The following is a 53747-nucleotide window of genomic DNA, read 5'->3' as shown; positions in this document are numbered from 1 at the left end:
ATGGCAAAATCGCAGCTTGCGATCATCCCCATGCCCGCTTTCAGGCAGTCGCCGGAAATCGCGGCGATCAATGGCTTTGTATTCTTGGACGCCAGGGAGCTGTAGCGTGCGATCGCATCCGCATACTTTTCCTTCTCGCCGGGAACTGTGGGGTCCACCCGTCCACCGGTGTAGAAATATTTGTCGTTTCCGGTGATGACCGCGACGCGGATAGTTTCGTCGCGGATTAGGATTTCAAAACAATCCGCAAGCTGCCCAATCCCTTCCCAAGTCAAACCGTTTTTGGTCTCCGGGTTGTCGATCGTAATGGTCATTACGTTGTTTTCCACTTTTGAATAGACTTGCTTTTTTCCTTCCATGGAGCCACTCCTCACGTTTTTGCAACAGGGAAAATCCCACGGCCGGACCGCGCCTTATATCCGGCACGCCCGCAAGCTTCCCTTAGCTCAAAACTAAACTAATTTTTTATAAATGTCAAGTTATTAAATATGGATTCGTTTATTTTTATAAAAAATTAATTCTTTTTTATATAAAACGCTAAATGAAACTATGTTTCACCCTCAAATATCAGAAAAAACGCTGAAGAGGACTCCTTTTTTGCAAAATTGCTATTTGACAAATTTTTTTATTTTGTTTATACTACATCTTGCAAGCAGATACGATTGAATTCCCATTTTTGCTTGTGAAACCGGATGAAACTATGCTATAATAAACGCGGACGCCCGGTTGAAAGCGATGTAATCCATGAGAAATTTACAAATCCGAAAGACATAATAGGAACGGGATATTATGATTGCAAATCGAATCCGCCTGGCACGACAGGCCAACAGCCTTTCCCTGCAACAGCTTGCGGAGCGGATGACCGAACTTTCCGCCCCCATCACGAAAGCGGCCCTCTCCAATTACGAAACCGGCAAAACCGCTCTCAGCCCGCAAGCGATCTCCGCTCTGTCCTCCGCCCTTGGGATGCCGGTGGAATTTTTCCATCAGGACGACTGGGCGGATTTCGACCCGGTCATCTCCACCACTCTGGAACCGCTCCCCGCAGCCCGGATGGCAGAACTCAAGGCCTATGTACAGATCGAGCTGGAACGTTACCTCAGTGTCATCGACGTGCTCAACGATCAGCGGCACCCCGTGCCGTACACCCAAACCCGTGTGCATCTCGACGAACCCCGGGAAATCCGCAGCGTCTGCGACGAAGTCCGCCGGCTCTGGGGCATTGGCAGTTACGCCATCCCCAGCGTCTGCAACCTGCTGGAGAGCCACGACTGGCTTCTCTTTTCTCTGCCGTACGCGTTTGGGCACATCAATTTCTCCGGCGTCGAACATTCCCGGGACCTGCGATTCCTCTTTTATACGCCGATCCCATTCCAGGACGAATTCCGCTTGCTGCTGCTGCAGGAGTTGGGGCGGGCCTATCTGATCTGCGAGCCGGAGGAGGAAGCTGCTGTCCTGTCCTATTTTGCCCGGGAGCTTTTGTTCCCAAAGGTGCTGGTGGAACAGGAATTTGGGACACGGCGCAGCCATATCCTGGAGGAGGAGCTCGACCGCGCGAAACAGAAATACGGCATTGCGCGCAGAAATATTATGCTGCGGCTCAAGGAGCTCGGGATCATCTCGGAAAGTTACTACAACAACTTCTTGATGTATCTGAACCAAAACAGCTTTATGCGCAGGGAAAGCCGCATTTCCTCGATGCTCTGTTTCTTCGAAGACCCTTCCGCGTATGCGGCCAAAGTTGCAAGGGCCAAGGCGGAAGGGCTGCTGCCCAATGACTTTGGAAGCTTTTTTATGTAAAATCGATTACGCCTTTCCTTTTAACCTGGGGGGCCTGTGCGGATGGAAGCCGCACAGGCCCCCCTTTTTTCATTGTATAGCAGCAAAAAATGTGATAAGATGAAGCTGATCAAACTGTTAACGAGGTGCAACAAATGGGCAGGAACAAAGAAATTTCCGCAGAATCTTTGGCTTTTATCAAAACAATGCAGCAAAACGAGCTGACCGAAAGTGAAATTTATAAAAAAATTGCCTCCCGGATGAAGGAAGGCAAAAATAAGGAAACCCTTCTGCGCCTGAGTTCTGAAGAGCTGCGCCATTATGAAATCTGGAAAACCTACAGCGGGCTCGAGATGAAGCCGCAAAAGCTGAAGGTCTGGTGGCACGGCCTGATGGCCAGTCTGCTGGGGTTCACCTTCACCCTCAAAATGATGGAAAACGGTGAGGCGCTCGCGCAGGTCAGTTACGACAAACTGGCTGAAGAGGTGCCGGAGAGTGTTCAGATCCGGGAGCAGGAGGATGCGCATGAGCAGGCGCTGATGGAGATGCTGGACGAGGAACGGCTGCGGTATGTTGGATCGATGGTGCTGGGCCTCAACGACGCGCTGGTTGAATTGACCGGTACGCTCGCCGGACTCACCCTGGCAATGCAGAACACCCGTATCATCGCTCTTTCGGGCCTCATCACCGGCATCTCGGCAACCCTGTCGATGGCCTCGAGCGAATTCCTTTCCGCCAAAAGCGAAGGCCGGCCAGACGCGTTCAAATCCTGCATTTACACCGGTATCGCCTATCTGCTCACCGTCGCGCTGCTGGTGCTTCCCTATCTCATATTCCCAGCCAGCCAATATCTTTACGCCCTGGGCACCATGTTGGTGATCGTCGTGCTCATCATCGCCCTGTTCAACTACTACATCTCGGTCGCCAAGGATCTCAAATTCAAAAGCCGTTTTCTGGAGATGGCCTGTATCAGCCTCGGCGTTGCAGCGCTGTCGTTCGTGGTCGGACTGCTCGTCAAGAATGTGCTTGGCGTCGACATTTGATTTTGAGCATTTTTTATAAAATTACTTATATTTGTTGAAAAAAATTATATTCTTTCAATTGCATCCATGCTATAATGAAAATACAGAGAAACGCATGCAGGCCAGCCGGCAGAAAGGAGATGTTCTTATGCCGGAGCTGAAAGAAGAACTCAAAACCACCAATGCGCAGATCGAACAGATTGAACGGGATATCGTCGCCACCAAACAGCAGCTGGCCGATCTCAAACAGACCCGCCGGGAGCTTTACCTCAGGCAGTCGAACCTCCAGCAGGAAGCCATGGCGCAGGCTGCGGCTGAAATGGGGCTCGATTACGACACCGTCCGCGGTAAGTTCAAACGTTACAGCGGCTTCTGAATGGGCCATAACAGAAATCCCCCTGCGTATGCAGGGGGATTTTTTATGCCGTATGGCCGGTCAGTCTTCGCACACCTTGTGGGGGTTCAGGATATTCTTCGGGTCGAACGCGCGCTTGACCCCGCGCATCAGCCCAAGCACCGCTGGGTCAAGCGATTCTTTCAGATAGGCGCGCTTTGCATAGCCAATTCCATGCTCGCCCGATACCTGCCCGGAAAGCGCCCGCGCTTTCGCATAGATCTTTTCCATCGCACCGGACATCTTCTCTTCCCATTCCCTGTCCGGCAGGCCGTCCTTGAGAATATAGGCGTGCAGGTTGCCGTCGCCCGCGTGACCAAAGCTCTTGATGCGCACACCCGCCTCCTTCTGGAGCCGGTGGATGTATTCCACCAGCTCGTTTACACAGCCGCGCGGCACCACCACGTCCACCTCATCCATGTAGGTGGTGGAATTCTTGATCGCTTCGAGAAACGCCCCGCGCGCCTTCCAGATAGATTCGTCCCGCTCCTCGGTATCCGAGATGAGCACATCGAGCGCGCCCTCCTTCAGGCAGAGCCAGGCCACCGCGTCGTAGTTTTTCTCAATGTCCGCCGTGTCCGCGCCGTCGAATTTGAGCAGCAGATAAGCGTCGGACGAGTGGTCCGGAAACTTCTTGCCGAGATACTCCTCCGCGTCAAGGATGACCTCCCGCTCCATGAACTCGATCGCGGTCGGGACCGCCTTGGACTGGATGATCTTCGGCACCGCGCCGATCGCCTGTTCGAGCGATGGAAACGGCACCAGCAGGCTGACCGTTTTCTGCGGCAGCGGCAGCAGCTTCAGCACCGCTTTGGTCACGATTCCAAGCGTCCCTTCCGAGCCGATGATCAGCTCCTTGAGCGCGTATCCGGAGGAGTTCTTGACCACCTTGCCGCCAAGCGTGACAACCGTTCCATCCGGAAGCACCACCTCCAGCCCGCGCACATAGTCGCGGGTCACACCGTATTTGACCGCGCGCATGCCGCCCGCGTTGGTGGAGATGTTGCCGCCGATGGTGGCGGATTTCTCGCCCGGGTCGGGCGGATAGAAAAAGCCACGCTCCTCCACATAGGCGGAAAGCTCCATCAGCAGCACGCCCGGCTCGACTGTCAGGGTGAGGTTCTCCCCGTCCAGTTCGAGGAAGCGGTTCATCAGGCTCAGGTCGAGCATGATCCCATGTTCGACCGCGACCGATGCGCCGACCAGTCCGGTACCCGCGCCGCGCGGTGTGACCGGGATATTCTGTTCATAGGCGTACCGCATCACGGCGGAAACCTCCTCGGTGGAGCACGCCCGGATCACGACATCCGGATAACTTTCGGTGCCGGAAAGTTCGTCGTGGCTGTATTCCTCGTTGATACCGTCCCCGAGCAGGACCCTTTCACCGTCGCCGATCAGCGTTTGCAGATATGCGATATCGGCCGCGTCCAAAGTTTTGTAACTCATGCTCCAATCCCCCTTTCCGCCTTGATTTTTGCGATGAGTGCGGGCAGGATTTCATAGAGGTCCCCCACCAGCCCGTAATGCGCCACCTTGAAAATCGGCGCCTTTTCGTCCTTGTTGATCGCGATGATCGTATCGGCGTTCTGCATACCGGCCACAAACTGGATTGCGCCCGACACCCCGCAGGTGATGATCAGCCGCGGACGCACTGTGCGCCCGGAAAGCCCGACCTGCCGTTTCGGTTCCACCCAGCCGCATTCGGCCATCGGGCGGGTGCAGGCGAGCTGTCCGCCGAGCAGCTCCGCGAGCTCCTCCAACATCGAGAGATCCTCCGGTTTCTTGACCCCGCGGCCAGCCGCAACCAGCACGTCGGCTGCTTCGATATACTGCTCCGGGGGCTTCGGGGCCACACCGAGCACCTCCACCGCGCTCTGGAGGCACTCCTCCGGCGCGGCGCAGGAGATGATCCGGCCGCTTTCGGCTTCGCTGCGTTCGGGCGCGTTCATCACCTTGTAGCGCACCGTCGCCATCTGCGGACGGTGGTTCGGGGTGAGGATCTGCGCCATGATATTGCCGCCGAACGCCGGGCGGATCTGCACAAGATCGGTATTCTCCCGGATATCGAGCACGGTGCAGTCGGCGGTCAGGCCAGTGCGCATCCGCGCCGCGACCCGCGGGGCGAGCTGCCGACCGACGGTGGTTGCGCCGACCAGGATCGACGAAGGCCGCACCCGCTTGATGAACGTTTCAAACGCGCCGGCGTATGCTTCGATCCGGAAGCGTCCGAGCGCCGGATGGTCGTAGACGTAAACCTCATCCACCCCATAGTGCAGCAGTTCCTTTGCCTTTGAGGTGATCCCGCTGCCCAGAAAGACCGCGAACACCGGCTGATGAACCTTCTCGGCCAGCTCCCGCGCCTTGCCGATCAGTTCGAAGGTGACCGGATGGATATCCCCGCCGTTATGGTCTACGTAGACCGCGATGCCGTTCCAGCTCGCTTTATCCGCTTTCGGCGTCTCCTGCTCCTCCAGCAGGAACGCGGCGCCGGGCGGGCCGTTTTTGATGCAGAGCTTGCAGAGTTTACATGCGGCGTTCGCCTCAATGCGTCCCTCGCGCGCTTCAAGCGCGCCGAAGGGGCAGAGTTTCAAAAACGCCTCCACATCCGTTACCTTGTTGTGGTCGATGACCAGCCTTGCCATTCCCGATCCCTCCTTTTAAATAAATTTTTCTTCCCGCAGCTTTTCGAACAGCCGTTCACAAAGCGCCGCGCCGGTGTCCTTCCAAAGCTCCCGGTGGTCGTTTGCCTCTGGAGGGAAGATCCGCTGCACCTGGGTGGGCGAGCCGTCCAGGCCGTAATGGCGGGGGTCCCGGTCCTCCATATCGCCAAGCGACAGCATCGTCACCGGACGCTGCCTGCTCTCGTGCTTTTTCACAAAGGAAGGCAGACGGGGCTGGTAGATGTCCTTGTCGACCGAAAGCAGGCATGGGAAGGGCACCCGGACCGTTTCGATCGCGCCGGGAACCTCCATCTCGACGGTGACCCCCGTTTCATCACAGGCGGGAATCCGCCGCACATTCGCCACACTCGGCATACCGAGCCATTCGGACACTTCCGGCCCCACCTGCGCGGTGTCGCCGTCAGTCGTCTGCTTGCCGCAGAGAATGAGGTCGAACTGCCCAAGCCTGCGGATGGCCTGTGAAAGCGTATAACTGGTCGCGAGCACATCCGCGCCGCCAAACCGCCGGTCAGAAACAAGCGCGCCCGCGTCGGCGCCCATCGCATAGGCCTCCCGGATAACCGCCTGGGCCTGCGGCGGGCCCATTGTCAGGACCTCCACCGTGCCGCCCAGTTCCTCCCGCAGGCGCAGCGCCGTCTCAAGCGCATAGAGGTCGTAAGGGTTCATCTTTGCGTCGGCGCCGTCGCGCCTGAGCACACCGGTCACCGGGTCCACCTCGACCTTGTTGGTCTGGGGCACCTGTTTGATGCACACCAAGATCTTCATGGGAACCGCTCCTTTCACACCATCCAAATTGGTGCTACCACTTTGGACAAAACTTTTCTACACACACGCAATTGGTCACACCAATTTCCATTTTTTATATCATACACCTCGCTCAGCGCAATGTCCATTCTTTTTTGTTTGACCGCTAAAATTTTATGAAAACCATCCAATAAAAAGACCGGTTCTTTGCCGAACCGGTCAATGTATTCGCCTATTCCCTTACAGATGCTCCGTGATCAGTCGGAAATGCTCCCCAATTGCCTGCAGGAGAATCTGACGGTCGCGCAGCAAAAGCCCGCGCACCATCCCCTCGTGGGAATGCTGGAGCTGGTCGCGGCTCAGATCGCTCGTGAGGATTTCCCGGCGCAGATCGCTGATAAAGAGATCCATCACATCCGAAAGCGCCTGCAAGATCTCGACGATCAGCTGGTTGCCCGAGGCCTGCGCGATCGTGTAGTGCAGCTGCTTATCCAGCACAACGTTGCGTTCCTCGCTGCCGCCCGCGCCGAGCGCCCCGGCGATCTCTGAAAGCCGTGTGACCGTAGGCGCGTCAATCCGTTCGAGCGCGAGCAGCGCCGCCTGCGTTTCGATCCCCTGCCGCAGCTCACTGATCTGACGGTAGTCGGTTTTCTGCAAAAGGAACATCATGGTCATCAGCTCGACCAGGCTCTTTTCAAAACTGGCCGAAACGAAATTTCCAGCGCCTTGGGTGCTGGAGATCACGCCAATGATTTCGAGCGTGCGCAGCGCTTCCCGCACCGAATTGCGCCCCACGCCGAGCTGCTCGGCCAGTTCCCGCTCGGGCGGGAGCTTCTCCCCCTGCCGCAGGGAGCCTTCCAGTATCCGTCCCTTGATGTGCAGGATGACCTTTTCATACGCCTTATTTTCCATTTTGCAGCCCCTCGTCCAATTTTCACAATGCAGGTGACTTCATCGTTTTTTCTATGATACCATTCTGCGCTGTCTAAAATCAATATTTTTATTGCACTGGATTCCAGCAAAAAAGCCGTCCCTCGCGTATTTCGCGCGGGACGGCTTTTTAAAATTTTTCCGCCGCCTTACCGCAGCGCCTCCAAAAAGACCTGGTTAAACCGGCACAACTCGTCGTAAACAATGCCGTGTCCGCTGTCCGCAAGCGTACAGAGCCGCGAGCCGGCGATTCCGGCGTGCTGCGCCCTGGCGAGCTCGGACGAAACGACCACATCCTTGGCGCCGTGGATGATCACCGTTGGCACTTTTACGAAAGCAAGGTCCTGCCTTCCGTCCTCGTCACGCAGGGCAACCGCCGCCGAAACAGTGCCGATGCCGGACGCGGAAAGGGAGATATCCTCGAACCAGTCTTTTACCGCTTCGCTCTGCGGGCTCGCAAACAGCTGTTCATGGCTGAAGGTGTGGGCAAGCTGCGGCCGGTCGGACGCGGCCTGCTCGATGAGACCATTCACATACTCCCGGCTCAGTCCGTAAGGAAATCCCGGCCGCTGGGTCCAGCTAGGCGCGGCGGCCGCGAGTAAAATCAGTTTTTTGACACCGTATCCGTGAAACCTGCGCATGTAGCGCAGGACAATCGCGCCGCCCATCGAGAAGCCGACCAGCACAAAGCTTTTCAGCTTCAGCGCGCAGACAACGTTGTAGATATCCTCAGCCATCCGGTCGTAGTTGTAACCATCCGCCGGGACATCGGACGCGCCGAAGCCCCGCAGGTCAATCTCCACGACCCGGTAGCCCCGGTTCACCAGGAGCTGCTCCTGGTATTCATACATTTTGTGTGAAAGCGGCCATCCATGTACCAGGAATACCGTTTCGTTCCCCTTTGGATTTAAATCATAAGTTGCTATCTTAACTCCATCTGTGGATTTCACATAGATCATCATAAATCCCTCCCATTATGGTTCCTTTCATCCTATGTGGAGCGGCGGCGGAGGGTTCTTTTTCCCGGTTTTCCATTTACCGTGCCCGAAGCTGTTCCGATCTGCTCATTTTGTACAAAATAAATCCCCGCCTATCCTGCGCGAAATACACGAATTTTCGCATGTGAAAGGATTTCCGTTTGCGGCGGAGCTTTTTTTAATGGTAAAATAAAAATAACAGAAAAGGAGGATTCCCATGAAAAGAATTCAGCACGCCTGTTTGGAACAGACCATTCACTTTGCGCTCAAAGAAGACCTCCCACATTCTGAAGCGGCCGAGCTGGTGAAAAAAGATTTGGAAAACTACAAGATGACCTTGGAGCGCCGCCGCGTCAAATATAAAATCCGGGAGGAGCTGACCTTGCCTGACGGGTCAATCCTGGTCAAGGTCGGCAAGCAGTACAATTCCTACAGCTGTGGCAGCTATCTCAATTGATCGGGGGACAAAGATGTATCAGGTTGGAAATTACATCATCTATGGCACCAGCGGTGTCTGCAGAATCGCCGCGATCGGACGCCCGGACGCCTCCTATGCCGATCCGAACAAGTCCTATTATACCCTTGTTCCGGCCTATGGAACCGAAGTGATCTACACCCCTGTGGATACCAAAGTATTCATGCGCCCGGTCATTTCCAAATCCGAGGCGGAACAGCTCATCCGGGAGATCCCCTCCATTCGGGAAGATTCCGCGGGGAACCCCGGCGCCAAAAATCAGCAGATACTTTCGGAGCATTACCAGTCCGCCATCCAGACACATGACTGCGGGGACCTTATCCGGCTGATCAAAACAATTTACCAGAAGAACCAGGCGGCGGAAAAGCATGGGAAAAAGCCCGGCAGGATCGATGAACACTACCGGAAGCGTGCCGAGGAATTGCTTTGTGGCGAGCTCGCCATCGCACTGGGAATCCCGCGCGATGCGGTGCTCCGGCATATCCTGGACGCACTCGGCCCGAACGCGCCCGAATGTGCCAGGCAGGCATCTAAAAGCGCATAAATATGACGAGCAGAACATCCGGAAGGGGAGCCCCATATGGGGCTCCCCTTCTTGTCCGTTGACGCTGCGGCAGCCTTTGTGATAAACTACGCGGAGAAAGGATATCCCGGCCTTGTGTCCCAGCGGGAAAAACTCCGCTTTCAAACATGAATCGCGATAATCCACTGTTTGGAACCCGGCCAATCGAAAGATACCACGCAAAACCGGATGGATAACGCCATCCATCCGGTTTTATTTATGAAGGAGTGCCAATCATGAAGGAAAATCCATATGACAGCGATACATTTTTTGAAAAATACAGCCGGTTCCCCCGTTCGGTGGAAGGGCTCAGCGCTGCCGGTGAATGGCATGAGCTGAAGCGGATGCTGCCGGACTTTTCCGGAAAGCGAGTGTTGGACATCGGCTGCGGATTCGGCTGGCACTGCATTTATGCCGCCGAGCACGGCGCCAGCCAGGTGGTCGGGACGGATATCTCCGAAAAAATGCTCGCCGTCGCCCGGGAGAAAACCAAGTCCCCGACTGTTTCCTACCGGCAGGTTGCCATGGAAGATCTCGACTATGCGCCGGGCAGCTTTGACATCGTCCTGAGTTCCCTGGCGTTTCACTACACGCCCGATTTTGACCTCATCTGTGGGAAAGTATATGCGTTCCTAGGCGCGGGCGGAGCGTTTGTCTTTTCGGTCGAGCATCCAGTTTTTACCGCTTACGGCAGCCAGGACTGGATTTATGACGGACAGGGAAAACCCGCGTATTGGCCGGTGGACCGCTATTTTTCGGAAGGCGGGCGCAAAGCAGTTTTTCTGGGGGAGGAGGTTCCTAAATATCACAAAACCCTATCCACCTATCTTAACACTTTGCTGCGCCGCGGCTTTTCTATCCGGGAGATCGTGGAGCCCAAGCCGGACGAACGCCTGCTTGACGCCGTACCCGGCATGCGCGACGAACTGCGCCGCCCGATGATGCTGCTGGTGTCCGCAAAAAAATGCTGAAAGGCCTGCGCCATCAAAAAACAACCCCCGCACGCGATACGTGCGGGGGTTGTCTGGCTGGGCCAGCTGGATTCGAACCAGCGAATGCAGCAGTCAAAGTGCTGAATTATTCCGCTTATAATGCAGGTTTATTCGACTAATACGACAGTTTTACGACACAGGTACCGAATAAATCATTCTTTATGAGTGTAGGTGTCACCGAAAGGGTGACATCATGCGTGAATATCCTTCTGGTGCATCTCCATAGTCCTTGATATGTGTTAAAAATACAGATTAAGGACGGGAATAACGTGTATGCCAATGACATCTTAGGGAGTAAAATCAAGCAATTAAGGCAGGAGAAACATCTAAGTCAAGAGCATCTAGCGTACCATTCCGATCTCAGCGTCAAGTCGCTGAACCGGATTGAAAATGGCAATGGCAATCCGACACTGCAAAGCATTGTGGGAATTGCCAAAGCGCTTGATGTGAAGCCTTACGAATTACTAAAGGAGGATACAGACCATGACGGAGTTGACTGAAAAACTCGCCAGAATTATCCGAGAGGATTTTGAAACAGACTTTCCACTGATTGTCCAACAGATGCCATCCCCACCAACGAATGCATCGCCGGAAGAAATCATGAAACACTTTGGGGTTATCTGTCACCGAATCGCTTTCATGCATGGTTTAGCGGTTGGCGTAGAGGCCACCAGAACCTATATGGAATAAGGCAATCGGGGCTGAGTAATTCAGCCCCGATTAATCTATTGAGTTTCCTTTTTCATCGCTTCTCGAATGATGCGGTTTATAAAGCTATTGGTACTCTCCCCGTGCTGTCTGGCAAACTCCTTGATAATTTCTCTTTGTCCCTTTGGGACATATACTTTTATCTCTTCCACATTTTCTTTTAAATATTTATTGGCCGCTTCCTGTTGTTTTGCTGTCTTTGCCATAATCCGCCTCCAATTTCAGCTTTATCTATCCCTAGATTTTTGTACGTTTTGCCGATTGAAATCTATCCCTAGATAGTGATATGATATGGATAAAGAAATAGAGTCTATCAAGTGCAAAGAGGTAACACAAAATAAGGCTATGATAAAAATAGCCTTCTGTTTATTGTACCCTATTGTAAATATCGATGCAATAAAAAGAAAGGCGGGAAAGCAAAAGCTCACCCCGCCTTTTGGTATATATGCACGCGGATCTGGGAAAGGGAGACTTTATTTCCGCTTTGCATTACTTAACTTCTTCGTCCTCTCGTACATTCCATGTTAAAGAGGTAACTACATCCATTAGCTGAATTGTTTTCTTTTGTTGACCAGGAGGCATAGAATCGATCCGATCCTTGTATCGGGCCATTCTTGCATTGGTCATCTCGCTGATGTTTCCAGTGTCCTCCATACTTTCCATGAAAAGCTGATAGGTAAAAATACCAAGGCCACAGGCAATCCGGTCGAGGATATCTACCGTTACATTCTGCTTTCCGTTTTCCAGTTTGCATAGGTATGATACGCTGACATCAGCTCGGAATGCGAGTTCTTCCTGCGTGATTTCAAACTTATCCCTGTAAAATTTTATGTTCCGACCAATTACGACAAGAATATACAATATTCGGCACCCCCTCTGAGGTTAAGAATACCGTAATTTTCCAATGTGTTCAATTGACTATCTGACAAGACATTTATTTCTTGATATATGCAGCTTGTGATATGTGCTATTGCGGCAAGCTATAATGAAACCTATTATAAAAGATAAGGAGAACCGACAAAAATCGACATGATCCACTCTCATATCCATATACAGTAAGAGAAAGTGGATAAGGAGGATACTATGAAATTACAAATATTTTGGATGTGGATCATATCATGGCTCTTAATTATAATAATTCATGCAATAGTAATAAAGCGATATGATATATCATCTGTTTATTCAATGCATTTTAAAGAAGAAATCGTTAATGACGGTAACAATCTTTTTTCTACTGGATTAGTCTATTTTATTGCTACGCTAATCTGCCACTTTCTTTCAATAAGTATTTTACGATGGGTCATTTTAATAATTACTTTTGCTCTTTGCGTGCCTCCATTGCTATCCTTTTGTGGCCTTATATCTCGGCATTCAAGCAATCAAATAGAAAATATTCAAAAAATAACTGCTTTCATTTGTGATTTTTGTCCCCTTTTGATGTCTCTCAATATCTATTTAAGTTACATAAAATAGTTTGAAACGATAAATGCCACTCTTTTGTAAGAGTGGCATTTTTGCGTAAAGAAGGCCGCCTCGGATGGAGGGTATCCTTATATTATATATCGAATCCTTGTAGGGTTTGCCCGCACAGCTTTTATATTTAGATTATTATATAGATTCAGGCAATAATCTGTTGATCTTTTTCTTCATATTCTTCATTATCAGGGGGAATTACTGCGTGCACTTTTGTTACAAAATATTTAGCAGTGGAATCTATTGGCAGTCCATCTTCGTCATTTTGAAATTCAGCACGCAAATCGGCGAGCAAGCTGGAGCCGCCTCTGCACTCGATCCTTCCCCCTTGGTATGCCTTAAGCCAATCGTCATCAAGTATTCTTGCTTTAAACGATTTTATATAAGTGAATTCCCAGCGTTCGTTTCCCACGGCTATAAATTTTCTCACTAGAAGCTTTGCTTTTTTTTGAACCTGAACAGTTATGTTCTCTTCATCAGATCGAATATTCCCCGCAGCCAAATAAGGAATTTCGCCTTTGTCAACTTTTAAAAGGGGGAGCCTTTCTTCATCAAGCATCTGGAATCCTTGCAAATCACCATCGGCCAAAGAACGTCCTAATACAATTATTGAGTTTGAAATACTTGCGTTATTCAAAACTTGCAATCCCGATATACTTGTCACCATCACATCCCCTTTCGCATTAGTAACCTGAACTTGTGATCCGTCTCTAGATGTCTCTTGAGGTTTTTGGCCCAATAAAAAACGCTTTACTTCTATCCATTCCTTTATAGTTTTAAGCTTTTCTAAAATATAATTAAGATTCTGCTGGACGAACATAGTTGTTGGGATTACAGCGTTTGCAAGTAATTCCACTTCGAAGCTACCAGGCTCATGAGCAATAACGGAATATTGACATTTTACATTCTTTTCAGCATGGATAGATAACTTATTGAATTGTGTCAATACGGAACAAAGCGTATCCAAGGGTACAGCATGCCCTTCTCCTTCAAACTTAAATGTAAATCTATATGATTGTTGAACAGAATCCATGCCATTCACCTCCACCGTATGTGATCTAAATTATATCTTAAATTGCATAATATTACCATATATTTAGAATACATTTGGCGAAGTGTCTATATTATACTTACCATATTAATGATTATGCTGTAAAACTTTGGCGAGGCAGGAATACCCTGCCCCGCCTTTTTCACTTCACAAGGTTATAGATCTGCGCCGCCCTCTGCCTGCTGTAACCAGCGGCCACAAGCGAATCGATCTTCTCCTGCCTGTTTTTCTGTCGGGCCTTCCCGGTCTTTTTATCCCTGACCGATCCGCCTATCGCTTTTAATGCCTTCGCGTATTCCTGCGGCGTGAGGGTTTTCGCCAGCCGCCCGGAATATTTCTCCTGCTGGCTGTCGGTCAGTCCCGAGAGAACGAAGGCGTTTCCGCTGCTGTAATCCCTAGGATTGTCCGCGCCGGTGAAGTCCTGCTCAAGCCGCGCCTTCTGCGCCGCTGTCAGGGAACGGTCCATATTCAGCAGATCCCGGAATTTGTCGGATGCGCTGTATGTCGTTTTCCCATTCCGATCCTTATCGGGTTTCAGTTCGCCGTAGGAGGCGCGCCACGCCAGATAAGAGGCAAGCTCCAGCCCGGATTTCTCGGCTTCGTAAGCGTCTGTCACCCAGGTGTCCGGCTCATACCCTGGGATCACATCCGCAATTGCCATCTGCCGGGTGTATTTATAAATATCCTCCATTGCGTCCACTCTCCCGGCATTGTCAAGCTCCTGATAAACCGGCAGTTCCGCGAGTTTGGCAATCAGTTCATTCGCGGATTGTCCGCGTTTTCGCTGGATCTGCGTGTACTGGTCGCCGGTGTAGTTGATCTTCTCCCCGTCGACGGTCACATATTTTGAAACCTTGGACGGCAGGATAGAGTTTTCACCGGTCGCCGCGTAAAGCTCTGTCACTGCCTTATCCGCTGGCGTGGTCTGCCCCATCGAGATATATCCCGGCGAAACAAAGTTCTCAAGCGCCCGCAGCGGCAAAGATTTCGGCGCGCTTTCCCTGCCCCATGCGTCCAACCGTGGCTGTAAACTCTGATTGGCAAACGGAAGCTTCGCCTTGATGTTGCTTTGGAAGAACCGCTGGAATGCTGCGGGCATGTCCTCATTTTTGTCCACATAGACACCGCGCCGCACCGGATCGATGGTTCGCGCCGCCTGTCCGAATATAGTTGGGATCGCCTGTCCGAAGTAACTGCCGACCGCGTTGCCCGCAATCGCACCGACTGGACTGTTGGAATACCCCGCCGCCTGTATCGTGCTTTGCAGCCCGTCCAGCATGGACATTTCCAGCATCGGTTCCGCGAGCTTGTTCGCAGCGTCCATGAATTCGGTGATCCCGATTTCCCTGCCTTCCCGCTCCTGCATATTGGCAATCTCCGAACCGATAAACAGCGGGATCGACACCGGCGCCATCCAGCTCACATCATAATAGATGTCGCCGGGAAGCACCACGGAATAATTCTGCACGCCCTGCAACTCGTTCAGTTCCTGCTCTTTCTTGTCCTCCAGCGCGCCGCCGGTCAGGACACCTAATTTGGTGAGCGCCCACCCGAGCGCCAGAATCCCCGTGCCGGAAAGCCCGGAAGCCAGCCTGTCGATCCACTCGGTCGCGGTAATCTTCCCTGTTTTCAGGTCGTATGCGCCTTTGGTAAAGGTGGTGAGGAAGCTGACCGGGCTGTATTCATATCCGCGCTTCAGCACGTTCATGGGCGTTTTCTTGAACGGCAGGATACCTTCGGTAAGCAGGGCAGTCGCCTTGTTGGTTCTGCTGAATTTGCTTAATGCAGTCGCCACTTTGGATGCATCGCGGTAGGTCGCCTTCTGCGCCTCCAGAACTGCGTAATTGCGCGCCTGAACCGCCGCCTCCGTTTCGCCGCCAAACTGGTTTACCATATCGGCGGGTTTCAGCCCGTTTGCCTTCATGTAGGAGGCCAGACTTTCCGCATAGGCGCTTTTCGCAAAAATGGCGTCGCCTTGGTCCATCGCCCAGTCGGTCAGCTTGCGGTATCCTTCTACACCGCTCCACAGTTTGTCCGTGGCCGCACGGACTTTGCGCGGAAGAATCCCGTCGTCCGCCCTGGTTCCCCAATCGCCGTTATTTTTGAAGATCGTGCGTTTCTGGTCGAGCTGGCTTGCGGCGTTCATCTTCCCCGTCCCAAGAATCGCGTCGCGCACATTGGCATAGTCGCCCTTTGCGAACTCGATGAGCGCCCGGTCATCCGCCGCTCTGCGGTTGAGAATCGCCTTCGACCGTTCCTTCATGGGAAGGGCGCTTTCCAGACCCGCCGCAATAAGATTTTTGAATTTTCTGGCCGGGACAAAAACGGTGTTGCCCGCCAGATTTCGGCCCTGCGTGCGCACATTCCCGAGCATTGCCAGATACCGCCAGGCGTTCCATTTGTCCACCCAGGAGGAAGGCATCTGATTCGCCACCACCTGCAGGATGCGGTCGTTGGCCGCGTCCATCCCATCCGGCGTGGTCTGCGAAAGAAGATCCTGCACGTTCTCTTTCGGGATTGCGACGTCCTTCCAGCCCTTCTTCCCTCGGTGCTGCTCATTGATCCGCTGCACCATCCGCTGGGAAGCCATCAGCCGCCCTTCCGGCGACAACCGTTTCAAGATGCGAAGCGCCTGCACGTTCTGGCCCATCTCGGTGCCGAGCGCCGCCACATCCGCCACCAGTTTTACCACCGTGTCCGTATCGCCGCGCTTTGCCGCCTCTTGGATCAGCAGTTCGCCCAGCGCGATATCGTTCTTCCCGATCCGCTTGTCGCTGCGCAGAAGCGAATCGAAGTCATTTAAAGTCTGCTCATATCCATATTGCGAGATCCGCCCGCTTGCCGTATCGACCGCCGACTGATCCGCAATCGGGACATAGGCAAAGGTGCCGGAAGCAACTTCCTGTTCGATCGCCTCCGCCTGGGCGTCGCCCAGTGCCGCGCTTTCCGCCGCGTTCTGCGCAAAACGTGAGGTCTTTCCTTCTCTCGTCTGGGCCGCAAGGTCAATTTCCCGTGCGCGCGGCTGCTCGCCCTTGCGAAGCGCTCCATATTCCTCCACGAGCTGCGCGTTGGTCATGCGTCCGCCGCTTTCCGCCGCGCCAACCGTGTTCTGGCCGTATCCCGACGCCGCGCTGTTGGATGGAGGACGCTTGGTATAATCCGCATGCGCCGCCTCTGCTTCCCGCATAGCTATGTAGGCTTCCGATACCGCATCGGGGTCCTTCACCGCCTGCATATAGGCTTCCACCATTGTCTTGTTTTCACTCTCTACAAAGCCGCAGAAAAAGGCATCCAACTCTTCCACGATTCGGCCCGCGCTTTGATCGATCACACGGGAGTCGTTGCCGTAAAAGTAGCCGTCGGAAATATCCTCCACCAATTTTCGAAAAGCCGGTGATGCGGGGTCATAGCTTTCATTTAAGGTTTCCCGAAACTGAAGTGCTGCGGCATCCTTGCGCCGAAGCTGGTGATGGAACAGCTCATGATACCCTGTCTCTACTGCAGACATTCCCAGTTGGTTGGAAACATACAGCTTTCCATCCGGGCCGGTCGCCGCGTTGGGACTCTCCAGGGTGTACCCATCCGAATTCGTTTGGAGCGCTCCGTCCACCAAAACCGCGTCGATCCCTCTCTGCTGGAAGAATTCCATTGTCTGCCGCGCTTCGGCATTGGCACTCTCAATGGATGCGGGCCGGTACGCATAGGCGGTGGCGCCCACAATTCCGGTTTCCATCCCTTCCTGAGATACCCGGCGGGCAAAGCTTGCCCCTTCTTCTCTTATTCCCGGCCGTTCTCCGAAGGTTCCTTTTTCGGCGAGTCGAGTCCATAGTATTTCCTTACATGCTGACTCAACAGTTCGGCCGCTTCTTCCTGCGTCATTGTCGAATTGCGTGCGATCTCCTTCAGTTCTTCGAGCGTAAAGCCCGGCCGTTTCTTCTGTTCTTCCATCCATTTCACCTCCAACCTGATTATACCCCGGCTTCATCTCCGACGCAATGTCTGAACCGGAATTGGCCGAATCTCGGGTATCCGCACGCGGCAGGATATCCTGTGCAAATACGCGCCCGCCGCCGAAAAGCCCGCCTACCGCGCCGCCGATCCCCGCGTTATACAGAGCCTGCTTGATGTCATAAGGCGTATCCTTGTCCAGCACAAGATTTTCCAAGAAAAGCTGTGCGCCGTACTCCGTGAATTCCTCCGCGCCTTCCGAAAGCGCATCACCCGCAATCTGGCCGACTTTGGACGCTGAAAGCTTCGATAGGTATTCCATCACATTCGACGGAAGTTTCCCAACAATGGCTTTACCTGCCGGTGACTTCACCAGTGCGCCGATCAGCTTATCACCCCATTTGCCCGCGATACCACCGAACGATTCCACCCCTGCCGTGATTGCGCCCGCGCCCGCCGCCATCGTTGCCGATTGGCTGGCGCTGTAACCTTCATTCAAAGCGTTTTGTCCCGCCTGTGCGCCGCTGTCAGCGCCCATAAAGGCAAGGAAGGGCACGCCCATTGCGCTTGATAGCCCAAATTTCAGGGCCATATCTGTGCCTGCAAGCGCAACATCCGTCACGGCGCTGGCTGCGGGGCTCATGCCCTCTTTGAGTTTCTGCGCGCTCTTTGCCTGCTGTTCCTGCAACATCTGACTTGCGGTTGAGGAGGCCGTAGGATCAAACTGCGCGAGCGTATCATCCATCCAGTTATATCCCGAAGAAGCTGTTAACTGCGCCTGCAATAATCTGCTCTGGAATTCTTTGTCACGCAGAAGCGCGGGATTCGCTTTCGCTTGCTCCCACATCCGGAAATAGTCGTCCCGTGCGGAAACTCTTTCCTGTGCTGTTTTCACCGGCAGATTTCCCATATAATCGAAAATCCCGGAAACCGCGTTCATGGCTCCGGAGCCCGTGGATTTTATAAAGCTGTCTACGCGCTCCAATGCCGTTGGCTTTTTGATTGGCAACACAGAATTCCCGCTCGGCGCTGACAGTACGGGCCGGTTTGCCTTCTGCTGCATGAAGCCCTGATTCACAAGATAATCGTCGACCGCTCTTGTGTTCTTGAAGGGCAGATTCGTGAGGTCGTCCGTCTTGCCTCCCCACTGGATGGTGGATTGTTTTCTGGGGAGGATGTCCTTAGACTGCGCGTAATCATATTTCTTGAAGTCCGCCATTGTGGGTGCTGGAGATTTTGCCGCAACCGCCGGGGCAGTATTTTTATATGGGAGAAAAGCCGGATCTTTCTGAAGAACCGGCTTATTTCCGCTCAAATTAATTTGAAGATTTTTTCTGTATTCCTCTGGGATTTCATACCTTGCCATAGCGTCACCCCACTGCCGGAATTCCGTACATGTTCGCCAAAATCCTTGCATCACTTTGTGAAATCTGGCCCTGATTCAGCGCGCTTTCTATCGCGTACTTGATATCGTTTGCCAATTGCTGATCGCTCACATAACCAGCCTGCCTTCCGGTAAGATTTCTTTGCATGGCGGAATCAAATGCAGCGCCTTCTGGAGATAAAGTTTGCATCCCGCCTGCGGACGGCACAATACCAAGCTTCGACATAATATAGTCATTATCAACCATGCCATTATCATAAAGCCATTTGTCCGTTGTGCTCAATCCCGAATTGCCCCCAGAGCCGCCCGATCCAGTCAGGCTATTCCGGTATGCCAACAATTCCTTCTGCCGCTCGAATTCCTCCTGCGCCTGCTGCTGTTGGAATGCTTGCTGTGCTGCCAGCTCCGCCGCCCTCATCTGCGCCTCATACTGCCGGTTGCGATAGTCCGCAATGATCTGCGCGCGGTTCATATCGCCCTGCGCTTCCAACTCTGCTATCTGCCGGTCAAGCGCAGCAAGGTCGGAATTCGCGCCCTTCATGATCGAGTTGCGGTCGTTTTCGTATCCAGTTTGCAGTCCCAGCAGGGCGCTTTCGGTGAGGCCGCCTGAGTTTCCCATCGCCGCCATCTGCTGCGGCAGGTTCACTTTATTCTGCTGCATGGCGATAAACGCCTGCCGCGCTGCATCTTCCGCATTGCTGTTGATATCGTCCCGGTATCCGTCGTAAGCGGCTGTCGCCCTTCTGGTTGCGGCTTCATTTGCGTCAAGTGCCGCCCGCATCGCCTGATTCAAATAAGAATCATCATATCCCGTCATAGGATTCGCCTTTCCTTTGCTGTCATAGCCCGCCGGATAGTTCGTTGCGCCGTTCGCGCTGCCGTCCCATTTCCCCGCAATCCTCCCCTGCGCAAGTAAAGAATCATACGCCGCCTGGTTGAAGCTCCCGCTTCCCCATATCGCCTGATATTCCGGGCTGTCAATCGGGAGCGCTCCGCCGCTCATGCCCCGGCCCGCGACGAGATTGTCATAAACCCAGTTGTATTCGTCCGAACCGTAGGGGTAACGGTAATCGCTGTTGCCAAAGTCTGTCCCGTAGTTCCAGTCGACATAGGCTTTCGCACTGTCCGAAATCTGCGAACGGTTCTTCGCGGTATTCGGCGCTACGTAGTCGAGCGAATAATAATCCTTGTCCGGGTTACGGCTTATGTAGGAAAGCCCAACCATCGCGCCGTTCTTTAGTCTCGCAACCGGGTCTTTTCCCGTTCCGGTTCTTGCGCCGGTATACTCGTAGCCCTCTTTTCCGGTTCCCCACTCGCCCTTCTCATTTTTGAAAACCGTGTATCCGTTGTATCCGCCTTTGTTATTCGCTGCATTCTTACTGTTCCCGGAGTTATCAATATAAGATCCGGCAACCTGCGTTCTCTGGGTATATCCTCCCTTGCCGGAACTTCCGCCGGAAGAGCCGTTATTGTACTTGTTATATACATTCTGCCCGTACTTGTCATCCATGCTGTACCAGCCGCCATTCGCGCCCTGTACGTAGGTCTTGCCGCGCTCGGTTTTGATCTGTCCCGGATTGACTCCGGGTTTAGACGACTTTGAGCTACTGGAGGAGCTGGATTTTGACGAACTGGACTTGTTCCCGGAAGAACTGCTCGACCATTTTTTCCCGGAATCACTGTCCGCGCTTACCCATAGGCCACTGGAAGTCTGAACATAACTTTTTCCACCCTCGGTTTTGGTATTGCCCGCTTTTCCCTTCGCCATGATATCACCCCTATCTAATCATCATTGCCACCAGCGCCCCCACAAGCCCGCCTGACAGGGTGGATACTGCGCTGGTGAAGATTGTCCTTGTCATGCTGTTCCAGCGTTCCCCCGGCTGCTTTTCCAGCGCTGTGAGCCTGTCCCCCTGTTTCATCTGTTCCGACGCCATCCGTTCCATGTTCGCCGCCAGCAGCTTCACTGAGGTTGTCAGCTCCTGCAAGGTGTCCGCCCGCTTTTCAAGGTCGTCTATCCGATGGGAATTAGACTTTCCCCGCTGGTCTACTTCGGCCAGTCTTACGGCTAAATCATCCATCCTATTACCCCCTGTATTTGCTGATCACCGCCTGTATATCGGCTACCAGCCCGTCATATTTCGTTTGCAAAGCGTCCCGCTCGGCTTTCATGGATTCGTATTCACCGCGCGGCACCATCTCGCCAGACGGCTCCTGCGCGCCCCATCCGTTGAGGCCGTTTGCCTTGATAATCGCCGGGTAATCCCGGTAGCAGTCGTTGAGGTCAACCGGTACGCTGATCCCCGGGCAGCGGCCCACGAACCCCGGCACATCTCCGTGGTGCTGCCACATCCCATAAGCCCCGCCATAGGTGCATTTTGCCGCGTACTGCGCCACCCACTTATCGTAGTTTTTGAGCTTGTCCGCATTTACCCAATGTTCCAACCAGTCCTTTGAGGCATAGAGTCCCGCATAGTATCCGGCCTGTTCGAGCGTTTGCAGGAACGCCGCCGCCATATCGGTGCGGGTCTGTTTTCCCTGATTCAGCCCCCACTGACCACAGGGCGAAGCATATTCCTGATCCATATAGACCGGATAGGTCGGCCTCAGCTTCCCGAGTGCCGCCACAAAGACCTCCGCCTCCCGTCTGGCTTCGTCCACAGTCACCGCGTCGCTCCACCAGTACGCGCCCCAGTCGAGACCGGCGGCGAGTACGGCGGGCAGGTACTTCCCCCGGAAGGTCTGGAATTCCCGCAAGCCCTGTCCCGCCTTGATGATGACGTAGGAGTATCCCGCCGCCCTGACCTTCGCAAAGTCGATCTCGCCCTGATGGGAGGAAATATCGATCCCGCGCGCCACAACGTCAGCCATTGCCGCCACCAATCCGCTTGATCCCATCGTAGGCTCCGCTGGCCGCCGTGGCGATCAGCACAGCGTTAAGCAGGTCAAGCGCCGCCATCGACGGCGTGAGCGCCCCCGTGAAGCCCTGCGCCGCCAGCAGCACCACAAGGGCCACAAGGTAGGCAAGTAGCTGCGTCGGGATATGTACGAGACTGTCCAGCCAGTTCTTAATAAACTGGGTGATTACGCCGGTGCAGGCCATGCACCCCGCAAAGGTTGCGATATATTCCCATGTGAAAAACTCTTTAAAATCCATCTTGATCCTCCTTATACAGTCTCGGGTGTGTAAAGTGTAAAATACTGCCCCACCAGCTCATGCGGCAGATATTGCAGGGTAATCTTGTCGCCCAGCGTAGCCCCGCTGCGCTCGCAGAGATAGATGTTGCCATCCTCGCCGTCGAGGTAGTACAGACCATAGGTATACTCCATGCCGCGTGCTGCCGGGATGGGGTCATCCACAGTCCCCGCGTGCGTCTCGTCGATCACCGTCCAGAGGGCGGGAGTCGCATCCGGCTCCCAGCTCTCTTGCGATGTATGCGGGGCCGTACACTTATAGAGCCTGTCCGGGTGTATGCGACCGCGCACTTTACTCTGAGGATGCTTGCCGTCCGTCCCGTCATAGTAATTGACCGCATCCGGCGACCAGACCGGATAAAGGCTCGGCTCCTTGACGGCGACCTCCGGCGGAGCGTACACAGTCGTTGCCTCTATCTTTGCGCGGTACTCCCGCGCCTGTTCGATTGTGGTAATCATACCGTCTCGCCTCCCGTGATAATCTCATTGATCTGTTGCTGCGTCTCGAGCTGCGCTTGCAGATCGGCTACCTGCGGATCAACCGCTCCCGCTCGGATCGCGTTGGCCTGTTCCTGCGTGATTGCGCCCAGGGCGACATAATTGCGGGTCAGATAGACGCTGCCTGTCTCTGCCCCGGTGCCGTCCAGTTGATCATCCCGCACACCGCCATCTGCGTAGCGCTGTGCGATATCGTCATATTTGCTCATTGCTCTGCACCTCCAATAGCTGTAAATCCATATCGGTTGCCCGCTGTTCGGCCTCCAGCCGAGCAAGGTCTGCGTCGGTGTATCGCTGTTCCGCATCCACGGACCGCGCCTGATAATACGCTGGGTTGTCCCCGGTGCTGCGGCTGCGCAAACGGATTTTGGCCCACGTCCTGCCGTCCATGTCCGCGATATCATAGCAGATGCGCGGGATGTACCGGCTTATGGTGGTTTCCTTTTCGTCGCGGATTTCTTGCGCCGGGTCGAGCAGGGCACGGATTGCGTCGTGATCCGTGGCCGGGAATGCAAGGATGAGTATCTCCTCGCTTTGGTCATTGATTCGCGCCATTGTGACGGACGCGATTGCGTCGGGGTATTGCGTGTTGTCTATGTAGATCATATTGCCTCCTTAAAGTGGGCTGTAAGAGCCATCGGGATTGGGAGCGGGGGCGAGAAGTAGGTCGGAAGGAAGGATAAACGCAGGGCGGACGCCGCCAGAGTTGGAACACTTGGAGTTTTGCCAGTCGCCATAGCCGACGTACGAGGCGTACGTGGAGTCGATGATGGCCGGGGAGCGGAGCCACCAGTGCATTGTGGAACCGTTCAGTGTTGCAATACGCTTGCTGTCGGAACTGTTGTCTGCACAACCTGCGAAGTAGGACAGCTCTGCGCCTTCACGGGTAGGCATATAGCTGTGGTTAAAGCTGACTTCCGTAGAACTCAGCAAAAACACTTTTGCGGGCAGACCATTAGCACCGCTCGTAACGCTTTTGCTGGTGCCAGCGCCGGCACGATAAGGGATTTTCACCTGTTTTATGGCAACTTGAATGTTAGCATCAAGCTTGGCGACAAAGGTGCTGTTCAGATAGCTGTGAATTGTACTGTCGGCATAGTCGTTGATATTGGCGCTATGCCACTGCTGCATTTCATAAATATCCTTCATCAACAACCATATCCCGTCACAGCTCGCGTCATAAAGCGCCGCATCCGGGTTCCCTTGCTGTACGATCAAATGATTGTAAGCCACTCCGTCAAGGTTGATCTTGACTTCACTCCCCACCGCCAAGGTGCTAATCGCGATCCCCGCCATAGGCGTACACACCCCATAGGCCATAGGGCTTGTCTGCCAGCCGTAGGTACACCGGATAAATACCCGCACATGATGGATCACACCATTTTCCAGCCCCGACAGAACACATGAGAGCGTCCCCGTTCCCGGCATTACCATGACCGACACGCCGTCCGATGGGCCGCCGGGCATGTGGGTGTTGGCGGTCACGACGTAGTATTTGACCAGTGAGGCGTATGCCGCATCCACCGCGCTAAAGGTTGCGTCTATTTTGCCGTCCCCGCCTTTGAGCGTGAGGTTCTCCACCTGCGGCGCAAGGTCGCGGGTGTTAATCCCGCCAAAGGATAGGGCCTTGCCTTTTATGTCTGACATGGGATCACCTCCTTATGCTGTGAGCGGGCTATAGCTGCCGTCCGGGTTGGGTTCTGGGGCGAGGAGAAAATCTGACGGAAAAATAATTATGGAACGAACTCCAATTACACTTGTTCTGTCTGTGCTGGCAAGACTGCCATTCTCAGCAGGTGCAACTGGGCGAGAATAATCGGAATTGGAACTTCTTGTCCACCACATAGTTTTAACCCCATTAAAGTAGGCTACCCTTTTCTGCCTTGCAACTTCACTAGATCCTGATAAAAAATAATTTAGCTTTTTTCCATCCAATGATATGTTCCATTCGCTACTATTTAGCCCTAGCTCAAATGAGGCTGGCAAAAAAACCTTTGTAAGTAACCCGTTTTCACCTGAATTAACCGATGTTTGGGACAAGCTCCTTGCGTATGGAATTTTAACCTGCTTAATGGCGTTCTGAATTCCACTATTAAACAGCCCCAAATAGGTGGTATTAAGGTATTCGTGAACCGCACTTTTTGCATAATTGGTGGCAGAAAGGTCTCCCCATGCTCTTTTTTCGTAGATATCTTTAATCATGCACCATGCTCCGTCACAACTCGCGTCGTACAGCGTCGCGTCCGGATTCCCCTGATGTACAACCAAATGATTATATGGCACGCCACCGAGATTTAGCTTGACCTCTGACCCCACCGCCAAAGTGCTAATCGCGATCCCCGCCACCGGCGTAGCCGTCCCCACCGCGTCCACGCTGGTCTGCCAGCCATTCTCACCTCTCACATAGAGCCGCACATAATACTGCACCCCATTGGTAAGCCCCTCGATGCTCGCGGAGATAACCGCATCCCCGATTGCCCCGACCTGCACGTCCTTAATCTGTACGCCGTCCATTGGGGAGGTCGGCGCACTGCCGGGTTTTGCAATGAGCCGGTAATACTGCCCGAGATACAGCCACTGTGAGGTGATCCCGGTAAAGGTGCAGTCGATCCTGCCGTTACCGCCCTTTAAGGTCAAATTAAGCCCCTGCGGTGGGATCGTCTTTGTACTGATCCCGCCCGCGCCTAGTTCTTCGCCGTAGATCACGCTACCACCTCCACAGGCGTTAAGGTCAGCTGCACCGTGATGTTACTCTCTGGGATCGCTCCAAATGCTTTTGCCGTAGCTGTGCCATTGTTATTGTCAATCCGTAAGGTTACGCCCGCGTCCATAAGGGCAAGCTGTGTGTCGTCGTCCACGCTGATCCCAATGCGCACATCGTCCACAATGGAGCTATGCGTTACCGCCTGCGTCCACATCTCGCGGGTGCTGTCCTTGACCCATGAGGCCACGGGGAGGGTTACGGTGATGAGGTCGGATGGGTCAGCCTTGCCATTCCAATCCGCTTTTTCAGCGGGCGTGACAAACATCCTCGTATCCGTCTCGTCAATCATCTGTGCGCTGTGCGTGGCCGGATGGACATAGTTGTTCGCGTTCTCTGCAATCCCCGCGAGTTTTTCCTTTTCGGCGGTGGTGTAGTCGTTCGTGGACAGGCCCTTGCCGGTTACAACATCCACTTTCCCCGCAAGGCCGGTTTCCAGCTCTGTCCTTGTCGCGTAATCCCCGCCCACAATCTCCGCCGCCCGGTCCGCCTCGCTCTTTGCCCGGTTCGCCTCACTGGTCGCTGTCTGCGCCGCCGCAACCGCCGTGCTGGACACCTGCGCGGCCTGTTCCTTATAGAACTTCGCATTGTCGGTGTCCTCGCCCGTCCGCGTCCCTGTGCCACCCTTTGCGTAGCTCTGGGAAAGTACCGCGTTTGTGGACGCTTCGGAGGCTTTGGAGGTTGCCGTATTCGCCCCAGCCTGCGCTGTATTGGCCGAAGCCGCTGCCGCTTCCTTGCTTGCCTGTGCTGCTGCCGCACTCTGCTGTGCCGCCGTTGCATTCGTCTGGATCTCCGTCACCGCGTCCACTGCCAGCATTGCCAAAGTGATACTGTTGTTTCGCACAGTGGCCGACACGCCCTTATTGTTGCCCGTCCCCGTAACGGTAAAGGCAATGGTATCGGTATTGGAAAAAGTGTAGGTGTCAATGAAGGATGAAAGGCTCACCCGCTGCTGGGTTCCATCTTCCAGTACGAGAACAAAATCCGTCCCGTCCAGGTAAACGTCCAGCGCTATTTTTTCAATTCCCGTGTCAGTGCTTACACTGGTTCCGTCCTTTTTGGTGACTGTGATTACTCCCGTATCCATATTGATAGTGATATCCTGCACCAGCGTATTGGTTTCTGTCCCGATCTCCGCGTCGGCTTCCGCTTTGGTGTAGCAGTCGTCAACCAGCACCTTTAAAGCCGACAAAATGAGCTGCACCGTCTGGCCGGTTATGCCCGTGACCTGTGCTCCGATTTCATTTGCGCCAGTCGTGGACGTGAGCGCGTCAATCAGCCCGTTATAGTTTGCTTTGATAGAATCCCTTATCAGTTTGTCAAATACAGCCTTATTAGCCGCTGGGGTTCCTGAAAGAACATCCGGCTGCGAAACTACACCGTATGTGGTTATTTGTTCATCTGTGATCTTCCTATCTGCAATCGCCATTTCACCACTCCTTATCCCAAATCCGCCGAAGCGGTGGGCAGCGTGCCCTACCCCTTATAGTTCTTATCTTCCACGAATTCGAGCGCGATATTGTAAATTCCGAACGGTTCGTTCAGTTCGTTGTTTTCCAGCCGAAACCGCGCCTTATCCACCTTTTTGATCTTGATTTTTCGACCCAGGGTGCGCGGCGTGCGGTCGGATGAGAAAGACAGTTTCCCAAAATCGATATACCCAAAGTCGAAATACCGCGCTTTGCCCCCGGAATCCCACAGATCATACCAGATACCCTTTTTCTGCACCTTGATCCTTACGCCGGTCGCAATGGCAGAAGCCAGCCGCACCGCGATATACCGGAAGGTCTTGTTCTTATAGAAATACTTCCCGTCGATATCCGGAAGATCCCAATGGGAAATAATCGCCTGTCCGTTGTCGTTGTAGCTTTCCTGCGCCTCCGGGTCGGTGTAGAATTTCATGATCTTTCCGTCGCCCGTGCCGAAGCAAAGCGCCCCGTCCTGTTCCCACAGGATACGCGCATTGATCCCTGTCCAGTAATAGCACTCGTACTGGTAGACCGAATATGGCTGGTTCTTCTCATAGGTCTTTTGTAACCCGTCCAGAAGATATACCGTCCCGTTCAGGGAAAGCAGGTAGAAATCCTTGTAAGCAAATCCATACGCCTCTTCCGGATTCGCTTCCTCCTGCAATGCCTTGTTGATATAAAAGCTCCGGTTCTGCGCATAACGTTCGCCGGTGATGTCGGCGGGCGTAATCGCATATACCCCAAGCCGCGTCAAAAACACCGGTTCGGAGGAAATATATGCGAAGGTGTACTTTCCGAGCGCCCCCGCGCCTTGCAGCGCCCCCACAATTGGGAAAGCCGCCTTTTCGTTTTGCAGTGACCCATACCGCAGGACAATGTTTCGCCCGTCGTCCCCTTCGTCCTTGTGCGCCGCCAGCCGGTCGTTCACAATGGAATAGCCGAGAATCCGGGAGCTGTCCTGCCCGATAACCGAATACCAGAGATCCCCGAAATAGGTCGGGTCGTTCATCTCAGAATACCAGTCGTAATTTGGATATTTGGGATTGCCTGTCACAAACAGCCGGTCGGACGCGCCGTTCACGCCGTAGAGCACCGCGATATCGCAGTGGTTAATCTTATCCGCGTAGGCATAGGAAAACGCCTTGTAGGTGATTTTCACGGCGGCGCCAGAGGCGGGCGCGGCGGTGAAGGTCACGGTCTTGGTGGTGCGCTTCACGGTAAAGCCGTCGCCCTCCGTATACTTTTTATCTCCCACGGTCGCGGTCAGTTTCTCATCGCCAATTGCGGTTGTCAGGACGAAATCCTTCTGGCTCCCCGTTCCGGTGAAGTTCTCGGTCTTATATTCATATTCCCCCCACAGCCGGGAGGCGGTGATCTCCACATTATCTTGGCCGGTTACAGGCGTTGCGCCGGGCGCGGATGTGAAGGTGACGATCCCTTTTTCCCGGTCAACGGTGAAATCGGTGGTTTCCGCGAGATCCTTCCATACCCCGGAGGAGGTCATCTTCTTCGCCGTTACCTTCGTTTCGTCGAGATTCCCATAACTGAGCTGGTACTTGGTCACGCTAGACTTTCCATAGAAGCTCTCCGTCCATTTGGAGCCGAGCAGGTTGATTGGTTCCAGCGCCGTTCCCCCGCCCTCCGGGTCGCGGGATATGATGATCTTTGGGACATAGGCCTTTTCGGAAACCGGCTTCACGGCATAGGCCTTCACGCCTTCTTCCTCAAACTCGCCGTAGGCCAGAAATTTCTTTCCATCCAGAATATAGAGCTTCTTTTTCAGCTGGTACGCCTTGGAACGGACATCGTTCATTTCCGTATAAATGGCCTCACCGTTCAGGTAGAGCTTTGTCCCGGCGTGGATGATGATGTGCTCGCCGCTGTCGTCCACGAGCTTATGCACCCCGTTAATCCGCCCGTCGTAGGTTTCCGTCAGGTGGTAGCCCATCCGCTTGCGCACCTTGCCCGGCACGTCCCGGATCATGTTGGGCGCGTCCGGGCTGCGGTAGTTCTCCACGTTCGACGGGGAGTTGTAGAGGTCTACCCCCTTGAGGTTTTCAATATTGAGGATCGAGATATCCGGCCCGCTCGGGATTTTGAACTGCGCCATACTACCACCAGCCCCTTGCGCTCAAAAATTCGGTCTGCACCACCGGGGTAACCGCCCCACGCAGTTCCTCCCGTGCCGTCTCGAACTCGTTGCGAAACTGCACGGACTGGGAGATGTCATCGTCCTTGTAGAGCTGTGACACGATATAAAGCGGGATGAGCACCGCCACCTCGGGGTCAAGCGGCAATTCGTAGTCGTCCACCGTGTCCTTCGTGATCTCTGCCGGATAGGCGTTATAGTAGATTCGCCACTTTCCCGCCCGCTCGCCGGGCAGGACAAGGATACTGTCCCCTTCAAACACAAAGCCGGTTTCCTGTCGGTAGCCGTTTTCGTCCTCCACAAAGATCTGGTTGTCCTTCACCGAATAATAATCGTCGCAGAGCGCCCGCAGGTCGTAGCGCTGGATGCCTGCCTGCGTCCCGTCCTGCTCAAGCTCATGGTATTTGATGAGGAACTTTCCCGCCGTGGACAAAAGCTGCAGCGCTTCGTTCGCCGCAGCGGGCATTGAAAGCAAATACGGCTGGGTGGTATCGTCCATCACGATATCGTCGCCAGGAATGGCAAACATCCGCTGCAGGGCCGCTATTTTGATTTCTTTCCAGGTCATCCACATTTCCTCCCAATCCAAATAGAAAAGCCGTCAGCCTGAATATCAGACTGACGGCTTGACACTTCTCATATGCCACGGTATAATAAAGATACAAAAGGGCACTGCCGACAGACGGTTACGCCCCAGTAGAGTTACAAAGAGTAGCCGCTACATTTGGACGTGTGGGCGGCTACTTCTTTTTTATTGCGAGTATGTATCCGGTTGCTGCGATCAGCACAAGGATGATCCAACCATAATCCATAAGCAACGCCCCCTTTCAGGGGCTAAGACTTAACCGCCTGCCGCTGGGATCGACAGTGCCTGCGATCATTATACCCAGTCTGATATTCGGCTGTCAAGGTGCAAGGCCCGCCCATCCCGGACGGGCCTTTTCTCATGCCTTAAAGCGCGGTCGCGCCGGTGATCCCGCCGACAGCGGCAAACCGCCAGTCCGCAAAACCGGCAATGAAACGCGCGTAGCCGTTCCACACGTTATTGTCATTGTTGTTGTCCACCCAGGTTTTGACCTCGAGCTTCACGCGGTCGAGCCAGAGCGCGCCGCCCACTTCCTCATTGTAGGTGGAATCCATCAGAATCCACGGCTTCACGCCGGAAGCAAGGAACTGGTTGAGATACGGCCACACAATGACACTCCAACGCCCATACTGGTAGTTGAAGCCGTTGTTGCTGGTATCCGGGTCTTTGTCCGCGCCGATCGCCTCGAACACATCGTTTTTCAGTCCTGCGTCGTTGGGAATAACGATGGTATTGGGCGTGACCGCCAAAATATTCCTATTGTCGTCGGTGAAGTTCTGCATCCGGGTTTCGAGCTTCCCGAGCGCTGCGTTCGAAAACGCATCCGAAAACTTGTTCGACTGTGCAGCGCCCTTCACCTTTGCCGGATGATCGGTCGCAAAGACCGCCTTCCCGTCCGCGCCTGCGGTTGAGAAGCTTTTCCCGCCAAAGGCCACGGAAGTTCCGGAAATGCCGCCCGCCAGAAGCGCCGCCGCGAACTGCTCGCGGGTGCGGTAGTAGCCGTTCACGAAGCCGAGCGGCTTTTTGTTCATGTCTAAGAGCTTCGCGTCCTCCACCATCTCGCGGGTGATGACGAACTGATCCTTCCAGGTCTCATGCTCAAGGATCTTGTCAAAGCCCTCCTGCATCTCGTCCTTCGGATATGCACCACCCTCACCTACCGGCTGGAAGCCGTTCATGGAAGTCATCGAAGTGATCTTTTCCGCAAAGTTCTTCGAGGTGCTTTCCTTGAAGATCAGCGGCGCAATCGCCTTCTGTTCAAAGGCTTCCGCTTTCTTCTCAATAAACATCATAATGGGTTCGGCGCTCTTTCCGTAAATGGATTCGTTCAGGCCTGACCCCTTGCTGAATGTAATGCCTGCCATCTCTATCCCCCCTTAGAATCGGACTGCCACGGTGTCCCCGATCGCAGTCCCGTCAATCGCGGCAATCTCCGCAACGCCGCTTGTGGTGGTCGCGGTCACCTGCAGGCCATCGGTATGCAGGGTAACCTTATCGCCAATTTTTAGAGCTGTTCCCTCCGCTGAAAGCGGAACCTCGAAGATCATGTATTTCTGCACCCGCCACACCGGAAGCCCGCCGTTTACAGGCTCTGATCCAGCCGCAATAAAGGCCGGAGCTGCGGTCGCGCCGCATTTGGTTACAGCGCCGCTCGCCAGAACGAGCGCTTCGCCCACGGTGTAGGTTTCATCCGTTGTCACCGGAAGATATTCCATCGGAGGCGTGCTCTGCACGTCCGATTTTCTCAGTTTGAAAGCCATATTTTCATCTCCTTATAGATGTCTCTGGTAAAATTTCTGAATCTCCGCATCGGTCGCTCCGGGGTTCCAGCGTTTAAATTCCGCCAGTTTGTCCGGCGGAATCTCTACAGATTCCCCTGCACCGCCTGCGGTTGCCGTCATGTGGGAACGCCCGTTGATCGCGTTGATCGCCGCCTGCTTTGCCGCTGCCGCCTTTTTTCCGGCAATGGTATCAAGGTTGGCCGCTGCATAAGCCTTGGCGAGCGGGATGCCCCTGCCCCAAAGTGATAGCACTTCCTGCGCGTTCGGAAGGTTTGCAATATCCGAAAAGGATTTTACGCCCGCGTCCGGGAACTGTTTTACAAGCTCGTCCACCTGCGCCTGTCTCCATCCCTCAAACTGCCGCGCCTTATTCTGCTCAATCACCTGCCGCGCTTCCTGCACAATAGGGTTCTGGCTGACCGCCTCGCGCACCACCGGCGCAATCGCCTGCGGGTCGATCCCATACTGTTCTATGTATTGCTGGCGCTTATGCTCCGCTTCCTGCTGCTGTACGGCCCGTTCCAGCTCTTCAAAGCTGGAAAAACCGCGCGCCCGCGCCAGGGTTTCCATCCGTTCCTGCATCATGCGCATCCTTGTCTCCGCTTCGCGACGGGCGGCGGCATACTGCGCGCGTTCCTCCGGCGGCTGTCCGGCGGGTTCAGCCTCGTTTACGCCTTCTTCCGGCTCATTGGCAGGATCGTCCATATTCTCCGGTTCTGTGCCCGGTTCCATTGCAGGGTCGGCGGCTTCCTGCTCGTTTGCGCCTTCCATATTCAAAAAATCTTCCATGATAGTCCTTTCTCAGTCGGGATTTTTGCGCTTTTCCCATGCGTATTGGTGGGGTGCTGTTCGGGGGTTTACTTCCCGGTCTTTTTGCTTCTCAGGTCGCCGCCGGTCTTGACGGTGTTCTTGCCGCTGCCGCCCTGTGGGTACGGCGCTTTCACCTGCTGCGCGCCCTTGTTCGAGATTTTACCGGAATATCCGCTTTTTTCCGCCATGCTATTCACCACCTTTCGCACTGGAATCATAATCAAGATGCATGACCGTATTGATCACGCGGTTAAAATTAGGGCATTGTGGGTTCATGCAGGTTATTTCCTGCACCGTATAGACCCGCGTTGGGGTATCCGGGGAGCTGTCCCCCTCCACCTTGGTATAAACCCTGCTGATCTGGGCCTGCACCGGGCATTTCGGGCATTCCATGCTGCTGCACCTCCTTCTGGTTTTGCAAATAGGTCTTGGTATCTCCCGCGCCGGGATAGTGTAAAAGCTCCATCTTCGTCCAGAACAGGATCAGGGTGTCGATGCTGGCCGGGTCCCCGAAAGCGCCCTGTTGGAAATTCATGCGGGTTTCCTGCCACATCGCCTCCCGGTTGTTGGCAAGCGGCGCGGAGGTGTCACAGCTGAACAGAAAGTCATCCACCCAATACCATTGGCCCGCGTCATCCTGCTCTAAGAAGTCATAGCGGTTGAACACACCGTACTCGACGTTTCCCTGGCTGTCCTTGGAGGTCACAGGGCGCGGTTCATCCGCATAGGCGAGCATGAACTTGAACATGAGTTCAAACAGCTGGGCATAGGCCGCGTTCTTCATCACCCGCTTGCTTTCGAGCCGTCCGGCAGACTGTGCCGCCGCGAATTCCTTCGCCTTCCCGCTGGTGGCGGTTGTATCCCGCCGCCCCTGGAAGCTGTCGGTGATCCCGATGATCTGCCGCGCGCTTTGGTATGCGTTCTCCACACGGCCCATGTCGTTTCCCACATCCGGCTGTATGTTCAGAACGTCCACCATCGCCTTCTGCGCGGGGTTTTCGAGCTCCAATACCTTTAACTCCGTATCGTCCTTGCGGACATATACGCCCTTGGGGAGCGTCACATAGCTGCCGCCCTTGGTGAGCTTTTCATCGATCTTGGTGTCGAGCTTCTTGATCTCGTTTTGCATGTCGCGGATCTTGTCCACGTCGCTGTCGCCCAAAAACTGCCCGAAAACCGAGACGTTGCGGCGCAGCACCAGCGGGAACGCATCCGGTTTGTAGCGCGGTATCCGGGTAGGAACCGGAAAGCCGTATTCGTCCACTTCGCCGGAATCCATAGGGATTACCGTACCGTCCGACCTTTCCGCATCTTCGGCCAGCGTTTCATATTCCTCAGTCACTTCCTCAAATGACCGCGAGCCGCAGTAGACACACTGGTTCCCATCTCCGTTTTCGCCGCATTTTTTACATCTGTGCAATCGCCGCGCCTGGTAGTCCGCATAGTCCTCCAGAACCACGTCGTTAACCCAGCTAAAGCGCCCGATCCCGCCCTGTTTGTTGCGGTAATAGGCGATGTTCTGGGTCACCATGTCCCGTGCCGGGTCCATCCCCGCGCCGCGTGTGTCCGGCGCACTTTCGCTCTCGTCGGTCACATCTACGCCATACCGGCGTTTGATCGCCTCTTTGGTCTGCGCCACCTGCAGGATGATGTAATCCATCTCCCGGATCTCGGTAACCCCAGCCTGTGGGATGACCTGCTTTGGGTGCAAAAGCGATATCGCCAGTTCGCCCACTGTTTTATGCGTACTCCGGCGGCTGTCCCACTCACAAAGAAACAATGACCCGCCCTGGATCGGCGTGGTGCGCTCCTGCTCGTCGTTGAGCGTCTCGAATGGGAGCCTGTCCAGCTCGTTGCGCAGCATGTTTTCAATGAGGTTTGCCAGCGGTTCATGGCGCTTGTGCCGCGCCGTTACCTTTGGCTGCGGAATGTTGGAATCCACCTGCGCTTCCACCAGCTCCGCCACGATGTTGCGCACATAGCTCGCCTTCTGCGCGGGTTTATCCGAGACGCTGTCAATCTCCTTTGTCCCCGCATACAGCGCCTCCCGCTGGTCGTAGAGCACGGTCGGGGCCAGCGCCTTGTTGCGGCTTAGCCGCTCCTGCCACAAGCCGAGCTTGTCCTGCTCTTTTCGCTTATCCAGTATGTTTGCCCCCTTTCGCAAGAGTTTAGATATCAAAACGGATTCCCCCATTTCTCGATCAGGTAGGCGCGTCCCGCTTCGCTCGCCCCCTGGTAGTCCTCCCACTGGTCGGGTGTCCATTTGACCCTGCCCTTTATTTGCTCACGTTCTGTATAGTCCTGCTGCGGCCTGATATAATGCGCAATCGCCAACGCCATAATGTGATCGTCGTGCGCTCCCTGCTGGGCCTCCGGTCTGCCCTTTTCGTTACGCACAAAGGTCAACATCTCGCCCAGTGTGTCCGGGTCGTTCATCAACTCTATCGATTCCCGCACCACCTGAACCAAACCAGCTATAATGACCGGGCGGGTGGTAGAAGTGGTCTTGAATCCATAAGCGTCTTTCGGCTTGTGGGTGTAGTTGTCCTCGGTCTGCCGCACATACTGTTTTGGATATTGCAGCCGCTCCAATTCTTTGACCGGGAATGTGGAAAAGTTCGTTTCAATGCCAACGAGCGCGGTGTTGTAATAAACCCCGAGGCAATAGATCTGCCGCGCGTAAACATCCTCGTCAAACTGGTGAGACAGTACCGCCGCCTGTCTCCCATCCGTATTGTCAAGCACCTGCCCGATAAATCGGTCTGATCCTTCGCCTGCGGTGTCTCCGCCGATTACATAGGGCGCACCCTCTCTTGGCGGCTCATAAATCTTGATGCATCCGTCCGGACTGTCCACCCATTGGATCTCTGTAATCTTTATACCGTCATAGCGGTATTCAAAATATCCGGTCGCTTTGGGCCGCAGGCCACGGATCTCCGCCAATCTTCTGTTGACCTTTTGCGCGTCAAAAATTGTGCTTCCCAGCACACCCCATTGTCCCAGACAGTAAACATCGTAGTAATACGGATCGGTTTCCTTATAGCTTTCCAGGAGCTTTTTATAGTCCTCATCCAAAAAAGCATTGTCTTTGTAGGTGGTGTGCAAAACAGTTACCCGGTCGTCCTTACGGTCAAAAAACCGCTTTTTCAGCCAGTGGTTTACATCCACAGGATTGAAGGAGATAACGATCTGTTTTTGCGTTCCCTTGCCGCGCAAGCGCACATCCAATTGGTTGAAATCCGCTTCCAGGGTCTCACTTGCCTCTTCGATCCAGATATCCGTCAATTCTCCTTTGGCAAAGGTGATGGATTTCAGTTTTTCAGTATCGTCCAGTCCTTTAAACAAAACTGAATTTTGATTCAGAATGCAGGTAATTCGCATATCGCTCTCATTGGCCTTGAAGTATTCGGAAAGCCCCCATCTGGCGATTACCTGCTTAAATAAGGCGAAGGTTGAATCTCGGTTTGTACGCCCTACCGCGCGTACCACTAATAGATTCAGCAGCTTATCTTTGAGGATATGGTATATGTAACGCTCTGCGATAAAGTAACTTTTCCCCGATCCAGCTCCACCATAGAACACCATGTAACGGTGCTGATCTTCCAAATATGGCAGGAAAGCGGGATTAAAGACTTTTCTGGAAATTTGAATATCAATCATCGGTCAATCTTATCTTGATACTGGTAGTTTGGCTAACCTCCGCGCCGTCCGGCTTTTCCTTCCAGCCCTTGAAGTTGTTTGCGAGGCTGAATTTTGCCCCGTTCGCTCCGTCTTTGTCGTACAGTCTCGATTCCGCGTATTCCTCAACTCTGGACTTCGCGCGCGTGATCGTGTCATTAAAACATTTATCTCTCGTCTGATAGTTTAACAGCGCTTGACGGCTCATAAATCCCAAGGCAAGCGCTAAACCCGTTACCGTCGGAGGATGTGCGCCTATAATTACCGGCTTCCCGTATTTATTTAAAACTGGTCTTTCTCCCCCACTTTCGTCCGGCAATGTCAATGGGTATCCTTCGCAGTCCTTGAAATATGCGTCTATGAGCCTTTGCATTTCTTCTGGCTCTGAAAATCTCGGCGCTCTTCCGCGCGGTGATTTCGCGCTATTCTTTTTTTCTCCCACAAAATCACCCCTTTCTGTTTGACTTCCACGCGCATACGTGATATATTTTTATGGGAGGTGTTTACATGCCTGGTAAAATTACGGATGCGCGCATTGCCGCTGGATTGTCGCGCGCTGAACTTTCTCGCGCTTCTGGCGTGTCTTTGCGTACATTGGAAGATTGGGAAAGCGGTAGAAATAAACCGCGTGATGTCTATGTTTTAGCAAGGCTTGCTAAGTTCCTGCACTGCAAAATTGAGGACTTGATCGAAATCCCGTCCGAGTAATCGGGCGGTTTTCTTTTTCTAAAATAAATTTTCAAAATCTCTTGACACCCACGTTTATACGTGGTATATTATAGCCATAGACAACACACCACCAACAATATAGGAGGGCCCGATATGTTCGATTTTATCGCCGCTATAGACAAACGAGACGAGGACAAATGCAAAGCCCTATATAATCTGATTGCATCAAACACTGAACACGTTATGGCGCTTACTCCGACCGGCGGCGGATACACTGGTGCAATGACACGCTATTGCGATATCCCAAATGTGATTACTGCAAAATGGTGTAAAGAATTCGCCGACGAAGCTAAAGAAATTACCGGACTGGAAATCTGTAGAGTTGAAGCATATAAAGGCAATAAAAAAGCTGTCTATCATGTAAACAAAAACTGTCTGCGTATTTATGAGGGATATGGTTTTACATGGACGGCGATCTACGAGAACAACAATGGGATTATTTGCAGAGATCAAGCCGCTTTAGCTTGCGAATGCTGAATGAGAGGATGTCTATTATGAAGGTTATTAGATTTGATAATGAAGGCCCCGCCAACCGCGGCGAATACATCTCCAGCAAAACCAGCATCCGAGAAATTGCAATGGAATATGGGCATACCCAGGACACGATCGAACTGTATGACGATGACGATGTGCTTGTAGCTATTGCCACTTGGCCGCAGACTGGGGGGGCTTATATGTATTGCACCGGAAAAAATCTCGACCCAAATCCAATCTACAGGGTTTTCATACACTAAAAATTAAGGGACATTGCAATGTGTGATCCGATCGGGAAGATTGAATACTTTGATTCCGGTGAAACTGTTTTTTACGAACTCCCCGAGGACTTTTTAACCGCTATAGCTCACAACCTAGATGTTCTCGGAATTAATGGGTGGCAGTATACAGCCTTGATTGACGATCCTAAGCTTAAATACAAGGCATACACCCTTGTTTCCAATGAGTTCGGGCTAGATCCGCCCTCATTTGAGGAGTTTTCTCAAAGCCTCAGAAGTATGTAAGAGCAGCATTAAACGCTTTCGATTGATTCGAGGGCGTTTTCTTTTTGATTTATCTCCCGGCACACCGCCTCATACTGTGCATTAAGATCCCCCAACTCCGCTTTTGCCTCCCTGCGCTTCTTCCCGGTCTTGTGGATTAGCCGTTCGTGCAGCTCTATGCGCTCGCGTAAGATACGCAACCGCTCTTGTTCCAGTGTTTCTAGGTCGATGACTGCCACCGCCTTTTTCGAGGTTAAGATCTTGCATTTTTTCGGCCGCCCCTAAACTGGCTTTCTATGCGGGTATTAAGCGTTTTTCTCCGATTTTTCGGCCGCGTCCATAATTCTGTCAAGATATCGGTTTGTCTTAATCTTGTTCTCCTTTTTGTCGGCCTGTTTGTGCAGATGCTTTCCCGTGCAACCGAACCTGATTCTCTTTCCGAGCTTCATTTTTTCCGCTCCTTATTTTAGGAGTTAGGGCATACTTTGCCCGGTATGCCAGCGGGTGAAAGGAGGTTGTACAAATGGCGAAAGCCCCATGAATCAAACATGGGCGCGGCTTCTGCACATTGCACAGGTTCCGCCGATTCTTTGCTTTCGTGTTGGCGGCTTTTCTTTGAGCAAGCCGCCTGGCGCTGGGCACCGCTCAATTGCGTTGTGCGTTTTAACTCCAGCACAGGATCACGCACAACCTTGTGTGGCCCCCCCCCCGCATACTGGCTGGGAGCATACGGTTCATCGGGTACAATGTACCGTGGCAGGGATTTGCACCCTGCATGAGTGGTTTGCCATCTTACGCCCATCGCGCATTTCTGCGGCCTGAAAAGCGTGAGCACTTAAGCCCTAACCGCCTTCAGGGTTATAGGTGCCACTCTACCCGTCACCATAGCGTCTACCTATTCCGCCACACGGTTATGTCTAAATGCCGCTCCTAAAAACAAGGCCGATGCAGGCACCCGCCTTTTGAAACCTCACGGCTGGTTTTGTTCGTACCGCGTCAGGCTCGTGCGCCCTTTGCGGCATATCAACACTTTGTCTTTCCGTCAATGCTCGCCTGGATCTGCGACAGACTGTATAACAGGCTCTGTTCCGAGCGGTAAAGCCCTTTAATGCGCTTTTCCAGTTCGTCTCGTTCTTTCCCGTTCGTGCCTTTCAAGCCCGCTTGCAAAGCCTCCCGACGCTTCCTGATGGGCTCTAATTGGTTGAGATATTCGATTTTCAGTTCTTCGAGATTTTTCATAAGTAAAATAAAAAAGTGGACTACAAGCATTTCTGCTCATAGCCCACTCTGGCTGTTACTCCCGAGACTCTACGGGAGCCGATATTTTTCTTTCTGATATTCTCTCAAACACAACGACTTCATGTTTGAGCCTTTTGACCTCCGCCACATTGCCCCGCAAGACAATATTCTCAATTTCTTGCACCAGGTCGCCAGTCAATAGTTTCTTTTTATCTACTACTTTCATTATAGCATATATCCCTCCAAATTGCAAGTTGCATCTTTGTTGGTACTAATGGCCGCTTGCTGTATGCTGCCCCACTCCTGTATAAACCACTCTCTCCAATCGGCACAACTCCTCAACTCGTACTCTCTGTTGTGATAAATGGGGCATACTCTCTTTTTGCAGGTGTCACATGGGTAAATCATGGCTTGTCCTCGTCTGTTTTCCGGCGGCTGAATAATCCTCCGAGCAACAACTCCGCGATCATCTTGCCAATTGTGATTGCAAAGCCCGCAAGGATAAAGCAGGAGAGGGCAAAGAGTACATCGGATGTTGCATTAATCATGGGTAGCCTCCCTTTGTGATTTCGGTATATAAATTCTGTTTTCGTGTTTGCGTTCTGCCTTTCTGACTTCTCCAAGGAGCCGCTCCAAGGCCTTTATTTCCGGTTGATTATTTCTGACATATTGTTCTATGGGTTCAAGTTCTTCCGCCGCGTCTTTGGCGTTTCTGCGCTTCTGACGGGCTTCCCGGAGCCTTATGGCGGCTTTTGCGGTATCCCGATAATTGAGGTTGTCCAGCTCTAATGAGTGTAGGATGTCTTGGGTAATTTTCTCCTGTTTCTCCTGTTCCGCTCGCCGGATGTGATAAATCTGAGCGCTGTCCCGGAGAAAGGAAAGAAACTCCTCAATCGTCTTGCTGGTGTACATCGGTTCCAGCCTCCTTTTGTTTCGCGCCATCCTTTCGTTCTCCATAGCTGCAAAAATCTGTGTCCTTATGCGCAAAATCAAGGTAACCGCACCTGCCGAAATTAGGTGGATGATTTTTCAGACGGTTTGGTCGATCATGCTCATATACAAAATTTTTGCACTCCGCGCACCTACACCCGCCCGCTGCGTGGATGGGATCGATGGTGGGGGCATCTTGGACCATTTCCCAAATAACATCTTCGTCAGAGTTGTCGTAATATGTTGCGTCAAGAATCTGAAGGGAAAGTGCATCTGCATCAATCAGCCGCATCTTCTTCGCCTCCGTCCATCCACGGCCATTTTACTAATTTCATTTTCGCTCCACAATGGGGGCAGTGCGGGGTATCTCCGCATGTCTCGATGTGGCATTCGGAGCATTCGCATGTAAGTCCAAATTCGTCGTCGTGCATAATCCACCGCCCATACACCACCGGTGCGACATCGGCGGCGGGTAGGCCCTTAATTGCTCCTCCTATATTCCACGCTACGGAATCTCCGCAATAATCGTGCATTTTTAGGCAATCTTCGTATTCTTTCTGGCATATACTCAATGCGGCTTCCCGCTCTATGTATTCAGCCATTGGTGCTCCTCCTGTTCCAAAGTTTACGTAATGCTTTCAAGCAAGCATTATCGTGCTCTTGTCTATCTGAATCTCCCCACGGAATTTCAGCATCTATTCTCGCCCCGCAATTACAGCATTCGATGTAACATTCAGGACTTATTTCAAATGCACCCGCTCTAATATCGTCTGAGCCGCAGAATGGGCAGGGTTTTAAATCTTTCATCTATTGCACCTCCCGCAAATAGCGCCCACATATGGGGCAAAAGTGCGCTGGCGCTCCGTCAAGCTCATTATAGTCATCATCAAAAGTGAGCACGTCTTCGTTCAAGCAATATTTGCACCCTTCCAGCCGTTCCCGCTCATTTTGTAAGGCAGCAATTTTAACAAGCTCAATCTCGACGGAATGCTCGCACCTGCTCTTGCCGCGATGATTCGGCATTTTAAGATGCTCACGATAAGATTCAATTCGACACTTACAGCTTTTGATCGCCCGGTCTATTTGCTCTTTTGTCAGGTTATTCATGCCCGTCCACCTCATTCAAAGCTTTTTGTGATTTAAGATACTGCGCTGGCGTTTGCTTGGTGATCGTGATGCTAATTACTTCCGGGTTCCTGACCAACTCAATTGCTTTATTTAGGGTGATATCGTCGCTTTTGTAAGAGAACACCGCGCGGCCACACACAACGTTAAACTTTGCTTTCATTTATTGCACCTCATCCAATATCTCTCTCAGGTCTACGCACTCGCCGAAGTTTATCCACAACAGCAAATTTTCATCGATAGTGTAATAACAATCATCTTCACTGAACCATGCTCCGAGCGCGTGTAATTCTGGTTTTCTCTCGAACGCATACAGATATCCATCTTTGTCACGCGCAACCCACGGCGTGCCCTCTGCCACTCTCCCGCGCATGATTGCGATATCCTGATCGGTGTAGCGTGGGCGGCGGATGATTTTTAGCTCGCCTTGGATGAGCTGGCAAAGATGGCATCCTGGTATCGCTACGTCGGGTCTGCCGTATACAGTTCCATCCTCCTCTATGTGGGCTCGCATATAAAGTGTGCCATAATCTGATCTAACCTCAAATTTTTCGCCTATTTCCAGCGGCGTTTCATCTCCGCCGAGTATGTAACAAATGCGTGGTAATTCTTTTTTCATGGCTCGTCCCTTTCTCCCTGCTACGCCGGGCGGTTTGGTTTTAAAACCTAATTTGCGCTTTAACCGCCTCCAGGCGCTCCAGCGCTTTTTCGTAATAATCCCGGTCGATCTCAAATCCGATATAATCAAATCCCATGTTGTGGCAGGCAATCAGGCTGGACGCGCTGCCTGCGTGAGTGTCGAGGATCTTGTCTCCGGGTTTTGCGTATTTGGATAATAGCCACTCGTAGAGCGCTACCGGCTTTTGCGTGGGATGGATTCTACAATCGTCTTTTTTGCCCTGCGGCGGATACTCAAACACTTTAGATATCGTTCCAAGCCCCTCCGATATGTAGGCAACTTCCGCCATCGACATGGTAAATTTCTCGGATATCGTTTGTTTTTTCCAGACAACGAATCCTTTGTATTCTGGTAATTTAAAATTGTTTGCGCCCCATATGATTTGATTTTGACTTATGCGAAACAACTCATCAAAATATTTTGCGTCTGGCTTTTTTCCGAAAGCTTTCATTGTCCCGTGTTTCCGCATATCTTTTGTGGGGCAATTCTCCGATTCATCTCTATAGGGCGGATCTACAATCGCCAGTTCAAAATATTTGTCCGGGAATTCCCGCATCCCATCCATGCAATCCATGTTGTAAAGTTGATTTAGTTCCAGCGTTTTTATCACCTCGGTTTCGGTTTATGGCGTTTCATGAGATTCTCCGGATCTGTTTTACGCGGTTTTTAAGCCCGTAAGAGGCCTTTTCCATGTCACTCGCGAAATCTTCTTCTAGTATCCGGGTCACTTCATTTTCAAGCCGCGTGAGCCGCTCGTCGCCAAAACCAAATATATTGTTCAGAGCCACGGCGCATAGGTTTAAGGCAAAGTCGAAGCCCTCCGTCGTCGCCTCATGAAGTTCCGCTGCCTTTCGTTGCTGCAACTTTACAGCGTAAGCATTTTTCATTGTCCCGCCTCCCATTCTCGGTAAATTTCGATCCACTGGTCAAGTGGCATTGTTACCAACCACTCACAGTGATTCTTGCGGTGCATTACAACAGGCATTTCGCCTTCCCGTGCGTCCCGCTTCGCCTGCGCTATAGCGTCCTCAATGCAAAGCCGCTCGACCCGTTTGCACTCGATATGGATTCCCGGCAGGCCCACAACATCAGCATCCCCATTGGCTCCGCTGTACTGCTGACCGCGTCTGCAATCATATCCCAGGTCACGCAGTTTCCGGGCAAGCTCCCGCTCCCCTGCGGCTCCTTTTTGGCGGCTGTTCATTCTTCGTACCTCGTCTCGTACTCGCAGAACCGCTGGAACTCCCCTGTAAACGAAAGGGTGATGTATCCTGTTGAACCTTCTTTGTTTTTTGCGATAATGAGCTTGCGGTCTGAGTTTTGCTGTTCCCGGTCAGTCTCGTGTAACAGTAATATCACGTCCGCGTCCTGTTCAATCTGCCCGGATTCTCGAAGGCTTGTCATGTCCGGCTCGCCTTTTCCCTCCCGGTTGAGCTGGGACAGCGCCACAACCGTTATTTTCGACTGCTGCGCCATCGTGTGCAGATCCATCGAGATGTTCGTGACCCGCTCATAAAGCCCCTTCCCTTCGCTTTTTATGAGCGAAAGATAATCGATAAAGATCACGTCTGCCCGCAGCTGCACCGCCTTCGCGCGAATCTGCGCCACCGTCCAGCCCGCCGCCTCCACGACAAATAGCCGCAGGTTTTTGAAACGGTCGTATGCCTCCGCGATCCTTGACCAGTCAGTCACGGTTCCTTCCTTAATCGATGACAGCGGCGTACTCGTGAAGTTCGCCACAATCCGATCCATCAGCTTCATGCCGGACGTTTCCAGACTGAAATAAACCACATTCATTGTTCGTGCCATTGTAAGCATCAGCTGCAAAGTCAGCGCCGTCTTACCCGCCGAAGGCCGTGCGCCGACGATCACATAGTCCCCCCGGTCAATGTATGTAAGCCGGTCAAGCCGTGAAATCCCGGTCTTGATATAGGTTTTTGGCTTCATCTTGGTTTCGTAGAAACGCAGGAACAGATCCTTTGCGGAAAGCTCAGTCTTTGCATCCGTCTCATTGAGTGCTTCGTTCGCCCGCACCGCAAGCGTCCGGCATTCATCGAGTTCTTCTCCTTCCTGCAGGGCCGCTTCCAGGGACTGTGCTTCTCGGTATGCCCGAATCCGGCGTGCCGAGCTTTTCACCAGCCCGATATAGCTTTGAAAGTTTTTGACGGTCGGGGCCGCCGCGCACGCTTCGGCTATCAGGGGCTTGTACGCCTCATCCAGCCTCCCCAGCACCGTGAGCACATCCACCGGCTTATTGAGGTCATAAAGCGCCTTACAGGCCGCATAGACGTTGCGATACTCCACGATCTGAAAATCTTCCAGGCCAATCTGTAAAACCGCCTCCGGCAGAACCGTTTCCGGGCTCATGATGATTGCTCCGATCACCGCCTGCTCCGCTTCTTTGTTTGGGCTAATCAAGGCTGCGCCACCTCCCTGTTTCTTCGCTCTTTGGGATTTCATCCTCCCATCTGTGCCCATTCAGCCATGTCGCCGGATGCGGAATATATTGTCCGCCGTCCTTTTTCCAAGCCGGGCTTTGTTTCTGCCTCTCCAGCGCATTCAGGAGTTTATCCAATAAGGCGCTGTCGGCTTTCAGCTTTTGATATGCTTTCAAAGCGTCCTGCTTTGCAATCTTTTTCGGATAGGCTTTCCAAAAATCGTCGAAGCCATATATATATTCTTTTTTATTATTAATACTTGTATTATTATGGTTGATCTTTTTGTCAATAGGGGTCTTGATCTTTTCGTCAATACCTATTGATCTTTTTGTCAATACCCCCTGATCCAAAACGGGATCAAAAACGATAATTCTGCGGCCATTCCCTGCCTGCTGATCGACGCTGACTTTTATGTACCCGCACTCCTGTAAATGACTGAGCCACCGTGAGACGGTTTCCTTCGACACTTTATAGAGCCTCGAAAAATAACCGTTGCTGGCCCAGGAATATCCTTCTGCCTGTGATAGGCTTGTGAGCTCCGCGAACAGCAGCTTTTCGGCGGGTTTGAGGCGGTCGTCGTACCGGACACATGCCGGAAGCACCGCATAATAGTTCGGTTTTTCCATCTTGTCCTCCTATGCTTTCCACCCGAGTTTCCTGCACATCTCCTCTGTCAGCCGAATCCAGGTGATATGATGGAGCTTATCAAATGGCTCCTGCCCCATTGCGTGCACCTCATTGTGGCACTCCCGGCAGAGCGGCTGCACCCGCTGGCCCTCATGGTGGATATCTTCCCGGTCGCGGCCCATCCCCACGCGATCCCATTCGTGGATATCCGCATGCTTTCCGCAAACGGCACATGTCCGGTGCATTACACAGGCGTACAGATACCGCTGCGTGTCCTCACATAGATTGAGAAGCGTGTCCATGCAGGGAATTCCATACTCGATGCAGAGTTCGATCATCCAGTCGATGAAATCCCGGGCCGTTGACATGTCTGCCGAATTATATGCCCCATCGGATAGGCTGAACAGGTCGATTCCACAGAGCTGGCAATAATGATAAGTCAGCTTCCTGCGAACAGAATCCGTCGAGATGTCGAGCAGATAGTTCATCTGCAAGGCGCACAAGAATTCGTGCTGCCTGCGTTTATCGCTATGCCGGATTCCGGCCACAAAGTCCGCAATGTCGCCTGACAATGCGAAAATCTTGTTGCGTTGGCGCGGACTGATGCTCCTGCCGTCCGGGACCACCAGCCGCACCGTTTTCACCTGATGCTCGACGACTTCGTGCAGGAGGCGTTTATCCGCCTCCAAAACCAGCTTTCCGCCGCCAAAGGAGAGTATCTTCGCTTCAGTATCCATCAGAATGGCGGGTCGGAGGAATCCGTGTCAACCGGCCCATAGTCCGCGCCTTTCGGGACGCTCTGACATCTCACCAGCGTTCCGTAGGTTGTGGATTTTTTGATCTTATCCTGAATCCACTGCGGAAGCTTGTCTATCAACGAAAGGCTCGCGGCGTCGTCCAGGGCAAAATAGGTGAGTTCGCTAACGACTGGCGGAGTCGGCATCCCTTTGGGGATAGACATGATGCTTTTGATGTTGGCATAGACGCTCCCGTTGCGCTCGTTGTGAACGATAGAGAGCTGGCAGGGCTTGCCGAGGACGTTTTGCAGGTCGAAGCCGTCCAATTCCTCCTGCGTGAAGTTCTTGCCGCGCCATGCCTCCAGATGCGTCCGCAGGTTCGCCTTTTCGCTCAGGGAAAGGGTGTATTCGTTGCTGATAACACGCGGCTTCTCCTCCCCGTCAATCTCGATTGTCTCGTCCGTCACTTCCCATGTGAGCAGCACTTTTCGCTGAGTTTTGTCGTATTTCTCGGAATACTGATCCCCAAGGTCGATGATGGAGATACAATTGGCAATATGTACGCCCTCAGAAACAGGTTCAAACGATCCGCCGGATTTTGCGCTTGCAATGATTGGCATGCTTATTCCTCACTTTCAAATTTCAAGGGGCATTTCCCACCCCGTCCATATTCTTCGTATACAATGGGTTCATCCGTAATGATACAGACCTTGCGGGATGGATTGCGTGCGTCCCGCAGGCAGAATGGGCACCACATGCAGACCGTCCGATCCTCCGGGAAATGAACGGTTACAACGGCGTGCCCGGTCGTGTAGAAATCAACTCCGTTCTTCATTTTTATCGGGCTCCGGCTCATATTTTCTTTCCAGTTCCGCAACCTTCCAGCGAAGATAATCTATCTTGCTGTCTCTCTCAGCCAGCGCTGCGTTCAGCGCTTCAAATACTTTGTCCAGCATAACGTCCTCCTTACAGGCAATAGCCCATTTCTTCCAATTCCAGACGGATAAAGTCAAGCCTCTCCTGCCTTTCTGCCGGGAGGCGGTCGTCCTCATAGTCAAACCGCGACGCATACAGATCCCGGTATTCCCAGATCAGGTCATTCGCCCGCTCCTGCTGCCGCGTTCTGGTCGGCGGTTCCAACGGTAGATCCCGCAGCACTTGACTTTTCCCGCCTTTCGTGTTTTAATAAACGTATCTTCAATTTCCATTGTTTGCGCTCTGTCGAGGTGCCAGCCTCGCAGGGCGCATGTTTTTTATCCACGGGATCAGGCTCTCCGTGATCGCCGCGCTGACTGCCAGATATAAACACCACGCCGCGAAAAGCATTATCCAAAACAATCCGTCCGCTGTCATGCTTGTCCCCTCCTTTTCTGCCGCCGCTCCCGGTTTTTACGAATCACTTCTTCCCGGTGTGCCGCATAATATTTGCGATGGTATTCCGTCCGATCCTCCCAATGCCTTTTCCGGGATTGCCGATCCCGCTCGCTCTGTATCCTGCGTTCGTTTTCTTCACAAGGTAGCGCATCTGCCGGATATGGACAGGTCAGACAGGAGTATTCATTCTTGTAATGGTCGCAGAGCTTCAAAACCGTTCCTGCCCTTCCAGTGGCTTATTGGGATATATGATGATTACCCGTGCCCCGTAGGGCTTCATTGTGGATTTTGCCCGCCGTTCCGCCTCTCTTCGCATCGTCTCCCGATCTGCGTCGGTTCCGAGATAGTACCCTTTCCCGTGGGAGCTGGATATGATGTTCACACCCTTTGTGCGCAGGCGTTCGATCTCTTTTCTGACAGCCCGTTCGCTGGTTTTCAGCCTGTCCGCCAGCCAGTACCGGGAAACCGCGTTCTCCTTACCCTCTTTGAGTAAATCCATTACGGTCATGTCTTACACCTCAAATCTATAGGGAAGCTTGTCTCGCTTGTGCAGGTTGTATCTTGCCAGGATTGCCTTTGCATATCGCAGCTGCCGGTAATTGGTGCTCAAATCCGCCTTTCCCATCCGCACGATCTCATCCGGGCTGCATTTCGATAACTGCTTTACAAGCGTCGCATCGTCTACCATATCGCCATAGGTTTTCAGAAAAAGCGTCATGCCCGAAAGGATGTACATAGTCAGCGACTTTCCCTCCCCGTGCCAAGCCTCCTTGATGATCCGTATCATCCGCGCAAAACCGGAAAAACCCAACTCGTCGTAAGCTTTTATTGTTTCGCGGATGGCCGAGATGCTGTTATCCCGCCCGTTACTGGATGTGAAGTTCCATTCGATTCCATTTGCTTTCAGCACCTTTTTGATATCCTCAATGTTGGGAAACTCTCCGGACTCGAACATTGACCGCACATCGTCTTTGGTGTTCAGCTTGGTTTTTGCCGCGTCCAGAAGATGATAGAATTCTGCCTCCTGCTGGTATGTAAGCCCGTAATAGACCTTGCAGGTGACAATCACGTCCACACCGTTGTTCATCTCCCGCAGCGCTGTGATCCGGTGCTGTCCGTCAATCACGTAATATTTGCCGCCACGGCAGTTCACGATGATCTCGTCCATGAGACGTGGATCATAATTTCGAATGATCTTGTCGACATGTCTGCGCTTTACCGGCCTCTGGTAGGCTTGCCCGGAAGTCAGGAGCGCCGTTGACAGCCGCATGATTTTGTAAGAAGTTTTGATATCCACGGGATAGTTACTTTGCCATTTTTGATTCTTTTTTGCCATGTTTCATTTTCCTTTCTGCCATGTCGTAGAAGGGCAGAATTGCCGCCGCCATACGGTCACAGGTATCGTACAGGGCTTGCGCCTGCTCCTTGTCCATGTTCTCAAATGCGGTCATGTGCCGCTCGTCTGCATAGGCTTCCGCCTCTCCTATAAAGCTTTCAGCGAAGGCTGCGAATTCCATGAAGGCCATTTCCGGGGTCGTGACGCATTCTTTGTCGACGTTCTTTAGATCCCGGATGGATTCGTTCATGTCCTTGAAGCGCCTGCCGGGGATAACCACCGGAACGAACGGTTCTGTCTGCGCGTGGTATTCGTCCACCGTCCTGATCTTCTTTGCCGCCAGCATTTCAGCCGCCTCTTTCTGCTTGTCCTCGTCTTTGATCCGCGCCAGTTTGAGTGCATTTTCTCTACTGATACCGGATTCTTTGACCACCGCTTTGACTTCCGGGGATAAATTCTTTGCAACCTGTATTTTCCCTCTGACAGCCCTCTCGGTCATTCCGATCTTTGCAGCCGTATCTGCGGCAAATGATTTTTCTATCGCAGCGGAAGAGTTTTCCGTTGCGATACCCCACCGTTTTTCATTCGTGGCTTTCGCTCCGGCTATGCCCGCTTTGGTGTCCGGGTGCAGTTCCTCGTAAATCTCCTTGCGACGCAAAAGCTGATCTGCTTCATCGATGTGGTTCAGGTTGTGCCGCACAAGGTTCTCGTCGATCTCCGCAAGCTCTGCCTGTAGGCCCTTTAGGTCGACCTGATTGCATTCGATGGTATCGCGCTCCAAACGCTTGACGGCCTCCAACCGGTGTGCGCCTGCTATGAGGTTATATTCCAGATCTATGGTGATGGGGTTGAGCAGTCCGATTTCTTCGATGCTCTGCGCCAGCGACTTCACCTTTTCTTCGTTGAGCGACCGCCGACCGGATTTTACCTTTACTTCGTTCGGGCTGATTCGTATCTGCATGTTCTTTCCTCCTTCCTTCTCTTTTGGGGGGCTTGTCCGTCAGGCTGTCCACCGAAAAGGACCACCCTGGGTATACCAGAGATAAAACGTCGCGGTTGGGATTTTAAATGCCCGGTTGCCCCGGATGTCTTTCTTCCAGCCCAGCCCAAACGGGCAGGCGCCATGCTCAATCGAGGCTCTAAGGCCGTCGTCGTCCATCCCCAGAAATCGTGCCGCTTCAATAAGCGGGATATAAAGCGGATTGCGTTCTATCAGCTCATTAAGCTCGGCCAGCTTATCGGATACGGGCTTTGGAATTGCTAGTGGGTTGAGCATTTTCTAATTCTCCTTTCTCGTAATTATTAGTGCCGCATATGCCATTGAACCAGAAATAACAGAATGTTTATGGACGTACATATCACAGCTACTGTAATGATCCTCTCCGGGCCCAACTCTTCGAAATATACGACCAGCCGTTTCCAAATACGCAATTGTGTATCATTCCTTTTCTGCCGCCCTATGGGCGGCTTTTATTGCTTGTCTTCCTTGTTTATGCTAGAATGTAAAAAAGGAGGGATTTTATGGAGGACAAGACTGAAATTATCCATGCAGTAATTGAACCGCTTAATAAGCTTACCGTGCCCGTCGCTTCTTCGGCAGGGAAAACGCTCTCAGATATTTGGGAGCTTGTATTTGGAGGATTCGGGCTTTACATCGATAAGAAACGCATTCAGCGCACACAGGCGCTTGAAGAATTTAAGCAAACTCTCTCACAAAATGTTAGTGCGATCCCTCCTAATGATCTGATCGAGCCCAAACTCTCTGTTGTTGGGCCAGCTCTCGAAGCATCCAAATATTATTTTGAGGAAAAAGAGCTGAGGGACATGTTTGCCAGCCTCATAGCAAGTGCACTGGATCGAAGAAAAACGGTCGTCTTACATCCGTCCTATGTGGAGATCATCCGACAACTTTCTTCCTTGGATGCTCAAAACTTGGTTTTATTCCAAATGAAAACCCTTCCTGTTGCAAAATATTGGTTCAGCCGTCCGAACGGGAGTCCTGCTCCCACGAATACAATCATTTTTTTATCTAATCCACAGGAAATTGATATTTACAAGCAATCCGTCTCTATGGAACATCTCCGGCATTTGGGATTGCTTGAAATCGATTTTGAGACTCATCTCGTTTCTCCCGATGCTTATCAGGCATTTTATGAAACACCGCTATTTTTGAATTTCAAGAATATTGTAAGTAACTCAGACACGTTCTCAGCTGTCAATATCAAAAAGGGAATTGCCCGTTTAACTACCTTGGGAGAGTTCTTTCTCTATGTCTGCTATCCAGACTTTCCAAAAGGACCTTCTCCAAGTGCTTGGCCGTCTCATCTAAATATTGGTCAACCCGTTTCAGATGTCGGGCTGCGCACAAGCGCGACATAACAAGTGAAACCAAACCTGAAATAACGATGCAGAGAACAAATTCCAATTTATTGCCTCCTCGCCGCCCTATGGGCGGTTTTCTTGTGTGATAAAATAACTAAATATTTGTTTGCTCCTTTTTACCGGCGATGCTATAATCAAAAAAAGGGGGTTAATCTTATGAATAAAAAGTATGAAACCCTAAAAGCTGTCCAAATTGCAGCAAAAAATAATTACTTGAAATGGGTTTCTCCACAAGAGGTTAAGGATGTTTTCCCAAAGGCCGATTATGTATATGTCCGAAAACTGTGTGATGACGGTTATCTCACTATGGAGTCGGGGACGGGAAATGTTGCTATGGAACCCTTGGGCTCTGACCTAATTGACCAATACGAAGAAACCCGTCACGAAATTTTGTTTAACCGATTCATTTCTATTGTTGCAATTCTTCTTTCTGTAATTGGCTGGTTTCTACCTTTTAAATAAAATTGATCCCAAGGAAATTAGAATTGCTAGAATTGGTAAGACCTTATCAACTATTCTCCAAAACTTTCCATATATTGGGTCAAAAAAAGTGACTTCATCTTTTTTAGGTTTCAGTGTCCTGCACCTCCTTATTAAGCGTCGAAAGCTCCACAGCACGATTGGTTTCTGGTATTACAATTTGATTTCATTGGAATCTTCCTTGCACAGCTATAATTACCATTTGTTGCGTTATGCAACATTACTGATAAAAAAAATAGATTCCAAATTGCTCATCAGGTATTTGTAAAAATTTCGCCAGAATTTCCGCTTGTGATAAAGAAAAGGGCCGTAAATTATTGATTTTTTGATTAAATGTAGGCGTTCGGATCTTTAGCGCCTTTGCGCAATTCTCTTGAGTTAGATTCATTTCCTTTATCCGGCCTTTAAGTTTTTGTGTGTTTACCAATTTTTCACCTCCAATTTGTAGCATTATGCAACTTATCTTGCCCTAAGTATATACGCTTTCAAATGCCTTGTCAATAGCTCTGTGCAACTTTTTTAAGAAATATTTTAAAAATATGTTGCAAAGTGCAAATAAGTGTGATATTGTAAGGATACAAGCTTGTGAGGTGAATATAATGGGAAACATTGTTCTTGGCTCTCGGATTAAAGCACGTCGCAAAGAACTGGACCTTACCCTCCAAAATATTGCAGATGAAATTGGCGTTGCTAAATCAACTATACAAAGATACGAGAATGGAAATATTGAAACAATAAAATTACCGGTTGTGGAAGCAATTGCTAGAATTCTTAAAGTTAACCCATCCTATCTATTAGGTAAAACTGATAATAAGGAGCTCGCCACCACAGAGAGCGACGAGCTCCAAGAATATTTGGAATATCTCAAAAATCGCGAGGATGGTCGGATGCTTTTCTCGTTGGCGAAGAATGCCACGAAAGAAGATGTGATGCGCGCCGTCGCAATAATTGAAGCTCTAAAAAAGGAGGAAGAACGGCAGGAATGAGCGATGGAACCGTTTTTGTTCGGTACATTCACGGCTTGCCACTTGCTGCCAAGGGCATAACAACACCAAACCCGGATGGCACATTCTCAGTTTATATCAACGCCGATCTACCAGACTGCATTCAAAAAGAAGTTTATGACCACGAATTATATCATATTGAGCATGACCATTTATACAATTTTGATACAGTGCAAGCGAACGAAGCAGCCGCGAAGGCGCTGAAAGAGACACCGCGAGAAGAACCGGAATCCTCTCCAGAAACCAGCATTCAAATAAGCAAACCAAAATGTAAGAAAAAGACACCCACACCAAAGTATCCCACCAGTCCAAATGAGCTATGGGAACACAATCAAAAGATGTTGCTGCGATGGGAAGAAAAGTGGCTATATGACGTAGGGTAATAGTCGCGCTCCATGCGGAGCGCGTGGATAGAAATCCTCCGTTGTCGCTTATAAGGTTTGGGCACCACGGGTCGCGCTCCATGCGGAGCGCGTGGATAGAAAAAAAGAAATGGAGGCGCAACGGATGCCCCGGCCAAAAAAAGAACAGCCCAACCACGCGGGCGGGCTGTATGAAGTCAAAATTACCATTGGAAAGACGCTCGACGGCAAGCTGCTGCGCAAGAGCTTTTACAGCTCCATTAGCAAAGACGACGCGCGGCGGCAGGCTGAGGAATGGAAGATCCAGCGGGAGGTGGCGAACCGGACGGGCATAAGCGATGGGCCCGGTAATCGTCAAAACTTTGGGGCTTGGGCGCTGCAATGGCTTGAAGCTAAACGCGGAACGGTAAAGCCCTACACCTATCAAAACACATACAAGGTCAAGCTTGAAAAGTATATCCTTCCCTATTTTGGAAAAGCCGATGTATCCGGCGTCAAACAAATTGATGTGCAAAACTTTCTGAATTCGTATTCCTATTTATCCGAGGATATGCTTGATACTTTGCGTATGATCTTGCGATCCATATTTGACGCGGCTATCGATAACGACCTGTGTTATAAAAATCCTGCAAAGAATGTGAAAATCAAGTCCACATATCAGCCATCAGGGCGAAAGGTGTACACGTTAGAGCAAGCAGATAAGCTTTATGAATATGCTCGCGAAAAAGAAATAATCGACTTTATGATCCTCTTAAAAACCGGGATTCGGCGAAGTGAGCTTCTAGCGCTCAAATGGGAGGATATCGATACAAAGCAGCGTTTAATACATATACGAGCTGCCGTTACCCCCTCTGTTCATGAAACCGTAGAAGGGCCCACAAAGTCCCTGTCCGGCACGAGGTATATACCGATTAGCCAAGAGCTGGCGGACATTCTGGTAACCCATAAGGGCTCAGGATATGTTATTGAGGGATCGCGGCCAGAATCGTTTCTAAGCCCAACGACCTATGCAAAACGGTTTTCACGCGCCATGCATGAAGCTGCGGAAGCATTATCTATACCCGAACTGACACCACATGAATTGCGACATACTTTTGGCACCCTCTTGCGCGAAATGGGTGCGGACGTGTATACTATACAAAAAGTGATGGGGCATTCAGACATTGGGATTACTGCAAAAATCTACGTGCATAATGATCTTGATGTTCTAAGAAAAAGCATGGGCTTATAGCTCATTTTTTATCCAACCGAATACGACACTTATACGACATAAGGGATGTT

The 53747-nt window shown here is 52.1% G+C and carries 70 protein-coding genes (1 of these 70 cut by a window edge); 17 read left to right on the top strand and 53 right to left on the bottom strand.

The features are described 5' to 3' along the window. On the bottom strand, positions 1–359 hold the beginning of the coding sequence (locus tag BN4275_RS03150) for an enoyl-CoA hydratase/isomerase family protein (RefSeq protein ID WP_066453743.1). It extends 385 nt beyond the left edge of the window; 359 of the gene's 744 nt are visible here — the first part of the coding sequence; it begins with the start codon at positions 357–359; the stop codon falls past the left edge of the window. A gap of 430 nt (positions 360–789) precedes the next feature. Between BN4275_RS03150 and BN4275_RS03145 the strand changes: the two genes are divergently transcribed. From BN4275_RS03145 to BN4275_RS03135, 3 genes are all read left to right on the top strand, one after another. Then, positions 790–1800: a helix-turn-helix domain-containing protein gene (locus BN4275_RS03145; protein WP_066453740.1), complete on the top strand. Its 1011-nt coding sequence runs from the start codon at positions 790–792 to the stop codon at positions 1798–1800. A gap of 134 nt (positions 1801–1934) precedes the next feature. Then, positions 1935–2822, top strand: a complete 888-nt coding sequence (locus BN4275_RS03140) for a VIT1/CCC1 transporter family protein (RefSeq protein ID WP_066453737.1) — start codon at positions 1935–1937, stop codon at positions 2820–2822. A 127-nt stretch (positions 2823–2949) separates the two neighbouring features. Further along, positions 2950–3177, top strand: a complete 228-nt coding sequence (locus tag BN4275_RS03135) for a hypothetical protein (protein WP_066453734.1) — start codon at positions 2950–2952, stop codon at positions 3175–3177. A 60-nt stretch (positions 3178–3237) separates the two neighbouring features. Here the strand turns inward: BN4275_RS03135 and BN4275_RS03130 are convergent, their stop codons facing one another. The 5 genes from BN4275_RS03130 to BN4275_RS03110 form a co-directional block, all read right to left on the bottom strand. Beyond that, positions 3238–4641 (bottom strand): FAD-binding oxidoreductase, encoded by a 1404-nt coding sequence (locus BN4275_RS03130; RefSeq protein WP_066453726.1) that lies wholly within the window; start codon positions 4639–4641, stop codon positions 3238–3240. After that, complete coding sequence (locus BN4275_RS03125) at positions 4638–5837, bottom strand: electron transfer flavoprotein subunit alpha/FixB family protein (RefSeq protein WP_066453723.1); 1200 nt, start codon at positions 5835–5837, stop codon at positions 4638–4640. The genes BN4275_RS03130 and BN4275_RS03125 overlap by 4 nt, the downstream gene beginning before the upstream one ends. Positions 5838–5852: 15 nt before the next feature. Continuing rightward, the gene (locus BN4275_RS03120; RefSeq protein ID WP_066453720.1) at positions 5853–6641 is read right to left on the bottom strand and encodes an electron transfer flavoprotein subunit beta/FixA family protein; all 789 of its coding nucleotides are present in this window, start codon (positions 6639–6641) and stop codon (positions 5853–5855) included. 219 nt (positions 6642–6860) lie between these two features. Next, the gene (locus tag BN4275_RS03115; RefSeq protein ID WP_066453717.1) at positions 6861–7532 is read right to left on the bottom strand and encodes a FadR/GntR family transcriptional regulator; all 672 of its coding nucleotides are present in this window, start codon (positions 7530–7532) and stop codon (positions 6861–6863) included. Positions 7533–7699: 167 nt separating this feature from the next. Then, on the bottom strand, positions 7700–8512 hold the full coding sequence (locus BN4275_RS03110; protein WP_341423389.1) for an alpha/beta fold hydrolase: 813 nt from the start codon (positions 8510–8512) through the stop codon (positions 7700–7702). Positions 8513–8744: 232 nt separating this feature from the next. On the opposite strand from BN4275_RS03110, the gene BN4275_RS03105 reads away from it, so the two are divergent. The 5 genes from BN4275_RS03105 to BN4275_RS03080 all read left to right on the top strand — a co-directional run bounded on the left by BN4275_RS03105 (position 8745) and on the right by BN4275_RS03080 (position 11246). Next, positions 8745–8984: a hypothetical protein gene (locus tag BN4275_RS03105; RefSeq protein WP_066453707.1), complete on the top strand. Its 240-nt coding sequence runs from the start codon at positions 8745–8747 to the stop codon at positions 8982–8984. A gap of 13 nt (positions 8985–8997) precedes the next feature. Next, positions 8998–9546 carry a CarD family transcriptional regulator gene (locus BN4275_RS03100; protein ID WP_066453704.1) on the top strand — a complete coding sequence of 183 codons (549 nt, stop codon included), beginning with the start codon at positions 8998–9000 and terminating at the stop codon, positions 9544–9546. Between the two features lie 254 nt (positions 9547–9800). Then, positions 9801–10535, top strand: coding sequence for a class I SAM-dependent methyltransferase (locus BN4275_RS03095; RefSeq protein ID WP_066453701.1), 735 nt, complete (start codon positions 9801–9803; stop codon positions 10533–10535). A gap of 290 nt (positions 10536–10825) precedes the next feature. Beyond that, positions 10826–11056 (top strand): helix-turn-helix domain-containing protein, encoded by a 231-nt coding sequence (locus tag BN4275_RS03085; protein WP_066453699.1) that lies wholly within the window; start codon positions 10826–10828, stop codon positions 11054–11056. Beyond that, the gene (locus BN4275_RS03080; RefSeq protein WP_066453697.1) at positions 11040–11246 is read left to right on the top strand and encodes a hypothetical protein; all 207 of its coding nucleotides are present in this window, start codon (positions 11040–11042) and stop codon (positions 11244–11246) included. Before BN4275_RS03085 ends, BN4275_RS03080 begins: the two co-directional genes overlap by 17 nt. 35 nt (positions 11247–11281) lie before the next feature. Here BN4275_RS03080 and BN4275_RS03075 read toward each other — a convergent pair whose 3' ends face one another. The 23 genes from BN4275_RS03075 to BN4275_RS02970 all read right to left on the bottom strand — a co-directional run bounded on the left by BN4275_RS03075 (position 11282) and on the right by BN4275_RS02970 (position 36489). Continuing rightward, positions 11282–11470: an Arc family DNA-binding protein gene (locus BN4275_RS03075; RefSeq protein ID WP_066453694.1), complete on the bottom strand. Its 189-nt coding sequence runs from the start codon at positions 11468–11470 to the stop codon at positions 11282–11284. A 283-nt stretch (positions 11471–11753) separates the two neighbouring features. Continuing rightward, positions 11754–12125: a helix-turn-helix domain-containing protein gene (locus tag BN4275_RS03070; protein WP_066453692.1), complete on the bottom strand. Its 372-nt coding sequence runs from the start codon at positions 12123–12125 to the stop codon at positions 11754–11756. Positions 12126–12882: 757 nt separating this feature from the next. Beyond that, a complete protein-coding gene (locus BN4275_RS03065; protein WP_066453690.1) occupies positions 12883–13770 on the bottom strand; it encodes an LAPAL motif-containing putative phage structural protein in 888 nt (295 codons plus the stop codon). 160 nt (positions 13771–13930) lie between these two features. After that, positions 13931–18955, bottom strand: a complete 5025-nt coding sequence (locus BN4275_RS03060; RefSeq protein WP_154018809.1) for a hypothetical protein — start codon at positions 18953–18955, stop codon at positions 13931–13933. A gap of 151 nt (positions 18956–19106) precedes the next feature. Next, positions 19107–20888 (bottom strand): hypothetical protein, encoded by a 1782-nt coding sequence (locus tag BN4275_RS03055; protein WP_066453686.1) that lies wholly within the window; start codon positions 20886–20888, stop codon positions 19107–19109. A 10-nt stretch (positions 20889–20898) separates the two neighbouring features. Then, a complete protein-coding gene (locus BN4275_RS03050; protein WP_066453684.1) occupies positions 20899–21201 on the bottom strand; it encodes a hypothetical protein in 303 nt (100 codons plus the stop codon). Positions 21202–21205: 4 nt separating this feature from the next. After that, the gene (locus BN4275_RS03045) at positions 21206–22018 is read right to left on the bottom strand and encodes a glycoside hydrolase family 25 protein (RefSeq protein WP_242863546.1); all 813 of its coding nucleotides are present in this window, start codon (positions 22016–22018) and stop codon (positions 21206–21208) included. Further along, positions 21984–22277, bottom strand: coding sequence for a hypothetical protein (locus BN4275_RS03040; RefSeq protein ID WP_066453678.1), 294 nt, complete (start codon positions 22275–22277; stop codon positions 21984–21986). Before BN4275_RS03040 ends, BN4275_RS03045 begins: the two co-directional genes overlap by 35 nt. A gap of 11 nt (positions 22278–22288) precedes the next feature. Next, positions 22289–22774, bottom strand: a complete 486-nt coding sequence (locus tag BN4275_RS03035; RefSeq protein ID WP_066453675.1) for a carbohydrate-binding protein — start codon at positions 22772–22774, stop codon at positions 22289–22291. Continuing rightward, on the bottom strand, positions 22771–23022 hold the full coding sequence (locus BN4275_RS03030) for a hypothetical protein (RefSeq protein WP_066453673.1): 252 nt from the start codon (positions 23020–23022) through the stop codon (positions 22771–22773). The genes BN4275_RS03035 and BN4275_RS03030 overlap by 4 nt, the downstream gene beginning before the upstream one ends. Next, on the bottom strand, positions 23009–23419 hold the full coding sequence (locus tag BN4275_RS03025) for a PDZ domain-containing protein (protein WP_066453664.1): 411 nt from the start codon (positions 23417–23419) through the stop codon (positions 23009–23011). The genes BN4275_RS03030 and BN4275_RS03025 overlap by 14 nt, the downstream gene beginning before the upstream one ends. A 9-nt stretch (positions 23420–23428) precedes the next feature. Continuing rightward, the gene (locus BN4275_RS03020) at positions 23429–24460 is read right to left on the bottom strand and encodes a DUF6273 domain-containing protein (RefSeq protein ID WP_066453661.1); all 1032 of its coding nucleotides are present in this window, start codon (positions 24458–24460) and stop codon (positions 23429–23431) included. Positions 24461–24472: 12 nt separating this feature from the next. Further along, positions 24473–25519, bottom strand: a complete 1047-nt coding sequence (locus BN4275_RS03015) for a DUF6273 domain-containing protein (protein WP_066453657.1) — start codon at positions 25517–25519, stop codon at positions 24473–24475. Beyond that, positions 25516–27003: a hypothetical protein gene (locus tag BN4275_RS17510; protein ID WP_066453655.1), complete on the bottom strand. Its 1488-nt coding sequence runs from the start codon at positions 27001–27003 to the stop codon at positions 25516–25518. Before BN4275_RS17510 ends, BN4275_RS03015 begins: the two co-directional genes overlap by 4 nt. A gap of 47 nt (positions 27004–27050) precedes the next feature. After that, entirely contained in the window at positions 27051–29153 is a 2103-nt protein-coding gene (locus BN4275_RS03005) for a hypothetical protein (protein ID WP_066453652.1), read from the bottom strand. Position 29154: 1 nt separating this feature from the next. Beyond that, on the bottom strand, positions 29155–29760 hold the full coding sequence (locus BN4275_RS03000) for a hypothetical protein (protein ID WP_066453649.1): 606 nt from the start codon (positions 29758–29760) through the stop codon (positions 29155–29157). Between the two features lie 383 nt (positions 29761–30143). Further along, the gene (locus BN4275_RS02995; RefSeq protein WP_066453646.1) at positions 30144–31142 is read right to left on the bottom strand and encodes a phage major capsid protein; all 999 of its coding nucleotides are present in this window, start codon (positions 31140–31142) and stop codon (positions 30144–30146) included. A 12-nt stretch (positions 31143–31154) separates the two neighbouring features. Further along, entirely contained in the window at positions 31155–31538 is a 384-nt protein-coding gene (locus BN4275_RS02990) for a hypothetical protein (protein WP_066453643.1), read from the bottom strand. A 12-nt stretch (positions 31539–31550) separates the two neighbouring features. Beyond that, on the bottom strand, positions 31551–32348 hold the full coding sequence (locus BN4275_RS02985; protein ID WP_066453641.1) for a hypothetical protein: 798 nt from the start codon (positions 32346–32348) through the stop codon (positions 31551–31553). Between the two features lie 68 nt (positions 32349–32416). Beyond that, positions 32417–32557, bottom strand: a complete 141-nt coding sequence (locus BN4275_RS17180; protein ID WP_154018808.1) for a hypothetical protein — start codon at positions 32555–32557, stop codon at positions 32417–32419. Positions 32558–32625: 68 nt separating this feature from the next. Continuing rightward, complete coding sequence (locus BN4275_RS02980; protein WP_154018807.1) at positions 32626–34548, bottom strand: hypothetical protein; 1923 nt, start codon at positions 34546–34548, stop codon at positions 32626–32628. Next, positions 34545–36029 carry a PBSX family phage terminase large subunit gene (locus BN4275_RS02975; protein WP_066453635.1) on the bottom strand — a complete coding sequence of 495 codons (1485 nt, stop codon included), beginning with the start codon at positions 36027–36029 and terminating at the stop codon, positions 34545–34547. Before BN4275_RS02975 ends, BN4275_RS02980 begins: the two co-directional genes overlap by 4 nt. Continuing rightward, entirely contained in the window at positions 36022–36489 is a 468-nt protein-coding gene (locus BN4275_RS02970) for a terminase small subunit (protein WP_154018806.1), read from the bottom strand. Before BN4275_RS02970 ends, BN4275_RS02975 begins: the two co-directional genes overlap by 8 nt. A 65-nt stretch (positions 36490–36554) precedes the next feature. Here BN4275_RS02970 and BN4275_RS02965 point away from each other — a divergent pair, with 65 nt between their 5' ends. The 4 genes from BN4275_RS02965 to BN4275_RS02950 all read left to right on the top strand — a co-directional run bounded on the left by BN4275_RS02965 (position 36555) and on the right by BN4275_RS02950 (position 37774). After that, positions 36555–36755 carry a helix-turn-helix transcriptional regulator gene (locus BN4275_RS02965; RefSeq protein WP_066453628.1) on the top strand — a complete coding sequence of 67 codons (201 nt, stop codon included), beginning with the start codon at positions 36555–36557 and terminating at the stop codon, positions 36753–36755. A 114-nt stretch (positions 36756–36869) separates the two neighbouring features. Further along, positions 36870–37253 carry a hypothetical protein gene (locus BN4275_RS02960; protein WP_066453626.1) on the top strand — a complete coding sequence of 128 codons (384 nt, stop codon included), beginning with the start codon at positions 36870–36872 and terminating at the stop codon, positions 37251–37253. 17 nt (positions 37254–37270) lie between these two features. After that, positions 37271–37510 (top strand): hypothetical protein, encoded by a 240-nt coding sequence (locus tag BN4275_RS02955; protein WP_066453624.1) that lies wholly within the window; start codon positions 37271–37273, stop codon positions 37508–37510. An 18-nt stretch (positions 37511–37528) separates the two neighbouring features. Further along, the gene (locus BN4275_RS02950) at positions 37529–37774 is read left to right on the top strand and encodes a hypothetical protein (RefSeq protein ID WP_066453622.1); all 246 of its coding nucleotides are present in this window, start codon (positions 37529–37531) and stop codon (positions 37772–37774) included. A gap of 1002 nt (positions 37775–38776) precedes the next feature. Here the strand turns inward: BN4275_RS02950 and BN4275_RS17780 are convergent. The 24 genes from BN4275_RS17780 to BN4275_RS02850 all read right to left on the bottom strand — a co-directional run bounded on the left by BN4275_RS17780 (position 38777) and on the right by BN4275_RS02850 (position 49514). Then, complete coding sequence (locus tag BN4275_RS17780; protein WP_278276511.1) at positions 38777–38908, bottom strand: hypothetical protein; 132 nt, start codon at positions 38906–38908, stop codon at positions 38777–38779. 139 nt (positions 38909–39047) lie between these two features. Beyond that, positions 39048–39218, bottom strand: coding sequence for a hypothetical protein (locus BN4275_RS17170; protein ID WP_154018803.1), 171 nt, complete (start codon positions 39216–39218; stop codon positions 39048–39050). Positions 39219–39396: 178 nt separating this feature from the next. Next, positions 39397–39540, bottom strand: a complete 144-nt coding sequence (locus BN4275_RS17165; RefSeq protein WP_154018802.1) for a hypothetical protein — start codon at positions 39538–39540, stop codon at positions 39397–39399. After that, positions 39533–39904, bottom strand: a complete 372-nt coding sequence (locus BN4275_RS02940; protein WP_066453617.1) for a hypothetical protein — start codon at positions 39902–39904, stop codon at positions 39533–39535. Before BN4275_RS02940 ends, BN4275_RS17165 begins: the two co-directional genes overlap by 8 nt. Then, entirely contained in the window at positions 39882–40214 is a 333-nt protein-coding gene (locus tag BN4275_RS17160) for a hypothetical protein (RefSeq protein ID WP_154018801.1), read from the bottom strand. Before BN4275_RS17160 ends, BN4275_RS02940 begins: the two co-directional genes overlap by 23 nt. After that, a complete protein-coding gene (locus BN4275_RS02930) occupies positions 40201–40524 on the bottom strand; it encodes a hypothetical protein (RefSeq protein WP_066453611.1) in 324 nt (107 codons plus the stop codon). The genes BN4275_RS17160 and BN4275_RS02930 overlap by 14 nt, the downstream gene beginning before the upstream one ends. After that, entirely contained in the window at positions 40517–40729 is a 213-nt protein-coding gene (locus BN4275_RS16880; protein WP_079988028.1) for a Lar family restriction alleviation protein, read from the bottom strand. Before BN4275_RS16880 ends, BN4275_RS02930 begins: the two co-directional genes overlap by 8 nt. Then, on the bottom strand, positions 40730–41029 hold the full coding sequence (locus BN4275_RS02925) for a hypothetical protein (RefSeq protein ID WP_066453610.1): 300 nt from the start codon (positions 41027–41029) through the stop codon (positions 40730–40732). It abuts the gene before it with no gap. Next, positions 41022–41210, bottom strand: a complete 189-nt coding sequence (locus BN4275_RS02920; protein WP_066453608.1) for a hypothetical protein — start codon at positions 41208–41210, stop codon at positions 41022–41024. The genes BN4275_RS02925 and BN4275_RS02920 overlap by 8 nt, the downstream gene beginning before the upstream one ends. Continuing rightward, on the bottom strand, positions 41211–41666 hold the full coding sequence (locus tag BN4275_RS02915; protein ID WP_066453601.1) for a hypothetical protein: 456 nt from the start codon (positions 41664–41666) through the stop codon (positions 41211–41213). It lies immediately after the preceding gene. A 40-nt stretch (positions 41667–41706) separates the two neighbouring features. Further along, on the bottom strand, positions 41707–42282 hold the full coding sequence (locus BN4275_RS02910) for a DNA methyltransferase (RefSeq protein WP_202614980.1): 576 nt from the start codon (positions 42280–42282) through the stop codon (positions 41707–41709). A gap of 76 nt (positions 42283–42358) precedes the next feature. Continuing rightward, positions 42359–42613 carry a hypothetical protein gene (locus BN4275_RS02905; RefSeq protein ID WP_066453599.1) on the bottom strand — a complete coding sequence of 85 codons (255 nt, stop codon included), beginning with the start codon at positions 42611–42613 and terminating at the stop codon, positions 42359–42361. Next, entirely contained in the window at positions 42610–42930 is a 321-nt protein-coding gene (locus BN4275_RS02900) for a putative PDDEXK endonuclease (protein ID WP_066452437.1), read from the bottom strand. The genes BN4275_RS02905 and BN4275_RS02900 overlap by 4 nt, the downstream gene beginning before the upstream one ends. Further along, positions 42927–44144, bottom strand: coding sequence for a replicative DNA helicase (locus tag BN4275_RS02895; RefSeq protein ID WP_066453597.1), 1218 nt, complete (start codon positions 44142–44144; stop codon positions 42927–42929). The genes BN4275_RS02900 and BN4275_RS02895 overlap by 4 nt, the downstream gene beginning before the upstream one ends. Then, positions 44137–44790 carry a helix-turn-helix domain-containing protein gene (locus BN4275_RS02890; protein WP_066453595.1) on the bottom strand — a complete coding sequence of 218 codons (654 nt, stop codon included), beginning with the start codon at positions 44788–44790 and terminating at the stop codon, positions 44137–44139. Before BN4275_RS02890 ends, BN4275_RS02895 begins: the two co-directional genes overlap by 8 nt. A 9-nt stretch (positions 44791–44799) precedes the next feature. Then, the gene (locus BN4275_RS02885) at positions 44800–45528 is read right to left on the bottom strand and encodes a putative HNHc nuclease (RefSeq protein WP_066453593.1); all 729 of its coding nucleotides are present in this window, start codon (positions 45526–45528) and stop codon (positions 44800–44802) included. Further along, positions 45528–46148, bottom strand: coding sequence for a phage replication initiation protein, NGO0469 family (locus BN4275_RS02880; protein ID WP_066453590.1), 621 nt, complete (start codon positions 46146–46148; stop codon positions 45528–45530). The genes BN4275_RS02885 and BN4275_RS02880 overlap by 1 nt, the downstream gene beginning before the upstream one ends. Before the next feature lie 2 nt (positions 46149–46150). Then, positions 46151–46363 (bottom strand): hypothetical protein, encoded by a 213-nt coding sequence (locus BN4275_RS02875; protein WP_066453587.1) that lies wholly within the window; start codon positions 46361–46363, stop codon positions 46151–46153. After that, entirely contained in the window at positions 46347–46484 is a 138-nt protein-coding gene (locus tag BN4275_RS17155) for a hypothetical protein (RefSeq protein WP_154018800.1), read from the bottom strand. Before BN4275_RS17155 ends, BN4275_RS02875 begins: the two co-directional genes overlap by 17 nt. A gap of 10 nt (positions 46485–46494) precedes the next feature. Next, positions 46495–46686: a hypothetical protein gene (locus BN4275_RS02870; RefSeq protein WP_066453583.1), complete on the bottom strand. Its 192-nt coding sequence runs from the start codon at positions 46684–46686 to the stop codon at positions 46495–46497. Between the two features lie 424 nt (positions 46687–47110). Continuing rightward, positions 47111–47410 (bottom strand): helix-turn-helix domain-containing protein, encoded by a 300-nt coding sequence (locus BN4275_RS02865; protein ID WP_066453581.1) that lies wholly within the window; start codon positions 47408–47410, stop codon positions 47111–47113. Between the two features lie 3 nt (positions 47411–47413). Then, positions 47414–48238 (bottom strand): DUF6551 family protein, encoded by an 825-nt coding sequence (locus BN4275_RS02860; protein ID WP_066453579.1) that lies wholly within the window; start codon positions 48236–48238, stop codon positions 47414–47416. Beyond that, positions 48207–49199 (bottom strand): ParB/RepB/Spo0J family partition protein, encoded by a 993-nt coding sequence (locus tag BN4275_RS02855; RefSeq protein WP_066453571.1) that lies wholly within the window; start codon positions 49197–49199, stop codon positions 48207–48209. Before BN4275_RS02855 ends, BN4275_RS02860 begins: the two co-directional genes overlap by 32 nt. Positions 49200–49238: 39 nt before the next feature. Next, the gene (locus BN4275_RS02850; RefSeq protein WP_066453569.1) at positions 49239–49514 is read right to left on the bottom strand and encodes a hypothetical protein; all 276 of its coding nucleotides are present in this window, start codon (positions 49512–49514) and stop codon (positions 49239–49241) included. Positions 49515–49759: 245 nt separating this feature from the next. On the opposite strand from BN4275_RS02850, the gene BN4275_RS02845 reads away from it, so the two are divergent. The 5 genes from BN4275_RS02845 (at position 49760) to BN4275_RS02820 (ending at position 53697) form a co-directional block, all read left to right on the top strand. Next, a complete protein-coding gene (locus BN4275_RS02845; protein ID WP_066453566.1) occupies positions 49760–50617 on the top strand; it encodes a DUF4393 domain-containing protein in 858 nt (285 codons plus the stop codon). 159 nt (positions 50618–50776) lie between these two features. Beyond that, entirely contained in the window at positions 50777–51082 is a 306-nt protein-coding gene (locus tag BN4275_RS02840) for a hypothetical protein (protein WP_066453563.1), read from the top strand. A 617-nt stretch (positions 51083–51699) separates the two neighbouring features. Continuing rightward, positions 51700–52086 carry a helix-turn-helix domain-containing protein gene (locus tag BN4275_RS02830; RefSeq protein ID WP_066453559.1) on the top strand — a complete coding sequence of 129 codons (387 nt, stop codon included), beginning with the start codon at positions 51700–51702 and terminating at the stop codon, positions 52084–52086. After that, positions 52083–52487 (top strand): hypothetical protein, encoded by a 405-nt coding sequence (locus BN4275_RS02825; protein ID WP_066453558.1) that lies wholly within the window; start codon positions 52083–52085, stop codon positions 52485–52487. The genes BN4275_RS02830 and BN4275_RS02825 overlap by 4 nt, the downstream gene beginning before the upstream one ends. A 124-nt stretch (positions 52488–52611) precedes the next feature. Continuing rightward, complete coding sequence (locus BN4275_RS02820) at positions 52612–53697, top strand: tyrosine-type recombinase/integrase (protein WP_066453557.1); 1086 nt, start codon at positions 52612–52614, stop codon at positions 53695–53697. Positions 53698–53747 lie beyond the last annotated feature (50 nt).

This window comes from Anaerotruncus rubiinfantis (assembly GCF_900078395.1).
Taxonomy (GTDB): domain Bacteria; phylum Bacillota; class Clostridia; order Oscillospirales; family Ruminococcaceae; genus Anaerotruncus; species Anaerotruncus rubiinfantis.
This window is presented reverse-complemented; position numbering and strand designations above follow the sequence as displayed.

Excerpts from the sequence above, each read along its gene's own strand:
- BN4275_RS02845 (WP_066453566.1), top strand. The coding sequence starts at position 49,760 with ATGGAGGACAAGACTGAAATTATCCATGCAGTAATTGAACCGCTTAAT.
- BN4275_RS17155 (WP_154018800.1), bottom strand. The coding sequence starts at position 46,484 with ATGCTGGACAAAGTATTTGAAGCGCTGAACGCAGCGCTGGCTGAGAGA.
- BN4275_RS03140 (WP_066453737.1), top strand. The coding sequence starts at position 1,935 with ATGGGCAGGAACAAAGAAATTTCCGCAGAATCTTTGGCTTTTATCAAA.
- BN4275_RS02830 (WP_066453559.1), top strand. The coding sequence starts at position 51,700 with ATGGGAAACATTGTTCTTGGCTCTCGGATTAAAGCACGTCGCAAAGAA.
- BN4275_RS02930 (WP_066453611.1), bottom strand. The coding sequence starts at position 40,524 with ATGGCTGAATACATAGAGCGGGAAGCCGCATTGAGTATATGCCAGAAA.
- BN4275_RS02925 (WP_066453610.1), bottom strand. The coding sequence starts at position 41,029 with ATGAATAACCTGACAAAAGAGCAAATAGACCGGGCGATCAAAAGCTGT.
- BN4275_RS03025 (WP_066453664.1), bottom strand. The coding sequence starts at position 23,419 with ATGATCTACATAGACAACACGCAATACCCCGACGCAATCGCGTCCGTC.
- BN4275_RS03075 (WP_066453694.1), bottom strand. The coding sequence starts at position 11,470 with ATGGCAAAGACAGCAAAACAACAGGAAGCGGCCAATAAATATTTAAAA.
- BN4275_RS02955 (WP_066453624.1), top strand. The coding sequence starts at position 37,271 with ATGAAGGTTATTAGATTTGATAATGAAGGCCCCGCCAACCGCGGCGAA.
- BN4275_RS03145 (WP_066453740.1), top strand. The coding sequence starts at position 790 with ATGATTGCAAATCGAATCCGCCTGGCACGACAGGCCAACAGCCTTTCC.
- BN4275_RS03020 (WP_066453661.1), bottom strand. The coding sequence starts at position 24,460 with ATGTCAGACATAAAAGGCAAGGCCCTATCCTTTGGCGGGATTAACACC.
- BN4275_RS02910 (WP_202614980.1), bottom strand. The coding sequence starts at position 42,282 with ATGCGGGAATTCCCGGACAAATATTTTGAACTGGCGATTGTAGATCCG.
- BN4275_RS03105 (WP_066453707.1), top strand. The coding sequence starts at position 8,745 with ATGAAAAGAATTCAGCACGCCTGTTTGGAACAGACCATTCACTTTGCG.
- BN4275_RS02885 (WP_066453593.1), bottom strand. The coding sequence starts at position 45,528 with ATGGATACTGAAGCGAAGATACTCTCCTTTGGCGGCGGAAAGCTGGTT.
- BN4275_RS02860 (WP_066453579.1), bottom strand. The coding sequence starts at position 48,238 with ATGGCAAAAAAGAATCAAAAATGGCAAAGTAACTATCCCGTGGATATC.
- BN4275_RS03055 (WP_066453686.1), bottom strand. The coding sequence starts at position 20,888 with ATGGCGAAGGGAAAAGCGGGCAATACCAAAACCGAGGGTGGAAAAAGT.
- BN4275_RS02820 (WP_066453557.1), top strand. The coding sequence starts at position 52,612 with ATGCCCCGGCCAAAAAAAGAACAGCCCAACCACGCGGGCGGGCTGTAT.
- BN4275_RS03115 (WP_066453717.1), bottom strand. The coding sequence starts at position 7,532 with ATGGAAAATAAGGCGTATGAAAAGGTCATCCTGCACATCAAGGGACGG.
- BN4275_RS02875 (WP_066453587.1), bottom strand. The coding sequence starts at position 46,363 with ATGAAGAACGGAGTTGATTTCTACACGACCGGGCACGCCGTTGTAACC.
- BN4275_RS03050 (WP_066453684.1), bottom strand. The coding sequence starts at position 21,201 with ATGGATGATTTAGCCGTAAGACTGGCCGAAGTAGACCAGCGGGGAAAG.
- BN4275_RS03120 (WP_066453720.1), bottom strand. The coding sequence starts at position 6,641 with ATGAAGATCTTGGTGTGCATCAAACAGGTGCCCCAGACCAACAAGGTC.
- BN4275_RS16880 (WP_079988028.1), bottom strand. The coding sequence starts at position 40,729 with ATGAAAGATTTAAAACCCTGCCCATTCTGCGGCTCAGACGATATTAGA.
- BN4275_RS03000 (WP_066453649.1), bottom strand. The coding sequence starts at position 29,760 with ATGACCTGGAAAGAAATCAAAATAGCGGCCCTGCAGCGGATGTTTGCC.
- BN4275_RS03110 (WP_341423389.1), bottom strand. The coding sequence starts at position 8,512 with ATGATGATCTATGTGAAATCCACAGATGGAGTTAAGATAGCAACTTAT.
- BN4275_RS02850 (WP_066453569.1), bottom strand. The coding sequence starts at position 49,514 with ATGCTCAACCCACTAGCAATTCCAAAGCCCGTATCCGATAAGCTGGCC.
- BN4275_RS02880 (WP_066453590.1), bottom strand. The coding sequence starts at position 46,148 with ATGCCAATCATTGCAAGCGCAAAATCCGGCGGATCGTTTGAACCTGTT.
- BN4275_RS02865 (WP_066453581.1), bottom strand. The coding sequence starts at position 47,410 with ATGACCGTAATGGATTTACTCAAAGAGGGTAAGGAGAACGCGGTTTCC.
- BN4275_RS17160 (WP_154018801.1), bottom strand. The coding sequence starts at position 40,214 with ATGCGGCTGATTGATGCAGATGCACTTTCCCTTCAGATTCTTGACGCA.
- BN4275_RS03100 (WP_066453704.1), top strand. The coding sequence starts at position 8,998 with ATGTATCAGGTTGGAAATTACATCATCTATGGCACCAGCGGTGTCTGC.
- BN4275_RS02960 (WP_066453626.1), top strand. The coding sequence starts at position 36,870 with ATGTTCGATTTTATCGCCGCTATAGACAAACGAGACGAGGACAAATGC.
- BN4275_RS02940 (WP_066453617.1), bottom strand. The coding sequence starts at position 39,904 with ATGTACACCAGCAAGACGATTGAGGAGTTTCTTTCCTTTCTCCGGGAC.
- BN4275_RS17165 (WP_154018802.1), bottom strand. The coding sequence starts at position 39,540 with ATGATTAATGCAACATCCGATGTACTCTTTGCCCTCTCCTGCTTTATC.
- BN4275_RS03125 (WP_066453723.1), bottom strand. The coding sequence starts at position 5,837 with ATGGCAAGGCTGGTCATCGACCACAACAAGGTAACGGATGTGGAGGCG.
- BN4275_RS02840 (WP_066453563.1), top strand. The coding sequence starts at position 50,777 with ATGAATAAAAAGTATGAAACCCTAAAAGCTGTCCAAATTGCAGCAAAA.
- BN4275_RS02890 (WP_066453595.1), bottom strand. The coding sequence starts at position 44,790 with ATGGAAAAACCGAACTATTATGCGGTGCTTCCGGCATGTGTCCGGTAC.
- BN4275_RS03005 (WP_066453652.1), bottom strand. The coding sequence starts at position 29,153 with ATGGCGCAGTTCAAAATCCCGAGCGGGCCGGATATCTCGATCCTCAAT.
- BN4275_RS17510 (WP_066453655.1), bottom strand. The coding sequence starts at position 27,003 with ATGGCGATTGCAGATAGGAAGATCACAGATGAACAAATAACCACATAC.
- BN4275_RS02965 (WP_066453628.1), top strand. The coding sequence starts at position 36,555 with ATGCCTGGTAAAATTACGGATGCGCGCATTGCCGCTGGATTGTCGCGC.
- BN4275_RS02915 (WP_066453601.1), bottom strand. The coding sequence starts at position 41,666 with ATGAAAAAAGAATTACCACGCATTTGTTACATACTCGGCGGAGATGAA.
- BN4275_RS03080 (WP_066453697.1), top strand. The coding sequence starts at position 11,040 with ATGACGGAGTTGACTGAAAAACTCGCCAGAATTATCCGAGAGGATTTT.
- BN4275_RS02995 (WP_066453646.1), bottom strand. The coding sequence starts at position 31,142 with ATGGCAGGCATTACATTCAGCAAGGGGTCAGGCCTGAACGAATCCATT.
- BN4275_RS03095 (WP_066453701.1), top strand. The coding sequence starts at position 9,801 with ATGAAGGAAAATCCATATGACAGCGATACATTTTTTGAAAAATACAGC.
- BN4275_RS03130 (WP_066453726.1), bottom strand. The coding sequence starts at position 4,641 with ATGAGTTACAAAACTTTGGACGCGGCCGATATCGCATATCTGCAAACG.
- BN4275_RS02950 (WP_066453622.1), top strand. The coding sequence starts at position 37,529 with ATGTGTGATCCGATCGGGAAGATTGAATACTTTGATTCCGGTGAAACT.
- BN4275_RS02990 (WP_066453643.1), bottom strand. The coding sequence starts at position 31,538 with ATGGCTTTCAAACTGAGAAAATCGGACGTGCAGAGCACGCCTCCGATG.
- BN4275_RS02825 (WP_066453558.1), top strand. The coding sequence starts at position 52,083 with ATGAGCGATGGAACCGTTTTTGTTCGGTACATTCACGGCTTGCCACTT.
- BN4275_RS02985 (WP_066453641.1), bottom strand. The coding sequence starts at position 32,348 with ATGGAAGATTTTTTGAATATGGAAGGCGCAAACGAGCAGGAAGCCGCC.
- BN4275_RS03030 (WP_066453673.1), bottom strand. The coding sequence starts at position 23,022 with ATGAGCAAATATGACGATATCGCACAGCGCTACGCAGATGGCGGTGTG.
- BN4275_RS02905 (WP_066453599.1), bottom strand. The coding sequence starts at position 42,613 with ATGAAAAATGCTTACGCTGTAAAGTTGCAGCAACGAAAGGCAGCGGAA.
- BN4275_RS02855 (WP_066453571.1), bottom strand. The coding sequence starts at position 49,199 with ATGCAGATACGAATCAGCCCGAACGAAGTAAAGGTAAAATCCGGTCGG.
- BN4275_RS03040 (WP_066453678.1), bottom strand. The coding sequence starts at position 22,277 with ATGGATTTTAAAGAGTTTTTCACATGGGAATATATCGCAACCTTTGCG.
- BN4275_RS03065 (WP_066453690.1), bottom strand. The coding sequence starts at position 13,770 with ATGGATTCTGTTCAACAATCATATAGATTTACATTTAAGTTTGAAGGA.
- BN4275_RS03035 (WP_066453675.1), bottom strand. The coding sequence starts at position 22,774 with ATGATTACCACAATCGAACAGGCGCGGGAGTACCGCGCAAAGATAGAG.
- BN4275_RS02920 (WP_066453608.1), bottom strand. The coding sequence starts at position 41,210 with ATGAAAGCAAAGTTTAACGTTGTGTGTGGCCGCGCGGTGTTCTCTTAC.
- BN4275_RS03060 (WP_154018809.1), bottom strand. The coding sequence starts at position 18,955 with ATGGCGGACTTCAAGAAATATGATTACGCGCAGTCTAAGGACATCCTC.
- BN4275_RS02900 (WP_066452437.1), bottom strand. The coding sequence starts at position 42,930 with ATGAACAGCCGCCAAAAAGGAGCCGCAGGGGAGCGGGAGCTTGCCCGG.
- BN4275_RS17180 (WP_154018808.1), bottom strand. The coding sequence starts at position 32,557 with ATGGCGGAAAAAAGCGGATATTCCGGTAAAATCTCGAACAAGGGCGCG.
- BN4275_RS17170 (WP_154018803.1), bottom strand. The coding sequence starts at position 39,218 with ATGAAAGTAGTAGATAAAAAGAAACTATTGACTGGCGACCTGGTGCAA.
- BN4275_RS02975 (WP_066453635.1), bottom strand. The coding sequence starts at position 36,029 with ATGATTGATATTCAAATTTCCAGAAAAGTCTTTAATCCCGCTTTCCTG.
- BN4275_RS03135 (WP_066453734.1), top strand. The coding sequence starts at position 2,950 with ATGCCGGAGCTGAAAGAAGAACTCAAAACCACCAATGCGCAGATCGAA.
- BN4275_RS03045 (WP_242863546.1), bottom strand. The coding sequence starts at position 22,018 with ATGGGATCAAGCGGATTGGTGGCGGCAATGGCTGACGTTGTGGCGCGC.